General features: G+C 69.2%; 47 protein-coding genes (2 of these 47 only partly in view). 42 read left to right on the forward strand and 5 right to left on the reverse strand.

Annotated features, from left to right (window positions below; all coding sequences use genetic code 11):
• The 5 genes in view from OG787_RS51270 to OG787_RS51290 are tightly spaced (at most 36 nt apart) and all read left to right on the forward strand, a layout consistent with a single transcriptional unit that may run on beyond the window.
• Window positions 1–703 carry the final stretch of an AMP-binding protein gene (locus tag OG787_RS51270; RefSeq protein ID WP_405540333.1) on the forward strand. It extends 2,672 nt beyond the left edge of the window, so 703 of the gene's 3,375 nt are visible here — the last part of the coding sequence; its start codon lies beyond the left edge, outside the window; its stop codon occupies window positions 701–703.
• Between the two features lie 22 nt (window positions 704–725).
• Entirely contained in the window at window positions 726–7,499 is a 6,774-nt protein-coding gene (locus OG787_RS51275; protein WP_405540334.1) for an amino acid adenylation domain-containing protein, read from the forward strand.
• A gap of 36 nt (window positions 7,500–7,535) precedes the next feature.
• Complete coding sequence (locus tag OG787_RS51280; protein ID WP_405540335.1) at window positions 7,536–11,732, forward strand: amino acid adenylation domain-containing protein; 4,197 nt, start codon at window positions 7,536–7,538, stop codon at window positions 11,730–11,732.
• The gene (locus tag OG787_RS51285; protein WP_369032817.1) at window positions 11,729–13,024 is read left to right on the forward strand and encodes an MDR family MFS transporter; all 1,296 of its coding nucleotides are present in this window, start codon (window positions 11,729–11,731) and stop codon (window positions 13,022–13,024) included. The genes OG787_RS51280 and OG787_RS51285 overlap by 4 nt, the downstream gene beginning before the upstream one ends.
• A complete protein-coding gene (locus OG787_RS51290; protein ID WP_369032816.1) occupies window positions 13,011–15,377 on the forward strand; it encodes a penicillin acylase family protein in 2,367 nt (788 codons plus the stop codon). Before OG787_RS51285 ends, OG787_RS51290 begins: the two co-directional genes overlap by 14 nt.
• Before the next feature lie 39 nt (window positions 15,378–15,416).
• Here the strand turns inward: OG787_RS51290 and OG787_RS51295 are convergent, their stop codons facing one another.
• The gene (locus OG787_RS51295; protein WP_369032815.1) at window positions 15,417–15,833 is read right to left on the reverse strand and encodes a GNAT family N-acetyltransferase; all 417 of its coding nucleotides are present in this window, start codon (window positions 15,831–15,833) and stop codon (window positions 15,417–15,419) included.
• A 1-nt stretch (window position 15,834) separates the two neighbouring features.
• Window positions 15,835–16,419, reverse strand: coding sequence for a TetR/AcrR family transcriptional regulator (locus tag OG787_RS51300; protein WP_405540337.1), 585 nt, complete (start codon window positions 16,417–16,419; stop codon window positions 15,835–15,837).
• A 93-nt stretch (window positions 16,420–16,512) separates the two neighbouring features.
• On the opposite strand from OG787_RS51300, the gene OG787_RS51305 reads away from it, so the two are divergent.
• Window positions 16,513–17,928, forward strand: coding sequence for an MFS transporter (locus OG787_RS51305; protein WP_369032813.1), 1,416 nt, complete (start codon window positions 16,513–16,515; stop codon window positions 17,926–17,928).
• A 382-nt stretch (window positions 17,929–18,310) separates the two neighbouring features.
• Here OG787_RS51305 and OG787_RS51310 read toward each other — a convergent pair whose 3' ends face one another.
• Window positions 18,311–18,436 carry a hypothetical protein gene (locus OG787_RS51310; protein ID WP_405540339.1) on the reverse strand — a complete coding sequence of 42 codons (126 nt, stop codon included), beginning with the start codon at window positions 18,434–18,436 and terminating at the stop codon, window positions 18,311–18,313.
• 306 nt (window positions 18,437–18,742) lie between these two features.
• Here OG787_RS51310 and OG787_RS51315 point away from each other — a divergent pair, with 306 nt between their 5' ends.
• From OG787_RS51315 to hypE, 17 genes are all read left to right on the forward strand, one after another.
• On the forward strand, window positions 18,743–19,057 hold the full coding sequence (locus tag OG787_RS51315) for a DUF6400 family protein (RefSeq protein ID WP_405540340.1): 315 nt from the start codon (window positions 18,743–18,745) through the stop codon (window positions 19,055–19,057).
• Window positions 19,044–19,301 (forward strand): hypothetical protein, encoded by a 258-nt coding sequence (locus OG787_RS51320; protein ID WP_318323164.1) that lies wholly within the window; start codon window positions 19,044–19,046, stop codon window positions 19,299–19,301. Before OG787_RS51315 ends, OG787_RS51320 begins: the two co-directional genes overlap by 14 nt.
• Before the next feature lie 193 nt (window positions 19,302–19,494).
• Window positions 19,495–21,267, forward strand: coding sequence for an enoyl-CoA hydratase-related protein (locus OG787_RS51325; RefSeq protein ID WP_369032857.1), 1,773 nt, complete (start codon window positions 19,495–19,497; stop codon window positions 21,265–21,267).
• 63 nt (window positions 21,268–21,330) lie between these two features.
• Window positions 21,331–22,404 carry a hydrogenase expression protein HypE gene (locus OG787_RS51330; RefSeq protein WP_369032810.1) on the forward strand — a complete coding sequence of 358 codons (1,074 nt, stop codon included), beginning with the start codon at window positions 21,331–21,333 and terminating at the stop codon, window positions 22,402–22,404.
• 90 nt (window positions 22,405–22,494) lie between these two features.
• Window positions 22,495–24,279, forward strand: coding sequence for a nickel-dependent hydrogenase large subunit (locus OG787_RS51335; RefSeq protein WP_369032809.1), 1,785 nt, complete (start codon window positions 22,495–22,497; stop codon window positions 24,277–24,279).
• The gene (locus OG787_RS51340) at window positions 24,276–24,821 is read left to right on the forward strand and encodes a hypothetical protein (protein WP_369032808.1); all 546 of its coding nucleotides are present in this window, start codon (window positions 24,276–24,278) and stop codon (window positions 24,819–24,821) included. Before OG787_RS51335 ends, OG787_RS51340 begins: the two co-directional genes overlap by 4 nt.
• Window positions 24,818–25,480: a DUF5947 family protein gene (locus OG787_RS51345; RefSeq protein WP_405540342.1), complete on the forward strand. Its 663-nt coding sequence runs from the start codon at window positions 24,818–24,820 to the stop codon at window positions 25,478–25,480. The genes OG787_RS51340 and OG787_RS51345 overlap by 4 nt, the downstream gene beginning before the upstream one ends.
• Window positions 25,477–26,169, forward strand: a complete 693-nt coding sequence (locus OG787_RS51350) for a DUF6084 family protein (protein WP_405540343.1) — start codon at window positions 25,477–25,479, stop codon at window positions 26,167–26,169. The genes OG787_RS51345 and OG787_RS51350 overlap by 4 nt, the downstream gene beginning before the upstream one ends.
• Window positions 26,166–27,620 (forward strand): hypothetical protein, encoded by a 1,455-nt coding sequence (locus OG787_RS51355; protein ID WP_405540344.1) that lies wholly within the window; start codon window positions 26,166–26,168, stop codon window positions 27,618–27,620. The genes OG787_RS51350 and OG787_RS51355 overlap by 4 nt, the downstream gene beginning before the upstream one ends.
• Window positions 27,617–28,159: a hydrogenase maturation protease gene (locus tag OG787_RS51360; protein ID WP_405540345.1), complete on the forward strand. Its 543-nt coding sequence runs from the start codon at window positions 27,617–27,619 to the stop codon at window positions 28,157–28,159. The genes OG787_RS51355 and OG787_RS51360 overlap by 4 nt, the downstream gene beginning before the upstream one ends.
• 10 nt (window positions 28,160–28,169) lie before the next feature.
• Window positions 28,170–28,280: a DUF6893 family small protein gene (locus OG787_RS51365; RefSeq protein WP_405540346.1), complete on the forward strand. Its 111-nt coding sequence runs from the start codon at window positions 28,170–28,172 to the stop codon at window positions 28,278–28,280.
• A gap of 143 nt (window positions 28,281–28,423) precedes the next feature.
• On the forward strand, window positions 28,424–28,831 hold the full coding sequence (locus OG787_RS51370) for a hydrogenase maturation nickel metallochaperone HypA (RefSeq protein WP_389349593.1): 408 nt from the start codon (window positions 28,424–28,426) through the stop codon (window positions 28,829–28,831).
• Between the two features lie 3 nt (window positions 28,832–28,834).
• Entirely contained in the window at window positions 28,835–29,590 is a 756-nt protein-coding gene (gene hypB / locus OG787_RS51375; protein WP_405540347.1) for a hydrogenase nickel incorporation protein HypB, read from the forward strand.
• On the forward strand, window positions 29,587–31,974 hold the full coding sequence (gene hypF / locus OG787_RS51380; protein ID WP_369032801.1) for a carbamoyltransferase HypF: 2,388 nt from the start codon (window positions 29,587–29,589) through the stop codon (window positions 31,972–31,974). The genes hypB and hypF overlap by 4 nt, the downstream gene beginning before the upstream one ends.
• 32 nt (window positions 31,975–32,006) lie before the next feature.
• Entirely contained in the window at window positions 32,007–32,312 is a 306-nt protein-coding gene (locus OG787_RS51385) for a HypC/HybG/HupF family hydrogenase formation chaperone (RefSeq protein WP_369032800.1), read from the forward strand.
• Window positions 32,309–33,439, forward strand: coding sequence for a hydrogenase formation protein HypD (hypD, locus tag OG787_RS51390; RefSeq protein ID WP_369032799.1), 1,131 nt, complete (start codon window positions 32,309–32,311; stop codon window positions 33,437–33,439). The genes OG787_RS51385 and hypD overlap by 4 nt, the downstream gene beginning before the upstream one ends.
• The gene (gene hypE / locus OG787_RS51395) at window positions 33,432–34,502 is read left to right on the forward strand and encodes a hydrogenase expression/formation protein HypE (RefSeq protein ID WP_369032798.1); all 1,071 of its coding nucleotides are present in this window, start codon (window positions 33,432–33,434) and stop codon (window positions 34,500–34,502) included. The genes hypD and hypE overlap by 8 nt, the downstream gene beginning before the upstream one ends.
• Window positions 34,503–35,105: 603 nt before the next feature.
• Here the strand turns inward: hypE and OG787_RS51400 are convergent.
• The gene (locus tag OG787_RS51400) at window positions 35,106–35,492 is read right to left on the reverse strand and encodes a hypothetical protein (RefSeq protein ID WP_369032797.1); all 387 of its coding nucleotides are present in this window, start codon (window positions 35,490–35,492) and stop codon (window positions 35,106–35,108) included.
• A 699-nt stretch (window positions 35,493–36,191) separates the two neighbouring features.
• Between OG787_RS51400 and OG787_RS51405 the strand changes: the two genes are divergently transcribed.
• From OG787_RS51405 to OG787_RS51415, 3 genes are all read left to right on the forward strand, one after another.
• The gene (locus OG787_RS51405; protein ID WP_405540349.1) at window positions 36,192–36,983 is read left to right on the forward strand and encodes a hypothetical protein; all 792 of its coding nucleotides are present in this window, start codon (window positions 36,192–36,194) and stop codon (window positions 36,981–36,983) included.
• A 1,615-nt stretch (window positions 36,984–38,598) separates the two neighbouring features.
• Window positions 38,599–39,555 (forward strand): ParB/RepB/Spo0J family partition protein, encoded by a 957-nt coding sequence (locus OG787_RS51410; protein WP_405540350.1) that lies wholly within the window; start codon window positions 38,599–38,601, stop codon window positions 39,553–39,555.
• Between the two features lie 330 nt (window positions 39,556–39,885).
• Window positions 39,886–40,188, forward strand: coding sequence for a hypothetical protein (locus OG787_RS51415; protein WP_405540351.1), 303 nt, complete (start codon window positions 39,886–39,888; stop codon window positions 40,186–40,188).
• Between the two features lie 48 nt (window positions 40,189–40,236).
• Here OG787_RS51415 and OG787_RS51420 read toward each other — a convergent pair whose 3' ends face one another.
• Complete coding sequence (locus tag OG787_RS51420; protein ID WP_405540352.1) at window positions 40,237–40,695, reverse strand: hypothetical protein; 459 nt, start codon at window positions 40,693–40,695, stop codon at window positions 40,237–40,239.
• A 268-nt stretch (window positions 40,696–40,963) separates the two neighbouring features.
• Here OG787_RS51420 and OG787_RS51425 point away from each other — a divergent pair, with 268 nt between their 5' ends.
• The 16 genes from OG787_RS51425 to OG787_RS51500 form a co-directional block, all read left to right on the forward strand.
• The gene (locus OG787_RS51425) at window positions 40,964–42,094 is read left to right on the forward strand and encodes an aromatic ring-hydroxylating dioxygenase subunit alpha (protein WP_405540353.1); all 1,131 of its coding nucleotides are present in this window, start codon (window positions 40,964–40,966) and stop codon (window positions 42,092–42,094) included.
• Between the two features lie 2 nt (window positions 42,095–42,096).
• Window positions 42,097–42,864, forward strand: coding sequence for a class I SAM-dependent methyltransferase (locus tag OG787_RS51430; protein ID WP_405540354.1), 768 nt, complete (start codon window positions 42,097–42,099; stop codon window positions 42,862–42,864).
• Window positions 42,865–42,935: 71 nt separating this feature from the next.
• Complete coding sequence (locus tag OG787_RS51435; protein ID WP_405540355.1) at window positions 42,936–44,084, forward strand: 2-deoxy-scyllo-inosose synthase; 1,149 nt, start codon at window positions 42,936–42,938, stop codon at window positions 44,082–44,084.
• 12 nt (window positions 44,085–44,096) lie between these two features.
• Window positions 44,097–44,834: a cupin domain-containing protein gene (locus tag OG787_RS51440; protein WP_405540356.1), complete on the forward strand. Its 738-nt coding sequence runs from the start codon at window positions 44,097–44,099 to the stop codon at window positions 44,832–44,834.
• Window positions 44,831–45,631 (forward strand): SDR family NAD(P)-dependent oxidoreductase, encoded by an 801-nt coding sequence (locus OG787_RS51445; RefSeq protein WP_405540357.1) that lies wholly within the window; start codon window positions 44,831–44,833, stop codon window positions 45,629–45,631. The genes OG787_RS51440 and OG787_RS51445 overlap by 4 nt, the downstream gene beginning before the upstream one ends.
• Window positions 45,628–46,914, forward strand: a complete 1,287-nt coding sequence (locus tag OG787_RS51450; RefSeq protein WP_405540358.1) for a DegT/DnrJ/EryC1/StrS family aminotransferase — start codon at window positions 45,628–45,630, stop codon at window positions 46,912–46,914. The genes OG787_RS51445 and OG787_RS51450 overlap by 4 nt, the downstream gene beginning before the upstream one ends.
• 25 nt (window positions 46,915–46,939) lie before the next feature.
• Complete coding sequence (locus OG787_RS51455) at window positions 46,940–47,659, forward strand: class II glutamine amidotransferase (RefSeq protein WP_405540359.1); 720 nt, start codon at window positions 46,940–46,942, stop codon at window positions 47,657–47,659.
• On the forward strand, window positions 47,659–48,465 hold the full coding sequence (locus OG787_RS51460; protein WP_405540360.1) for a hypothetical protein: 807 nt from the start codon (window positions 47,659–47,661) through the stop codon (window positions 48,463–48,465). Before OG787_RS51455 ends, OG787_RS51460 begins: the two co-directional genes overlap by 1 nt.
• Window positions 48,456–49,835 (forward strand): glutamine synthetase family protein, encoded by a 1,380-nt coding sequence (locus OG787_RS51465; protein WP_405540361.1) that lies wholly within the window; start codon window positions 48,456–48,458, stop codon window positions 49,833–49,835. The genes OG787_RS51460 and OG787_RS51465 overlap by 10 nt, the downstream gene beginning before the upstream one ends.
• 25 nt (window positions 49,836–49,860) lie before the next feature.
• Entirely contained in the window at window positions 49,861–50,367 is a 507-nt protein-coding gene (gene ectA, locus OG787_RS51470; protein WP_405540362.1) for a diaminobutyrate acetyltransferase, read from the forward strand.
• 13 nt (window positions 50,368–50,380) lie between these two features.
• The gene (gene ectB, locus OG787_RS51475) at window positions 50,381–51,670 is read left to right on the forward strand and encodes a diaminobutyrate--2-oxoglutarate transaminase (RefSeq protein WP_405540363.1); all 1,290 of its coding nucleotides are present in this window, start codon (window positions 50,381–50,383) and stop codon (window positions 51,668–51,670) included.
• Window positions 51,667–52,086, forward strand: coding sequence for an ectoine synthase (locus tag OG787_RS51480; RefSeq protein ID WP_405540364.1), 420 nt, complete (start codon window positions 51,667–51,669; stop codon window positions 52,084–52,086). The genes ectB and OG787_RS51480 overlap by 4 nt, the downstream gene beginning before the upstream one ends.
• Window positions 52,086–53,003 carry an ectoine hydroxylase gene (thpD, locus tag OG787_RS51485; RefSeq protein WP_405540365.1) on the forward strand — a complete coding sequence of 306 codons (918 nt, stop codon included), beginning with the start codon at window positions 52,086–52,088 and terminating at the stop codon, window positions 53,001–53,003. Before OG787_RS51480 ends, thpD begins: the two co-directional genes overlap by 1 nt.
• Window positions 52,996–54,876 carry an ABC transporter ATP-binding protein gene (locus OG787_RS51490; protein WP_405540366.1) on the forward strand — a complete coding sequence of 627 codons (1,881 nt, stop codon included), beginning with the start codon at window positions 52,996–52,998 and terminating at the stop codon, window positions 54,874–54,876. Before thpD ends, OG787_RS51490 begins: the two co-directional genes overlap by 8 nt.
• Window positions 54,876–56,768 carry an ABC transporter ATP-binding protein gene (locus OG787_RS51495; RefSeq protein ID WP_405540367.1) on the forward strand — a complete coding sequence of 631 codons (1,893 nt, stop codon included), beginning with the start codon at window positions 54,876–54,878 and terminating at the stop codon, window positions 56,766–56,768. Before OG787_RS51490 ends, OG787_RS51495 begins: the two co-directional genes overlap by 1 nt.
• Before the next feature lie 19 nt (window positions 56,769–56,787).
• Window positions 56,788–57,671 carry the 5' portion of an ATP-grasp domain-containing protein gene (locus OG787_RS51500; protein WP_405540368.1) on the forward strand. Its footprint extends 385 nt past the window's final position, so only the first 884 of its 1,269 coding nucleotides appear in the window; it begins with the start codon at window positions 56,788–56,790; its stop codon lies beyond the right edge, outside the window.

Genomic DNA, 57,671 nt, shown 5'->3' on the forward strand with positions numbered 1-57,671 from the left:
CCTGCCCCAGGCGCTGCCGGCCAGGCGCCGACGCAACCCGGCGGCCGTCGTCGACTTCGACGTGGACGCCGCGACCACCCGGCAGGTCCACGACCACGGCCGGGCGCGCGGGCACACCCCGTTCGTCCTCCTCGCCGCGGCCTATCTGCGCGCGCTGCACCGGGTCACCGGACACCACCAGATCGTCATCGGCACGCCGCACCACGGGCGAAGCGACTGGCGTTACGCCGAGACCGTCGGCTACCTCGTCAACATGCTGCCGCTGCTCGGCGACTTCTGCGAAGGCGACGCTCTCGACGAACTGGCGGAGCGCACCTGGCGGGAGCTGCGCACCGTCCTCGACACGGCGCACATCCCGCTGTCCCGCCTGATCAGAGCCCTGGCGCCGGAGCGACACGGCCAACACCCGCTCTTCCAGGCGACGTTGACCTTCCAGCAGTCGGCCGGCGGCTGGCTCGACGACGGCTTCGCGATTCCGTGGAGCGGCTGCCGCCAGACTTACGGAGGCGTCGAACTGGAGGCGTACGACCTACCGCCCCGCGACGTCTCGTTCGCCTTCAGCCTCTACGGCACCTGCCACGGCGACCGCCTGGTGTTCCGCCTCCAGTACCAGCGGGAGCTGGTCGCGGCGGGCGAAGCGGCGCGCGTGTGCGAGGAGTTCAGGGCCGGCCTGCGAGAACTGATCGCCCTTCCCCAAACGTGAGATGGATTTCCGGAGGTTCGCAATGAAGCGCAACGAGACCCAGGGCACCACTTTGTCTTCCGTCAGCGGCTTGGCGGAGGCGTTCGCGGCGTCGGTGGCGGCACACCCGGAGCGCGTCGCGGTGAACGACGCGGAGCGGAGCTGGACGTACCGTCAACTGGACGAGAGGGCCGCACAGTTGGCTGCGGCATTGCGCGAGGTGTCGTCGGAGCCGGGATCCCCGGTGGGGATTCTGCTGGAGCGGTCGGCGTGGATGGTGGCGGCGGCGCTGGCGGTGGTGCGCACAGGCTCCTCGTACGTCCCACTGGATCCGGAGACGCCCCCCGCGCGACTGGAGCTGATCGTCGAGGATGCCGAACCCGCAGCGGTGATCACCACCCGATCCCTTGCCGGGCGAGTACCGGACGGCGTCGTCGCCATCTACGTGGACGATCCACTCCCGGAGCCCGCTGCGGAGGAGCCCGACGTTGCCGCCGACCGGGACACCCGCGCGTACATCATCTTCACCTCCGGCACCACGGGCCGCCCGAAGGGCGTCCAGGTCTCTCACGGCAACGTGCTGAGTCTCCTTGCCGCGTGCGAGGACGGGTATGACTTCGGCCCCGAGGACGTGTGGACGCTGGTCCACTCCTTCGCCTTCGACGTCTCCGTCTTCGAGATGTGGGGCGCGCTCCTCCACGGAGGACGCCTCGTCGTCGTACCCGCGCAGACCGCGAAGGATCCTGCGGCGTTCCGTCGGCTGCTCCGCGACGAGCAGGTCACCGTGCTGAGCCAGACACCCACCGCCTTCCAGCCGCTGTGGGCGGAGGACATCCGCTTCGCCGACCGACTGCCCCTGCGCTGGGTGATCTTCGCCGGAGAAGCCCTGCATTTCGCGGATCTGAGGGCGTGGTTCGCCAAGTACGGGGACGATTCCCCCCGCCTTGTGAACATGTACGGGATCACGGAGACGACGGTGCATGCCTCTTTCCGTCGGGTGCGGAGTGAGGATCTCCGGGCGGGGGCCTCGCTGATAGGCGACCCTTTGCCGGGTCTTGGGTTCTTGCTGGTGAGTGATGATCTTTCCGAGGTGCCGGACGGGGAGGTCGGCGAGATCGTGGTGACCGGCCCCGGCGTAAGCCTCGGCTATCTCAAACGCCCCGAGTTGAACCGGGACCGCTTCGTCGAGCTGCCCGAGGGCGGTGGGCGCGGTTACCGCTCCGGCGACCTGGCTCGGCTCACTCCGACCGGGGAGTACGAGTATCGCGGGCGCAAGGACGACCAGGTCAAGATCCGCGGCTTCCGCATCGAACTCGGCGAGATCCGCTCCGCGTTGACCGACGTTCCCGGCGTCCGCCAGGCCGCCGTCGTCGCGGCCGTGCCGAAGGGGCCGGAGAGCCCGGTGGTGAGGGAACGGTCGCTCTCCACCGAGATCACCCATATCCGGGATCTGATCCGTGGCGGCGACCGGGTCCGGGCCGAAACCGCGGACAGCACACCCCGGATCGTCGCCTACATCGTCGCGGGCGACGAACTCGACCCCGACCAGCTCTTCGCCCACCTCCGGCAGCGCCTGCCGCACTACATGATCCCCGCCTTCGTCATCCCGGTCGACGCCCTTCCGATGAACCTCAACGGCAAGATCGACAAGGCCCGTCTGCCCGCCGCGACAGTGGCCGGCAGTCTCCGGGAGAGCACCCCGCAGGCCCTCCCGGGTGACGACGTGCCCGAAGCCGGCGCGGAAACCACCGTCCGCGCGCTCGTCGCTCTCTACGAGGAGGTGCTCGGCGTTCAGGGCGTGACCGGGAACGACTCCTTCTTCAGTGTCGGCGGCGACTCCATCCTGGCGCTCAAGCTGCGCGCGAACGCCGAGAAGCGCGGCATGACCCTGGACCTCGCCGACATCTACGCCCTGCAGACACCGACAGCCCTCGCCGCCGTCGCCGACCAGGCGCCGACCGCCGAGGAGCCCGTCGCACCGTTCAGCATGCTCACTCCCGAGGACCTGGAACGCGTCTCGGCCATCGCAGGGATCGAGGACGCCTACCCCGTGGGCACCCTCCAGGCCGGGCTGCTGTTCCACAGCGCCTACCTGACCGACGTCAACATGTACTGCGACGTGTTCTCGTTCCGGCTCAAGGACACCTACGACCACGCCGCCATGGAGCGGGCCATCGCCCGGGCCGTGGACCGCCACGACATCCTCCGCACCTCCTTCGATCTCACCGGCTACTCCGAGCCGCTGCAACTGGTGCACCGGACGGCCGCTGTCCAGCTCACCGTCACCGACCTGACGCACCTTCCGGCCGCCGAACAGGAAGCGGAACTTCAGGCGTGGCACGCCCGCGAGGAGCGCGTCCGCTACGACTGGGCGGACCCGCCGCTCTCCCGGTTCCACACGCACGTCCTGGGCGAGCGGGAGTTCCTGTTCTCCATGAGCTTCCACGACGCCCTGCTCGACGGGTGGAGCGAAGCCTCCCTGATGACCGAGTTCCTGAGCGACTACTGGGCCATCAAGAACGGCGAGGAGACGGAAGCCGCTCCCCGCACGGCGCGCCGCTATGCCGACTTCATCGCTCTGGAACAGCGGACACTGAAAGACCCGGACGCCCGCACGTTCTGGGCCGGCGAACTGGCGGGCGTGGAGCCGACCCTCCTGCCGCAACTGGTCGGCGGGTCCTTGGACGTCCACGAGGGAACCATTGGCTTCCTCAGCGTCGACATCCCCCCGGAGCTCTCGGACGGCCTCGACCAGGTGGCCAGGTCCTGCGGCGTCACCGTCCGGCACGTCCTGATCGCCGCCCACGCCCGGGCGGTCGCCACGCTGACCGGGCGCGACGACGTCGTCCTGTCCGTCATGTCCAACGGCCGCCCCGAGGACGAGGGCGGCACCGAGGTCTTCGGTCTGCACCTCAACATGGTTCCGTACCGGCTGGACAGCGGTGCCGTGCGCTGGAGCGACCTGATCCGCGCGGCCCTGGAGAAGGAGACGGCCCTGCTGCCGGTGCGGCGCTACCCCCTCGCGGAGATCCAGCGGCTGGTCGGGATACGGGAGTTGACCGACATCAGCTTCAACTACACCCACTTCCACAGCTACCAGCGGCTCGCTGCGGCCACCGACCTGGAGGTCCTGGACGCCAAGGCGTACATCCACACCAACTACACGCTCCGCGCCGAGTTCAACCGGGACCCCTTCAGCGGACTGATCGCCCTGGACCTCGAAGGGAACATGCAGCGAGTCTCCGAGCAGCAGCTGCGGCGCATCGCGGGGCTGTACCGCAGTGTGCTGGAGAGCATCGTGGCCGGGGTGCACCGGGTGCCCACCCGACGGGAACTGCTGGGCGAGGAGGAATGGCGGGAACTGCTGGCCGGCTTCGGCGACCCCACGCCGCAACCTCTGTCGGCGGACGGCTGGTTCCAGGTGTTCGAACAGGCCGTCGCCGCGCATGCGGAGAAGACCGCCGCCGTGTGCGGCGAACACACCCTCGGCTACCGGGAGTTGGCCGAACGGGTCGGGGGACTGGCCACCCGGCTGGCCGAACTGGGCGCCGGACCCGGCACGGTGATCGGGCTGGGCACGGGCCGCGACCTCGACTTCCTCACCGCCGCCATGGCCGTCATGCGCACCGGTGCGGTGTATCTGCCCCTGCCCAACGGCCCCGTCCCGCGCGTCGCCAGCATGCTGCGCACCAGCGAAGCCACCCTGCTGCTCAGCGGCAAGACCTTCACTGAGACGCTGACCGCAGCGGCCGTCGAGGCGGCGGGCGAAGCCGCTCCGATCCCCGTGTTCGACCTGCGGACGGTGCTCGCCGAGGCCGCGGACCGTGAGCCGTACGCCGGCCTGGTGCCGTCCGGCCGGGACAGCGCCTACGTCACCTTCACCTCCGGATCCACCGGAGAGCCGAAGGGCGCGCTGATCCGGCACGACGGGATGCTCAACCACATCGAGGCCAAGGTCGAAGCGCTCGACATCGCCGCCGGCGACCTGGTGTCGCAGGACGCCGCCGCCACCTTCGACATCTCGGTGTGGCAGATGCTGGCACCGCTCGGCGTCGGCGGCACCACGGTGATCTACCCGGACGCGGTCAGCCAGGACCCGCCCCGCCTCCTGCGCGCGCTCGCCGAGGACGGCGTCACGATCCTGGAGGTCTCCCCGTCCGTCCTCAGCGTGATCAACGCGGAACTCGCCTACTACGGCGTGGACGCCTTCCCCGGCCTCGCGCTGCGCTGGGTCGTCTGCGCAGGCGAGGCGTTGACGCCCAAGACCGTCAACGCCTTCCGGCGGCTGCTGCCCAAGGTGCGCTTCCTCAACATGTGGGGAGCCACCGAACTCTCCGACGACGTCACGCACTACGAGGTTGTCGAGGACATCGACGAGCGGATCGCCTCGGTCCAGCTCGGTCGGCCCATCCGCAACAGCGCCGTCTACGTCCTCGACGACAACCGGGAACCGGTACCCGTCGGAACCCCTGGAGAGCTGTACGTGGGCGGCCTGGTCGTCGGCGCCGGCTACCTCAACGACCCCGAGCGCACCGCCAAGACGTTCGTGCCCGACCCGTTCGCCGACGATCCCCGCGTCCTCGCGTACCGCACCGGCGACCGCGCCCGCCAACTCTCCGACGGCGGTTACGAGTTCCTCGGCCGTATCGACAGCCAGCTGAAGATCCGCGGCCAGCGCGTCGAACTCGGCGAGATCGAGGCGGCCCTGGCCGGACTCGACGACCTCCAGGAGAGCGCGGTCATCGCCCGTACTTTCGACGAGGGCCGTGGCAAACAGCTCGTCGCTTTCTACGTGCCGAAGGTCGCCGAAGGCATGTCCGGCGACGCCGCCCCACCGGCACAGGACGCTGCGGTGCTCCGCCTGGACGTCGCCCCGTCCGACGTCCGTGACCGGCTGGCCAGGACGCTTCCCCGCTACGCCGTCCCGGACTTCCTCATCCGCCTCGACGAACTCCCGCGCAACACCAACGGGAAGGTCGACAGCAAGGTGCTCGCCACCTGGGACGTCGACAGCCTGGTCACGGCGCCGACGGAGCAGGCGGAAGAACCCGCCACGCCCACCGAGGCCGCGGTGTGCGACACCTGGGCGTCCGTCCTCCGACTGGACCACCGCCCCGGCGCGAACACCAACTTCTTCGACCTCGGCGGACACTCGCTCCACGCCACCCAGGTGATGGCCCGGCTGCGCGACCGGTTCGGCGTGGACCTTCCGCTGCGCACGCTCTTCGAGAACCCGACGCCCCGCGAGCTTGCGGCCCTCTACGGGGCCGGCACCGGCACGGACCGGCCTGCCTCTCTCAACACCGCAACGATCCCCCGGCGGCCGGAGGGCACGGTGGAACTCCCGCTCGCCGGCAATCAGGCCAGCCTGTGGTTCCTCAGCCAGGTCGACCCCGACGACCGCTCCTACGAAGGAGTCTCGCTCCTGCGCCTCACCGGCCGCGTCGACGTCGACGCCCTCCGATACGCGGTGGACACCCTCGTGGACCGCCACGAGACCCTCTCCGTGCGCTTCCTCGTCCGCGACGGCATCCCGTACCAGGTCCCGGCGCCCGAGGCCCGGGTCCACCTTGAGGTGGAAGAGGTGACCGACGACGTCGACGCGGACTTCGAGGCACGGAAGGACTATGTCTGGCAGCGGGCCGCCGGGCGCCGCTACGACCTGGAGTGCGGTCCGCTGGCGGTGATCCGGCTGTACTCCTTCTCCGCCACCGAGCACATCCTGGAGTGGAGCAGCCACCACGTCATCTCCGACGGCTGGTCGATCGACGTCGCCGTCCGGGAGATCACCGAGGCGTACCTGGCCCACCAGGAGGACCGATCGCCGCGCCTGCCCGAACTCACCGTCCAGTACGGCGACTACGCCGTCTGGCAGCAGCAGCGGCTGGAGTCCTCCGCAGACCAGGAACGGGCCTTCTGGCGCTCGTACCTGGACGGCTACCCGGGAGAACTCCCCCTGTTCACCGACCACGAGCGCACCGAGGATCGCTCCCGGGCCCCGGGGTACGCCACCCGGACCTGGGACGGGGAAGCGACTCGGCGTCTCACCGACCTCACCCGGGCACGCCGGACCACCCTCTTCATGCTCGTCCAGGCGGCCACCGCGGTCGTCATGGCGCGCTTCGGCCAGCAGCCGGACGTGGTGCTCGGCACCGGTGTGGCCGGCCGCGCCGTACCCGGCACGGAACACCTGCTCGGCTTCTTCGCCAACACCTTGCCCTGCCGCTACCAGGTGGACCTCGACCGCTCCGCAGCCGACCTCCTGGAATCCGTCATGGCGAGCGTGCTGACCGCGCTGGAACACCAGCTGACGCCGTTCCAGGAGATCGTCAGGACGGCGGATGTCGCCCGTCGGCCCGGCGTGCCACCGCTGGTCCAGGTGGTGGTTACCGTGGACAACTACCCCATGGAACTGGGGGAGTTGCCGGGACTGACCGCCATCCTGGAGCAGATGCCCCCGCAGACCAGCCAGTTCGACCTGTTCTTCCGGTTCCTGGAGGGGGACCGCCTGCGCCTCGACCTCCAGTACGACTCCGCCCTGTTCACCGCGGCCACCGTGGAGCGACTGGTCGACGCCGTGGCCCGGGTCCTCGACGCCTTCCTGGACGAGCCGGACCGCAGCCTGGGGACGGTGCCGCTGGCCACCGCGGAGGAGTGCGCGGAACTCGCCCTGATCTGGGCGGAACTCACCGGTCGCAGGCTGGACTTCGCCAACGCGGCGGAGGCCGCCACGGTGGCCGACTCCCCGCACTGGTCGGCGTTCGTCGACCGGGTGGAGGCTCAGGGACTCCTGCCGGCGTTGCTGCTCACCCTCTGACCTGCCGGACGTACGACGTGAGCGAAGGATGAATCGATGAAGAAGGACCGTTCGGAACTGCTGCGCCGACGTGTCGCTCTGCGTGGCCGTCCGCCTGCCCCGCAGCCCCTCCCGGCGACCGGCACCACCCGGCCCGACTCCGTCCCGAACCAGGCGGGACATCTGGCCGAGGCGTTCGCCGCGGTGGTGGCCGAGTTCCCGGACCGGGTCGCTGTCCAGGACGGGGAGCGGAGCTGGACGTACCGTCAACTGGACGCTGTCGCCGATCAGTTGGCGATAGTGTTGGGCACGGTCGTGTCGGATCCGGGGCGTCCGGTGGGGATTCTGCTGGAGCGGTCGGCGTGGATGGTGGCGGCGGCACTGGCGGTGGTGCGTACGGGGTCGTCGTATGTCCCCTTGGACCCGGAGACGCCGCGTGCGCGTCTGGAACTGATCGTCGAGGATGCGGAGCCCGCGGCACTGATCACTTCGAGGGCGTTTACCGGGCAAGTGCCCAACGGTGTACCCGCCGTGTACGTGGACGATCCACTGCCCGAGGCCGACACGGCGGGGCCGAGAACCACGATCGACCGGGACACCCGCGCGTACATCATCTTCACCTCCGGTACCACGGGCCGCCCGAAGGGTGTGCAGGTCTCTCACGGCAATGTGCTGAGTCTGCTTGCCGCGTGTGAGGAGGGGTACGACTTCGGCCCCGAGGACGTGTGGACGCTGGTCCACTCCTTCGCCTTCGACTTCTCCGTCTGGGAGATGTGGGGCGCACTGCTGTACGGGAGCCGCCTGGTCGTCGTACCGGCACAGACCGCGATGGACCCGGTGGCGCTGCGGCGGCTGCTCCGCGAGGAACGGATCACCGTCCTCTGCCAGACCCCGGCAGCCTTCCACCAACTGGCTGCCGAGGACACCGGCTTCGCCGACCGGCTGCCGCTGCGCTGGGTGATCTTCGGCGGGGAAGCCCTGCATTTCGCGGATCTGCGGGCGTGGGTGGAGAAGTACGGGGACGACGCACCCCGTCTGGTGAACATGTACGGGATCACGGAGACGACGGTGCATGCCTCTTTCCGCCGGGTGCGGAGTGAGGATCTCCGGGCGGGTGCCTCGCTGATCGGCCACCCCTTGCCGGGTCTCGGATTCCTGCTGGTGGACGACGATCTGTCCGCAGTGGCGGACGGGGAGGTCGGCGAGATCGTGGTGACCGGCCCCGGTGTCAGCCTCGGCTATCTCAAACGCCCCGAGTTGAACCGGGACCGCTTCGTCGAGTTGCCCGAGGGCGGTGGGCGCGGTTACCGCTCCGGCGACCTGGCTCGGCTCACTCCGACCGGGGAGTACGAGTATCGCGGGCGCAAGGACGACCAGGTCAAGATCCGCGGCTTCCGCATCGAACTCGGCGAGATCGAACAGGCGTTACGTGCCCTGCCCTCCCTTGCCGAGGCCGCGGTGGTCGCCCGCGAGCTGCCCGGACGGGGCGACAGCCTGGTGGCGTACGTCGTCCCGGCCGGGGCAGCGAGCCTCTCGGCGGAGTCGCTGTACGAGGCACTCGCCGTGACACTCCCCGGCTACATGGTTCCCCGTGTCTTCGTACGCCTGGACCGGCTGCCGCTCACCCGGAACGGCAAGGCCGACCGCAAGGCCCTCCCCGAACCGGCCGCCGACTCGACCCTCACCTTTCAGGAGACCGGTCGGGAGGAGGAGCCGGCCGACGCGGTGGAGGAGCGTGTCCTGCGGATCGTCACCGATCTGCTGCACCTCGAACGGGCGGATCCGACCGCCGACTTCTTCGACCTGGGAGGCCACTCGCTGCTGGCCACACGGCTGTTGGCCGGGGTACGGGGCGCCTTCGGCGTCGAGGTGCCGCTGCGCGAGTTCCTCGGCGAGCCCACCCCGCGTGCGCTCGCGGCCGTCGTCCGCGAGCGCCTGGCGGAGCCGTCACACCGCGGAAGCCGGGTCGTCGGCATGCTCAAGGCCCCAGAGGCAACGCATCAGCCGGCCACCGACGCCCAGCGGCGGCTCTACTTCCTCTCCCAACTGGAACCGGACAGCCCCGCCTACCATCTGCACACGACACTGCTCCTCGAAGGCGGCCTGGACGCCGGGGCGCTGGAGCGGGCCTTCACCGCCGTCGTAGAGCGGCACACTCCGCTGCGTACCGTCCTCCGAGTGCAGGACGGCGAACTCATCCAGGTCGTCCGGCCCGCGGAACCCTTCCGGCTGCTCCCCGAAGAACTGCCCCAGTACCCGGGAGAGGACTGGCGGCGCAGCGTCGACCGGCTGGCACAGCGGGAGGCCGTCCGGCCGTTCGACCTCGGCAGCGACCCCATGCTCCGGGTACGCCTGGTCCGCGTGGCACCCGCGCTGCACGTCCTCCTGGTCACCGCGCACCACATCGCGACGGACGGCTGGTCCATCGCCGTACTAAGCCGCGAACTCAAGACCTTCTACGCCCACTTCCAGAAGGACCCGCAGGACGCCCGGCTCCCCCTCGCACCGCTCCCGTACACGTACGTGGACTACGCGTACAGCATGCAGTGGTGGCTCAGCGGGCCGGACCGGGAGGCCGACCTCGCGTACTGGGAGCAGCGCCTGGCCGCGCTCCCCACCGTGCACCGGCTGCCGCTCGACTCGCCCCGCCCGGCGCGGACGCACGCGGGGGACACGGTCACCACCCGTCTGACCGGGCCGGTCGCCGACGCGGTACGGCGCACCTGCCGTGAGGAGAACGTCACCCTCTTCACGTTCCTCCAGACGGCCTTCTCTCTCCTGCTGGCCCGCCGCTCCGGCAGCGACGACATCGTGGTCGGCAGCCCCGTGGCCAACCGGCCGACGGCCGAACTCGACGACGTGATCGGCATGTTCGTCAACACCATCGTGCTGCGCACCCGGTTGGACCGCGCCGCCACCTTCCGCGAACTACTGGCCCAGGTACGCGAGCAGACCATCCGGGACCTGGAACGCCAGCACGTCCCACTCGCGCTGCTGCTCAAGCGGCTGAACCCGCCGCACAGCCGGGACCACGCACCGCTCTTCCAGATCATGCTCGTGCTGCAGAACAACGAGGCGGCGGTGCTCGACCTGGACGGACTAGACGTCACCCCGGTGCGCAGCCCCGACCCCGCGGCGCAGGCCGAGCTGATGCTCGACGCGGTCGAGGAGGCCGGGGACCTGACGTTCCGGTGGCGCTACAGCACCGGCCTGTTCCGCCGGGACTCGATCGCCGGCCTGGCGGACGAGTTCGGACGGCTGCTCACCCACCTCAGCGGCACGGCCGAGGCCCGGACGGCGCCCCTGGAGCAGACCGTGCGGCCCTCCGCGCCGGTCTCCGCCGGTCGGACGCCGAAGACCTCCCCTGGCGACCACCCTGCCCTCGTCCGGCTCCGCCAGAACCCGGCGGGCTCACCACCGGTGTTCGCCCTGCCCGGTGTGCTCGGGCTGGGCGAGTCCTTCGCCCAGCTCTCCTCCCACTTCCAGGACCGCTCCTTCTACGCCCTCTCCACCGCCGACCTGGTGCGAGTGCACGACGGCGAGTTGACCGCCGCGGCCCTGGCCGAGGAATGCGCCCGGATCATCGCTGACACCGCTGACGGCGGGCCCCTCCACATCCTCGGCCACTCCTACGGCGGCTCCCTCGGCTTCTACGTCGCCGAGGAACTGCGCGAGCGCGGCGTACCGGTCGCCGGCCTGGTCCTGCTCGACGCGCTGGACCCGGCCGCGCTGGCCAAGGCACTCTCCGGCGGCAACGACGACCAGTTCCTGACGTTCCTCGCCACGCTGGGCGGCCTCTTCCCCGGCCTCGCCCGGCACCGAGACACCGATCTGCGGGCGCTGCTCCGCACGGAGTCCACCGCGTCCGTCCTGAAACGCGTGGAGAGCATCATCGGACCGCCCGCCGTGGAGTTCTTCGAGGGCGGCCTGGAGACGGCGTTCCAGACCTACCGGCGGACGTGCGACCTCAGCTGGCCCGAACCTAGGGCGGCCGACCGTCCCGCGCTCCTCGTCCGGGCCGATGGGGCGGACGGCAGGGCGAGCGCGGACCGCTCGTCGGGCTGGGCACGGCACCTGCCCGGCACCCTGCGTGTGGAACGCATCGACGCGGACCACGAGGGCATGCTGCGCAACCCCCACGCCGGGCGTCTGGCCGAACTGCTGCAGCGGTTCCTCACCGCGCACGACATTCCACACGACATCGAGAAGCCCGGCACGAAGTCCTTACCAGGGAAAGGCGCAACAGCGCGATGACCCCCACCTCCACCCCCACCGCAGCAATGCCTGTCCTCGCGAAGGTGCTGATCGTCGGCGCCGGCATCATGAGCCTCGCCAACTCGCTCACCGTGCCCTTCCTGGCTGTGTTCCTGCGCAAGGAACTCGGGCTGCAGCCGGGGATGATCGGCTTCATCATCGGCTCGTCCGTGTTCTTCTCGATCTTCGCCGGGTTCGTCGGAGGATCGCTCTCCGACCTCCTCGGCCGGACCCGGCTGCTGCTGATCTCCCTCTTGGGCGTGATCGGCTCCTTCATCGGCCTCTACTTCAGCCACGGCGTCCTGGCGGTGTTCGTCTTCAACGCGACGATGGCGTTGAGCAGCAGTTCCTTCGGACCCGTGGGCAAGGCGCTGCTGAGCGACCTGCTCCCGCCGGAACGGCGGGTGAAGACGTTCTCCTACCAGTACATGGCCATCAACATGGGCTTCGCCGTCGGGCCGGTCGTCGGCGCGGCGGTCGGTCTGGCCGGCGGCCGGTCGGCGTTCCTCGTCGGCGCGGCGGGCTACGGCGTCTACCTGGTCGGCCTGGCAGGAATCCTGCTGCTGACGTCCGCGTCGACCGCCGTACCCCGCCGGGCGGTCGACGCGGCGGGGGAGGAGCAACTCTTCGGCAGCGTGCTCAAGGGGCTCGCGGACAGCGCGCGGGTCGTGGCGACCGACCAGCGCCTGCTCTTCCTCATCCTCGCCGGGCTGCTGCTGGAGGCCGTGCACGGCAGGATCTCCTCGCTGCTCGCGCAGCATCTCTCCGACGGCTTCGCCGACGGCACCGTGATCCTTGGGTATGTGCTGACCACCAACGCGGTGACCGTGGTGGCCCTGCAGTTGTTCGTTTCCCGGTTCATGGAGCGGCGCAACCCGGTGACGGCCATCGTCGTCGGCGGTCTGCTGACCGTCGTCGGCATGGCCGGCTTCGCGTTCTCGGAGGAGATCTGGCACTTCGTCGTGGCGATGGTGGTGTTCTCGCTCGGCGAGATCCTCATCTATCCGGCGGAGTTCGCCATCATCGACCGGATCGCGCCGGATGAACGCCGTGGCGCCTACTTCGGTGCGCAGACCTTCGCCCAACTCGGAGTCTTCGTCGGCCCGTTCACCGGCGGTCTGCTGCTCGCGGCCTACGACGGCACCACCATGTTCCTCGGCGTCGGCTGTTTCGCCCTGGCCAGCGTGGTCATCTATCTGCTCGTCGGCCGACGGATACCGGGCCTGGGCACCTCCGGACCGGACCGCCCCGTGGAGCGGCCGAAGGAGGAGCACGCCGATGAAGTGGCGTGAGGGAGGGCTGCGACTGCTGGCACTGCCCGGCCTGCGCGCCCAGCGAAACCGCGGCCGGCTCCGGCTCAGCGGGCTGATCCAGGGCGCCGACATCCGGCGCGACGAACGAGGCGTCCCCTTCGTCTCGGCCGCCCAAGAACCCGACCTCTACTTCGCCGTCGGCTACGCCCAGGCGACTGACAGGCTCTGGCAGATGGACGTGCTGCGGCGCAGAGCCCAGGGACGACTGGCCGAGATCTTCGGCGCCGTCGTGGTCGACGAGGACGTACGGGCCCGGAAGCTGGCGCTCGGTCGGGTCGCCCGCCGCTCCGAGATGCTGCTCTCCACGGAACACCGGGCCAACCTGCTGGCGTTCAGCGACGGCGTCAACGCGGCCGCCCGAAGGATGCGGCTGCGTGGCGGGCTTCCGGTGGAGTTCGTGCTGCTGCGCTACCGCCCCGAGCCCTGGACCCCGCAGGACTCGATCGCCATCATCAAACACCTCGGCTTCGACCTCGGCCGGAACCTCGCCAATGAGGCGTTCCGCGCTCGGCTCGCGCAGGAACGCCCCGAGTACGCGGCGGCTTTCACCACCCCGAAGTATCCGGCCGACGGGCCGGTGACCGTCCGCACGGCCTCCGCGTCTCCGACGGCCTCGGTGGGGGAGCCTCCTGCGGCCGACGCACCCTCCCCGGCCGACCTGCCCCCGCCCTCGCGCGCCTGGTTCGACGCCCTGCTGCGTGGCGAGCGCCCCCTCGGTTCCAACGCGTGGGCCGTCTCCGGCACCCGTACGGCTTCCGGGAACCCCCTGCTGGCCAACGATCCGCACATCGTCCTCACCCAGCCCAGCCTCTGGTACCAGATGGGCCTGCGGCTCGACGACCGGTCGGCCGACGACGAGGAGGAGGTGGCGGACGGCACGACCGGCTATGGGGTCACCGTCCCGGGCCTGCCCGGTCTGATCGCGGGCGCCAACCGCCATCTGGCCTGGGGCATCACCAACTCCACCGTGGACACCCAGGATCTGTGCACGCTGGGGCCGGTCGACGGCTTCGACGAGGCGTGGACCGAGGAGAGCGTGATCACCGTACGAGGTGCTGAGCCCGTACGGGTGCGGGCGGCCGGCGGTGCGCGCCACGTCGAACTGGACCCTCCCGGCTTGAACGGCGAGGACCGGTACGGACTGTTCTGGAGCGGCCTGGAGCCCTCGGTGGAGATCGAGGCGTGCCAGCGGATGTGGCGTGCGCGGGACTACCCGCAACTCCGGGACGCGCTGCGTACGTTCGGGGTGCCGGTGCTCAACGTGGTGGTGGCGTGCCAGGACGGCACCATCGCCCTGAAGACGGCGGGGAACGTCCCCGCACGGGTACCGGACAGCAGCGGAAGCGTCCCGGCCGGACACGCCGAAGTCGCGCGCTCCTGGGAGGACTTCCTCGGCTTCGACGACCTGCCGGAGGTGGTCGACCCGCCCGAGGGATACATCGTCACCGCCAATCACCGACTGCTGCCCCCGGATGCTCCGCTGGACGTGGGGGTCGACTGGCTGCCGCCCTACCGGGCGGAGCGGATCGAGGAGCTGATCACCACGGAGGACGCCGTGACCGCGGCCGCGTGCGCCCAGTGGCAGTCCGACGCCCTGAACGGCAGGGCCCGCCGCGTGCTGTCCACCCTGCTGGACGCGCTGGACAGGGATTCCCCGGAAGTACCGCTCGCCGTGACCTGCCGCCGACTACTGGCGGAGTGGGACGGACACGACCACGGCCACTCGGCGGCGCCCCTGGTGTTCTTCCACCTCATGCAGGTCCTCACGGAGCACTGGATCGGCAGCCGGCTGGGCGAGGAACTGGCCGCCGCCATGCCGGACGTGACGCTCCAAACCGATCACCTGGTGCTCACTCCCGACGCCAGAACGGCACTCGGCGACCGGGAACCGCTGTCGGCCGTGGCGCGACGCGCGCTGACCGAGGCGGCGCGGCGGATCGCGGGGGAACTGGGCGAGGACCCCTCACGATGGCGGTACGACCGGGTGCACCGGATCACCGACCAGCACCCGCTGGGCAGGGCCGTCCCCGCACTCGCCGCGCTCTTCGGCGCACCGTCGACGCCGACCGGTGGCAGTTCCCACTCCGTCGGCCTGACCTCGTCCGACCTGAAGGGCAGGGTGATCGACGGAGCACCATGGAGATTCGTGGCCGAGCCGTCCCCGGCAGGCCCGGGGTTGTGGGACGTCCTTCGCCACGGTGCCTCGGGCAACCCGGCCTCCTCGCACTACGACGACCAGACTTCGGCCCACACCCAGGGGCAGCACTACCGCGTGGATCTCCTGGCCTTTCCGGACGCCTCGCCGAGTCTGCTCCGCCTTCGTGCCCGGTGATCCGACCGACGGCAGCAACCTGGCTGTTCAACCGGTATCTCAGACGGTGCGGTACATGCCGATCGAGGCGGGCGCTGTCGGCGTGAGGCCGAACTTTGCGTACAGGAAGCGGGCTTCACCGTCCGCGATCAGTGAAACGTACGCTCCGTCCGGTGCTCGTTGCTCCAGTTCGTGCATCAGCTCGGCCATGATCCGCTTGCCCGGCCCTCGGCCCTGGTGCTCGAGCGCGACACAGATGTCGACGATCTGGAAGAAGCAGCCGCCGTCGCCGATGATGCGCCCCATCCCCACGGGCTCGTCCTCGCGGAACACGGTCACGCCCCACCACGTGTTCGGCAGCCCGGCCCGAGCGGCCTCAGCTGTCATGGCACTCAGACCCGATGCCGACCGAAGCCGGAGGCAGGTCTCCACGGAGGGCGTCGCAGCATGTATCGAGTAAGGAAATGCGGGCCGCATCTCAAGTGCGGGGGGTGTAGGCCGCCAGGGTGATCTGGGTGATGAAACGGGGGGCGTCCTCAGGTTCCAGCGTTCCGTTGGCCACGTCCGCCACCGTGCCCTTGAGGACGTGGTGGAGGGCGCTCGCCAGCCAGCTCGCGGGGAGGTCGTCGCGGAAGACGCCCTCGGCCTGTCCGCGGGAGATCAGGTCGCGGACGCGCTGCTCCGGCCTGGCGTGCAGGGCATGAATCCGTCCGGGGGGCAGCACTGTCTGCGCGGCCTCGAGAACGGCGCTCGACTGGGCGATCAGCAGCCAGCTCGACCTGATGAGGGTGTCCAGCGCGGTGCGCGGATCACCCGTGAGGTCGAGATCCTCCAGAACCTCGTCGCCTCGCGCGAGCAGGCGCGTCAGTGCCGCCTCGATCAGGTTGTCCCGGGACGGGAAGTGGCCGTACAGGGTGACCCGGCCCACCCCCGCGGCCTGTGCGATCTGGACCACGCTCGCATCGGAGTCGCGGCTGAGGCAGTCGATGGCCGCGTCGAGGATCCTCTCCACGTTCTGCTGTGCATCGGCTCGGCGGGTGGCTCCGGGAACTGAGCGAGACATGCAACTCCGTAAGTTGAACACCAATGTACGGGTTACAGTAGCGCCTAGAACTCGAACACTGGTGTTTGACTTACTGTGAAGGGGGGACCCGCCATGACCGAACCGATGGCTGCCACCAGTCCCATCGCCAGTCCCGATCCACGCCGCTGGAAGATCCTGGGGCTCGTGGGCGTCGCCCAGCTGATGCTGATCCTGGATGTCACCGTCGTCGCCATCGCTCTGCCGCACCTGGGCGCGGACCTCGGTCTGGAACGCGAGGCGCTCACCTGGGTCGTGAGCGGCTACACCCTCGCGTTCGGCGGCCTCCTCCTGCTCGGTGGCCGCGCCGCCGACCTGTTCGGGGCCCGGCGGCTGGTCCTGGTGGCGCTGCTGCTGTTCGCCGGAGCCTCGCTGCTGGCGGGCCTGGCCACCTCCGGCCCCATGCTCCTCGGAGGGCGCGTGGTGCAGGGACTCGCGGCGGCCATGCTCTCCCCGGCCGCCCTGTCGCTGATCGTCACGCTCTTCGACGGTGACGAGCGGAACAAGGCGCTGGGAATCTGGTCGTCGCTGGGCGGGACCGGAGCGGCGCTGGGCGTGCTCCTGGGAGGGCTGCTCACCGCGGGCCCCGGGTGGCCGTGGGTGTTCTTCATCAACGTCCCCGTGGGCGTGGTGGTCTTCGTCGCCCTGCGGACCCAGCTCCCGCCGCAGCCGCGCCCTGCCGTACGGGGTCGGCTCGACGTGGTGGGTGCGGTGCTGGTCACCGCCGCGACCGGCACGCTGACCTACGCCCTGATCCAGGCCGGCGACAAGGGCTGGGCCACGCTGATGACAGCCGGACTTGTCGCCGCCGCGGCGCTCCTCTACGGGGCATTCGTCGTCCGTCAGCGCCGGGCGGCGTCTCCGCTGATGGACGTCAGGCTTCTGATCCGTCGGCCGGTCGCGACGGGAGCGCTGCTGATCCTCGTGGCCACCGCCTTGATGATCATGGTGTTCTTCCTCGGTACGTTCTCCCTGCAGGACCACCGTGGATTCGGAGCGCTCGAAACCGGCCTGCTCTTCCTGCCCGTCGCGCTGGCGACGATGGCCGGGGCGACCGCGGCGGGTGGCGTGATCGGGAGCACCGGACCCCGGATACTGGGGGTGTCCGGTCTCCTTCTCGCCGCCGTCGGCATGCTGGTCCCCGCACTCTGGGACAGCACCCCCGCCCTCGTGATCGGCATCTCGGTGGCCGCCGCCGGCACCGGAGTGCTCTTCGTCGTCGCTTCCGCCACCGCGCTGGGCCAGATCGAACCGCACGAGGCCGGCCTCGCCTCCGGAATCGTGAGCACCTTCCACGAGTTCGGCGCCTCACTCGGCGCCGCCGTCGTCTCCAGCATGGCCGCGGCGAGCATCGCCGGAACCGACGAGGCGGGCTTCTCGCGCGGCTTCACCACCGGCGCCGTCGTGGCCGCCGCAGCAGCGGTCGTGGCCCTGATACTGACGCCGGGTCGCGGCCCCCGCGAGAGCGTTCAGCAGCCGGATTCGGTGTGATGTGACCGGCAGATGATCGTGACGCCCCGCCTGCCGCAGCGTGGCCGGCGGGGCGGGGTACTCACAGCGTGGGTGGGGCGTCCGGTGGCGGAGCCCCTGGAATAGCCTGAGTTGAAGTTCGACTCAGGCGCACGGCGGTCGGCACGTTGCGATGGAAGCCGGGATCGGCAGGTCCAAGGCCAGGTCGTACTTCAAGTCGATGCGGCAGCGCACCGCCTCTTCGCCCGCCCGCCCGCCTGACGGTGGGCCAGGTCCAGGACGCCAGCCAGTTGGGCCGGGGACGGGCCGGGCCGCCTTCTGCATCAGATCGTGATGTGCCGTCATAACCGCCCGGTGAAGACTCCGGACTGCCCCGAGTTGGGTGGAGCCGAGTTGCTTGGTTTCAGGGCTGACGGTTATGGAAGATTTCCAGGTACTCGAAGAGCGCGGTGGACAGCTCCAGCAGCGTCCGCCAGTGTCTGCGGTTGAGGAGTCCGACCTGGACCCGGACCCAGAAGGATTGCGTCATCGCGTCATCGCGTTGTCGTGGGCGTCGCCGACCGATCCGATCGATGTGGCGATGCCGGCGGCGTTCAGATGCTCGACGAGCCGGAAACTCGTTTGATCGGATCCCCTCGCCCGACAGATCGTGCACTTCTTCACCGGGTCGGGCCACACCTTTGCGACACCATCAGACGCGGGGGTACGAGGAATTCGCCCAGCTCCACCCGGCCGATGCGGGGTCCGCCTCCGGACTTCCCGGGACCGCGGACCTGGTGTGACTTCTCCCACCTGCTCTTGCCGGGGCGAGGAACGCTTACCTACGTTCGGTCGCATGTCCTCCCATGGCCGTGCCCTTCCTGGCGAACCGGACGAACCCGCTGAGACGAACATGGCTGCGGCGGACCGACCTGGCGCCCTCCCCACGGTCGACTTCGCCGTGGACCTGAGCTCACACGAACTCCTCCGGCGCGCTCATGTCCTGGACGCTCTCGGCTCCGACTGGGACCCCCTCGCCGCACTGCGCGGCGAGGAAGCGGCGTACGAGCTGCTGTACTCCGGCCTCAGCGCGGATCAGCAGCGGGTGTACGACGAGCTGGTCTCCGCCGGTGTGCTTCCGCGGAGGGGGGACGGCCATGCTGCCGCTTGACCCGCAGGCCGACATCGGGCGTCGCGCCTGGGTGGCCTGCCCGAACTGCGACGACCGTCGCGGGTGCGGCACCTGCGAGCAGGGGCGCACCTGCTCCGAGCACTGGCGCTACCTGCTCTCCAACGTCGGCAGCCTGCTTCACCTGCAGTGCCGGTCGTGCACCCACATCTGGACGCACGAGACCCGTTTCGGTGCCACCCGCTCCCCGTGGGAGCGCATCACCAGCGGTCTGCGACGACAGTGATCGTTCACAACCGCTGACTCGGTGAGCCGGGTGGCCGGTGCCGTCGCGGGGGACGGCCGGTGAGGCCGGACGGCGGATCGGCGCCCGCTTTCGGATGACCTCACCGTCTGTCGTCGGGAACGGCAGGCCGCCCTGGCCGAGGATCGCGGTCGGCGGTCATCCCTGCCTGCCGTTCGTCCGCCCGGAGGCAGCCGTGCACATCCTGATCCTGGCCAGCGCGTTCAACAGCCTCACCCAGCGCGCCCACGCCGAACTGCGCGACCGCGGCCACACCGTGGCGGTCGAACTCGCCCTGCCCGGCAGCCCGTTGCCGGAAGCCGTGCGGCGGCACGAACCGGATCTCATCGTGGCGCCGATGCTGAAGACGGAGATTCCAGAAGAGGTGTGGGCGGCGCACACGTGCCTCGTCGTCCATCCGGGGCCCGTGGGCGACCGAGGACCGTCCTCCCTGGACTGGGCGATTCACGAGGGCGTCGACCAGTGGGGCGTCACGGTCCTGCAGGCCGACGGGGAGATGGACGCCGGTGACGTGTGGGCCTCCGTCGAGTGTCGGATCCCTCAGGTGCCCAAGAGCGAGCTGTACCGGGGTGAGATCGCCGACGCCGCGATCGAGGCCGTCATGCTCGCGGTGGAGCGCTTCGCCGGGGGAACCCACGTACCGCGCAAGCAGGACGCGACGGGTGCCCGTACGCGCTCGCGTCCCTACCTCGACCAGAGCGTCCGCCGAATCGACTGGGCCGAGGACTCCACGCGGATCGTCCTGCGCAAGCTGAGGGCGGCGGACTCGCAGCCCGGTGTGCTGGACGTGCTGCTCGGCGGTGAGTGGTATCTGCACGGCGGTCATCCCGAGACCGTGTTGCGGGGCCGCCCGGGCGAGCTGCTGGCCACCCGGGCCGGGGCGGTCTGCCGGGCCACCAGGGACGGTGCCGTGTGGATCCCCGAACTGCGGCCCCGGCGCGGGCCCGGGCAGCCGCCCACATTCAAACTGCCCGCCGTGCGGGCCCTGGGCGACCGGCTGCCGCCGCTGCCCGAGCATGCTCCGCCCCTGTTGCCCGAGGCGCGGCACCGTACCTGGACGGACATCCGTTACCGGGAGGACGGGAACGTGGGCTTCCTCTGGTTCGCCTTCCCCGGTGGCGCCATGAGTACGGAGCAGTGCCGACGTCTGCTGGACGCCTATCGAGAAGCATGCGCGCGGCCCACGTCGATGCTGGTGCTGGGCGGCGAACGGGACTTCTTCTCCAACGGGATCCACCTCAACGTCATCGAGGCCGCCGAAGACCCCGGCGCCGAGTCCTGGGCGAACATCAACGCCATCGACGATCTGGTCGAGGCGGTCCTGACGACGACGGACCGGCTGGTGGTCTCGGCGGTCGCGGGCAACGCCGCGGCGGGCGGAGTGATGCTCGCCCTGGCGGCCGATGAGGTCTGGTGCCGCTCCGGCGCCGTACTCAACCCGCACTACCGTCTGATGGGCCTGTACGGCTCCGAGTACTGGACCCACACCCTGCCGCGCAGGGTGGGGCCCGCGACCGCCGAACGACTCATGTGTGAGGCCCTCCCGGTGAGCTCGGCGAGCGCACTGCGCCTCGGGCTCGTCGACCGGGTGGTCGACTGCGATCCTGATGGGTTCGCGCGGGAGATCGGTGGCCTGGCGGCGCGCCTGGCGTCACTTCCGGCGACGGCGTCACGGATCACCGCGAAGAAGACGGAGCTGGACCGGCTGGAGAGCGCGACCCCGCTGGCCGGCTTCCGTGAGCGGGAGCTGGCCCGGATGCGCCGGACCTTCGACGACCCGGACGCCCCGTACCACGCCCTGCGCCGTTCCTTCGTCCACAAGGAGCGGTCGGCGTGCACCCCGCCGCACCTCGGTCCGTCCGCGGTTGCGCAATCCGGTCCGACCCCCTCTGCCGTGGATGTCACCGGAACGGCCCTCGAAGGTGTCTCGTCACGGCCGAACGGCTGATACGAAGAAGAACGACGGCCGAAATACAGGCTTTCATCCCTTACCTCCCCAGGAGGCGGTCCCATGACTGAGGCGACGACGAAGACAGTCGGCGCTGCGCCCGCCGACGAGACACCCACGATCCACATTCTCTGGATCAACGCGGGGCTGAGCTGCGACGGCGACTCGGTCGCGTTGACGGCGGCCATGCAGCCCAGCATCGAGGAGATCGTGCTCGGTGCGCTGCCGGGTCTTCCCAAGATCGCCGTCCATTGGCCGCTCATCGACTTCGAGTGCGGTCCGGTCGGCGGCGCGGACACGTTCATCGAGTGGTTCTTCAAGGGGGAGCGGGGCGAGATCGATCCGTTCGTGCTGGTCGTCGAGGGCTCCATTCCCAATGAGGCGATCAAGCCCGAGGGCTACTGGTGCGGCTTCGGCGACAACCCGGAGACCGGCCAGCCGATCACCACCAGCGAGTGGATCGACCGGCTCGCCCCGAAGGCACTGGCGGTCGTCGCCATCGGCACCTGCGCCACCTATGGCGGCATCCACGCGATGGCGGGCAACCCGACCGGCGCCATGGGCGTGCCGGACTACCTAGGCTGGGACTGGAAGTCCCACGCCGGCATCCCCATCGTGTGCGTCCCGGGCTGTCCGATCCAGCCCGACAACTTCTCCGAGACGCTCACCTATCTGCTCTACCAGGCGGCCGGCTCCGCCCCGATGATCCCGTTGGACGACAAGCTGCGTCCCACCTGGCTGTTCGGGGCCACCGTGCATGAGGGCTGCGACCGCGCGGGCTACTACGAACAGGGCCAGTTCGCGCTGTCGTACGACTCGCCGACGTGCCTGGTCAAGCTCGGCTGCTGGGGCCCGGTCGTCAAGTGCAACGTGCCCAAGCGCGGCTGGATGAACGGGATCGGCGGCTGCCCCAACGTCGGCGGCATCTGCATCGCCTGCACCATGCCCGGGTTCCCCGACAAGTTCATGCCGTTCATGGACGAGCCTCCCGGCGCCAAGCTGTCCAGCAACGCCAGCGGAGCGTACGGCGCCGTGGTCCGCAGGTTGCGGTCGATCACGGCCAGGACGGTGGACAAGGAGCCCAGGTGGCGCCGCGCCGGAGACAAGATCACCACCGGCTACCGACCCCCGTGGTGAGCATCCGCCGCGAGCAACACGAGTAATCCGCTCCCCGCTTCGTGCACCCCCCACATCAACCTCCCGCGCAACGAAGGGCACGGCACACAGATGGCACCGAAGACGAAGGCGGCCGGCGACGGCAGCGGCCTGGTGGAGATGGCCTGGGACCCGATCACCCGGATCGTGGGCTCCCTGGGCATCCACACGAAGATCGACTTCAAGCAGAAGCGGGTCGCGGAGTGCTACAGCACGTCGTCGGTCTTCCGCGGCTACAGCGTCTTCATGCGCGGCAAGGACCCCCGCGACGCCCACTTCATCACCAGCCGGATCTGCGGCATCTGCGGGGACAACCACGCCACCTGCTCGGTGTACGCGCAGAACATGGCGTACGGCGTGAAGCCCCCGCACCTCGCCGAGTGGATCATCAACCTCGGCGAGTCCGCGGAGTACATGTTCGACCACAACATCTTCCAGGAGAACCTGGTAGGGGTCGACTACTGCGAGAAGATGGTCAAGGAGACCAACCCCGGTGTCCTCGAACTCGCCGAGCGCACCGAGGCCCCCCACGCGGCCGAGCACGGCTACCGCACGATCGCCGACATCATGCGCTCGCTGAACCCCCTCGAAGGGGAGTTCTACCGCGAGGCCCTCCAGGTCAGCCGCTACACGCGGGAGATGTTCTGCCTGATGGAGGGCCGCCATGTGCACCCCTCCACGCTCTACCCGGGCGGTGTCGGCACCATCGCCTCCGTACAGCTCTTCACGGACTACCTCAGCCGCCTGATGCGCTACGTGGAGTTCATGAAGCGCGTCGTGCCCCTGCACGACGACCTGTTCGACTTCTTCTACGAGGCGCTGCCCGGGTACGAGGAAGTCGGCCGCCGACGGGTCCTGCTCGGCTGCTGGGGTGCGCTCAACGACCCCGAGTACTGCGACTTCACCTACGCCAACATGAGCGACTGGGGCCGACGGATGTTCGTCACGCCCGGTGTCATCGTCGACGGCAAGCTGGTCACCAACGACCTCACCGACATCAACCTCGGTATCCGCATCCTGCTGGGCAGCTCCTACTACGAGGACTGGCAGGGCCAGGAGCAGTTCGTCACCCACGACCCGCTCGGCAACCCGGTCGACCCGCGCCACCCGTGGAACCAGCACACCATCCCCGCCCCGCAGAAGCGGAACTTCGACGACAAGTACAGCTGGGTCATGTCCCCGCGCTGGTTCGACGGCAAGGACCACCTCGCCCTGGACACCGGCGGCGGCCCCATCGCCCGCCTGTGGTCCACCGCCCTGTCCGGGCTCGTCGACATCGGGTACGTCAAGGCCACCGGCCACAGCGTGGTCATCAACCTGCCCCGCACCATGACCAAGCCGGAGACCACCTTCGAGTGGAAGATCCCGCAGTGGTCCAACGCGCTGGAGCGCAACCGCGCCCGCACCTACTTCCAGGCGTACGCCGCCGCCGTCGCCCTGCACTGCGCCGAGAAGGGCCTCGCGGAGGTCCGCGCCGGACGCACCCAGACCTGGGAGAAGTTCGAGGTCCCGGACGAGGGGCTCGGCGTCGGCTTCACCGAGGCGGTCCGCGGTGTCCTTTCCCACCACATGGTGATCCGCGACGGCAAGATCGCCAACTACCACCCGTACCCGCCCACCCCCTGGAACGCCAGCACCAGAGACAGCTTCGGCACGCCCGGCCCGTACGAGGACGCCGTGCAGAACACGCCCATCTTCGAGGAGAACACCCCGGAGAACTTCAAGGGCATCGACATCATGCGCGCCGTCCGCAGCTTCGACCCCTGTCTGCCCTGTGGCGTCCACATGTACGTCGGCGGCGGCAAGACCGTGAAGTCGATGCACGTGCCCACCGGCCTGAGCGGACTGGGCGGATGAGCGCGCCCACGGCGACGGCGCCGGTGAACGCGGAGCAGACCGGACGCCGGGTCGAGGAGGTGCTGGAGCGGCTGACCGCGAGCGGCGACCCGGCCGCCGTCGCGGCGGCGGAGGAACTCGTCCGCTCCCTCATGGACTTCTACGGTGCTGGCCTGGCCCGCATCCTCCACCTGCTGTCCTCCGCTCCCGGCGAAGCATCGGCGGGACTGCTCGGTGACGAACTGGTCGCGAGCCTGCTCGTTCTGCACGAGCTGCACCCCGAGGACCGCGACACCCGTATCGCCCGCGCCCTCGATGTCGTACGGGAACACGCCCTGGACGTCGTGGACTTCGACGAGGAGAGCGGCACGCTGACGCTGCGGGCCAGGGAGGCCGGTGGTGGTGGCTGCGGTTGCGGCTCCGGCTCGGGCGAGGGCGTCCGCGAGGCAGCGGAGGCGGCACTCGCCTGCTTCGCGCCGGAGGTCAGGGCGGTCGACGTACAGACCGCGCCGGCCGGGCCCACACTCCTCCAGATCAGCACGGCACCGACGGGGGCCCGATGACGGCGTCCCCGGTGACGCGCACGCCCGGACTGCGGAGGTTCCTCGCCGAGAGGCCTCCGCAGCCCGAACGGTGCGAGCTGTGCGCTGTCACAGTGGAGGCGGGCCACCGCCATCTCGTCGACATCGAGAAGCGCGCCCTCGTCTGCGCCTGCACCCCCTGCGCGCTGCTGATGGCACAGCCGGGCGCCGCCGCGGGCCGCTTCCGCACGGTCCCGGCCCGCTACCTCACCGACCCCGGACACCGCCTCGACGAGAGCGCGTGGGACGCGCTGCAGATCCCCGTCGGGGTCGCCTTCCTCTTCCGCAACGCGGCGCTCGACCGGCTCGTCGCCCTCTACCCGAGCCCGGCCGGAGCCACCGAGAGCGAACTCGAACCGGCCACCTGGACGGACGTCCTCGGCGGCAGCCCCCTCGCCGAACTGCTCGAACCCGACGTGGAGGCGCTGCTGCTGCGCCGCACCGACGGCCGCTTCGAGTGCCACCTCGTACCGATCGACATCTGCTACGAACTCGTCGGCCGCATGCGCCTGTTGTGGCAGGGCTTCGACGGCGGGGCCGAGGCCCGCGCCGCGCTGGACGCGTTCTTCGCAGACGTCGCGCGACGCGCCAGGCCCGTGGACGAGGCGGGACATTCGTCGAAGGAGGCGGTACGGCCGTGACCGCGTTCTCCTTCGCCTGCATCGGTGTCCGCGCCGACCGGTACGCCGCCGGACCGACCCTCGTCTTCCGGCTGCGCGTCACCGCCGCCGACAACGCCCACGTGCACGCCCTCGCGCTGCGCTGCCAGATCCGTATCGAACCCGCCCGCCGCGGCTACGGGCCCGCCGAGGCCGACGGTCTCGCGGACCTCTTCGGAGAGCGCTCACGCTGGGGCAGCACGCTCCAGCCGGTGCAGTTCGCCCAGGTCTCGGTCATGGTCCCGAGCTTCACCGGAGAGATCGAGACCGACCTCGTCGTGCCCTGCACCTACGACATGGAGATCGCCGCCACCCGCTACCTCACCGCCCTCACCGACGGCGAGGTTCCGCTGCTGATGCTCTTCTCCGGTACGGCGTTCACGGGGGCAGGCGGCTTCCAGGTCGAGCCGGTGCCATGGGACCGGGAGGCGGCCTTCCGGATGCCGGTCAGCACCTGGCGGGAGATGGTCGAGCAGCACTTCCCCGGCTGCGGCTGGATCCGGCTGCCCCGCGACACCATGGTCGCCCTCCTCGCCTACCGCTCCCGGCACGCCCTGCCCTCCTGGGAGGCGACCCTCAAGCACCTGCTCGACGCCGGCGGCGCCGCCGATCCGCCCCGGAGCGACCCGTTCCGTGCGCTCACCGCCACCACCGGAAGGACCGATCCGTGACCGTGACCGCGTTCGCCCCCGCTACGGAGGAGCGGTTCGCCCTCGCCCGGCAGGTGGCCGACGCCGTCCTCTTCGAGGGCTATGTGCTCTACCCGTACCGCGCCTCGGCGGCCAAGAACCGGCTGCGCTGGCAGTTCGGGGTACTGGTGCCGCCAGGCTGGGGCGCCGAGTGCGAGGAGCACGACTTCCAGCACACCGAGTGCCTGATGGAACCGAAGGCGGGCGCGACCCTCTCGGTCGAGGTGCGCTTCCTGCACGCCCGACGGCGCACGGTGCAGCGGGCTCGCCCGGACGGCGGCTACGACACGGTCCCCGAACTCCGCCTCGACGACCGGGTGCTGGTGCCCTGGGACGAGGGCGGCGAGGAGCGTGTCGAGGTGGTCGCGTCGGTGGACGAACTCCTCGGCGACGGCGTCACCCACCCCTTCCGGCTCCCCGCCCGGGAGGACACCGCACCGGTCCTGGACGCGGCGGGCCGGACCGTCGGCCGACTGGTCCGGCGGCGCGAGGAGATCAGCGGGACGGTCCGGCTGTCCGCCCGCGAGCTCGACGGTCCCTACCGGGCCATGCGGCTGACCGCCGTCGTCGAGAACACCAGCGACTGGACACCCCCCGAGGGACACGCCGCCGACCGGGACGCGGCGCTGCCGCACTCCCTGGTGGCCACCCACCTCCTCATGGCCCTCAGCGCCGGATCGTTCCTTTCGATGACCGATCCCCCCGAGTGGGCGAAGGGCGCGGTCGCCGCCTGCCGCAACCTGCACACCTGGCCCGTACTCGCAGGCGAACCCGGCCGCGCCGACCTCGTGCTGTCCTCGCCGATCATCCTGGAGGACCATCCGGCCATCGCGCCGGAGAGCCCCGGCGCGCTCTACGACGCCACCGAGATCGACGAGATCCTCGCGCTGCGCACCGCGGCCCTCACCGACGAGGAGAAACGCGAGGCCCGGGGCACCGACGAGCGGGCGGCCGCCGTGATCGAGCTGGCGGACACGATGCCGGCCGAGGTCCTGGAGCGCCTGCACGGAGCGGTGCGGAGTCTGCGCGAGGTCACCGGCCCCGGCCCCACCGCCCCGGCCCTCGCCGCCCCGGATCTCGGCTTCCCCGACGAGTTCGGCGTGCAGCGTCCGGACACCCCCTGGTGGGACCCCGCGAGCGACGCGGGCTTCGACCCGACGCGGGACCGCGTGGTCGTGGACGGCCGGTCGGTGGGCAAGGGCAGCCGCGTCGAGCTGCACCCGGGCCTGCGGCGCACCGACGCGCAGGACATCTTCCTGCGGGGCCGCACCGCGAAGGTCGAGGCGGTGCTGCACGACGTCGACGGCGGTGTGCACCTGGCGGTCACGGTCGAGGGCGACCCGGGCGCCGACATCCGCCGCGAACAGGGACGGTTCCTGTACTTCCAGCCCGACGAGATCACACCGCTGGAGGACCGGGAGGACGACGTATGAACCTTCCCCCACCGGCCGGCCCAAGGACCCTCGTGGCGGGCATCGGCAACATCTTCCTCGGCGACGACGGCTTCGGCGTGGAGATTGCGCGCCGACTGGCCGAACGGCAACTGCCGCAGCACGTCGAGGTGGTGGACATCGGCGTACGGGGCGTCCATCTCGCCTACCAGGTCCTGGACGGCTACGACACCCTCGTCCTGGTGGACGCCACGGCGCGCGGCGAGGCCCCCGGCACGCTGTACGTGATCGAGCACGACGGCCCCGGCTGCGACACCGGCGCCGTTCCCGCGATCGACGGTCACCGGATGACCCCCGACGTCGTACTGGCGCTGCTGGGCACCCTCTGCGCCGGCACCGGCGGACAACCGCCGCGGCGCGTCCTGATCGTCGGCTGCGAACCGGCCTCCGTCGAGGAGGGCATCGGTCTCAGTCCGCCGGTGTCCGACGCCGTTCCGCAGGCCGTCCGGCTGATCGAAGAGCTGCTGCGGGGCGGCGTGCCGTCCGTGGCGCAGGCCTCAACCGCTGAGGCTTCGACGTGAGGAGAGATGGATGAAGAAGATCGTCATCGTCATCGGCGGAGCGGCCCTGGCCGCCCTGGGAGCCCTCGTCGCCGGGGTGCTTCCCGACGTCAGGCGCTATCTGCGGATCCGACAGATGTGAACCGTGGGCGCCACTCGGTGTCCCACGTGGTTGCGTCGAACGGCGTACCTGCCGGCCGGTGACGGCGTGCCGGGCCGCGCGACCCGGGTGCGCGCACCTCTAATGAAGGCCGACCGGAGGCAGGCCGCACAGGACGGAGACCCATGCACGAGATGTCCGTCGCGCTGGCCGTCGTGGACCAGGTGGCAGAAGCCGCCACGCGGGCCGGAAGCATCACGGCGGTGCGATCGGTACGGCTCCAGGTGGGCGAACTGGCCGGTGTCGTACCCGACGCGCTCGCCTTCTCCTTCGAACTGGCCTGTGCCGGAACCCTGCTGGAAGGCGCCGAACTGGTCACCGAAGCGGTGCCGGGGCGGGCCCGCTGCACGCCCTGCGCACACGAATGGGCCGTCGGCATGCCACCCCGGCTGACCTGCCCCCTGTGCGACGGGACGCGTACCGAACTGCTCGCGGGCCGGGAACTGCAGATCGTCGACGTGCACTGGGAGGACGGCCACAAGCACAGTCCCACGCACGCGCCCACCCGCGAACCGATCTCCGAGGAGCGCTGAACCATGTGCCGTGTCGTCGACCTGCGCCAGGCCGTACTCGCGAAGAACGACGCGAGCGCCCATGAACTGCGCGCACACCTCGCGGCGCGAGGCACCGCGGTCGTCAACCTGCTGTCCAGTCCGGGCAGCGGCAAGACCGCGCTGCTGGAGCGCGAGCTGCTGGAGGCACGGGAGCGGTCCGTTCCCGTCGCCGCGCTGACCGCCGACCTCGCCACCGAGAACGACGCGGCACGCCTGGCGCGTTCGGGCGTCCCGGTCAAGCAGGTGCTCACCGATGGACTGTGCCATCTGGAATCGGGGATGCTCGCCGGGCACCTGGACGGGTGGCTGCCCGACGACACCCGGCTGCTGTTCGTGGAGAACGTCGGCAACCTGGTCTGCCCGGCCTCCTACGACCTGGGGGAGACGCTGAGGGTCACCCTCGCCTCCGTGACGGAGGGCGAGGACAAGCCACTCAAGTACCCCACCGCCTTCGGCCTTGCCCACCTGGTCCTGGTCACCAAGACCGACATCGCTCAGGCCGTCGAGTTCGACGAGGCCGCGTTCCGCGCGAACGTGGAGCAGGTCAATCCGGGGGTCGAGGTGATCCTGACCTCGGCGCGCCGGGGGCAGGGAGTCGGCGCGCTGCTCGACCGGGCGATGGCAGCCGCGGACGGTGCACCCGTCCACTCGCCGGTCATGGCCCGGCAACCCCACCACCACGGTCACACGCACGCGCACCCGGAGGTCACCGGCGCGATGGCCCACACCCACTCGTGAGCGGTCCGCAGGCGCAGGCCGCCGTCGCCGAGGACACTCCGCTACGCCGCCGGGTCATCGTCCGAGGAGTGGTGCAGGGTGTGGGTTTCCGGCCCTATCTGTACGGCCTCGCCACCGAACTCGCCCTGGCCGGACACGTGACCAACACTCCTGAGGGCGTCGTCGTGGAGGTCGAGGGCACCGCCTCGGCCGTGGCCCGGTTCTGCGACCGGATCGCCGCCCAGGCACCCCCGCTCGCCCGCGTCGAGTCCGTCCACCACCGGGAGTTGCCTCCCACCGGTCCCGCCGGCGGCACCGCGTTCACCATCCTCACCTCCCGCACCGACGGCCCCGCCCGCACTCTGGTCTCCCCGGACTCCGCCACCTGCGCCGACTGCCTCGCCGAGTTGGCCGACCCGGCCGACCGGCGGTACCGCCACCCGTTCGTCAACTGCACCCACTGCGGCCCGCGCTTCACGATCGTCACCGGCGTGCCGTACGACCGGGCCCACACCACCATGGCCGGCTTCGCGATGTGCCCCGACTGCTCCCGCGAGTACGCGGATCCGGCCGACCGTCGTTTTCACGCGCAGCCGGTCGCCTGCCCGGCCTGCGGACCGCGGCTGCGGTTGTTGGTCCAGCGGCGCGAGGAGGTCACGGGGGCGGACCCGGTCACCGAGGCCCGCGCCCTGCTGTCGGACGGCGCGATCCTCGCCGTGAAGGGCCTGGGCGGCTACCACCTGGCCTGTGACGCCACGAACGAGGAGGCGGTCGCCCGCCTGCGCCGACGCAAGGCACGCGGGGACAAGCCGTTCGCGGTCATGGCCCGGAGTGCGGCCGACGTCGAGCACCTCGTGCGGATGAACCCCGAGGAGCGGAGCCTGCTCGAAGGCGGGGCCAGGCCGGTCGTGCTGGTCAGACGCCTTCCGCACGCCCTCGGGGATCCGTGGCCCGCCGAGGCCGTCGCGCCCCGCAGTCCCGACCTCGGCGTGATGCTGCCGTACACACCCCTGCACCATCTGCTGCTCGGCCTGCCCGGGGACCCGGACGGTCCCCGGCTGCTCGTCATGACCAGCGGCAACATGTCCGGTGAGCCGATCGTCACCGACGACACCGAGGCACTGGAGCGGCTCGCGCACCTGGCCGACGCCTGGCTCACGCACGACCGGCCGATCCATGTCCCGTGCGACGACTCCGTGGTCCGGGTCTGCGACGGGGAGCAGCTGGTGATCCGCCGTTCCCGTGGCTACGCGCCGTTGCCGGTCTCCCTCCCGCTGCCCGTGCGACCGGCCCTTGCCGTCGGTGGAGACCTGAAGAATGCCTTCTGCCTGGGGGCCGGCCGGCGGGCCTGGCTGTCGGCGCACATCGGCGACATGGACGACGTCGGTACGCAGCGGGCCTTCGAGCACGCGGTGGCGCAGTTGGAGTCCATCACCGGGGTACGGCCGGAGAGCCTGGTGTCCGACCGGCATCCCGGCTACCGCTCCGTCCGATGGGCCGACCGGAACGCGGCGCACCGGCCCGTCGTGCGCGTCCAGCACCATCACGCGCACGTCGCCTCCGCCATGGCCGAGCACGGGCTGGACGGCACCCGGCCGGTGATCGGTGTCGCCTTCGACGGCACGGGCCACGGCGACGACGGCGCCGTGTGGGGCGGGGAGTTCCTGCTCGCGGACTACGACCGCTTCACCCGGTTCGGGCACCTCGCGTACGTCCCGCTGCCCGGCGGCGACGCCGCGGTGCGCCGCCCGTACCGCATGGCACTGGCCCATCTGCGGGCGGCCGGGATCGACTGGTCCGACGACCTCGCCTGTACGACCGCCTGCCCGCCCGACGAACTCCGGCTTCTGGAAAGGCAGTTGGAGCGCGGACTGAACTGTGTCCCCACGTCCAGCATGGGCCGGCTCTTCGACGCCGTGTCCTCGCTCGCCGGGGTGTGCCACCACGCCGGATACGAGGCACAGGCCGCCGTCGAGCTGGAGGGCGCGGCTCTGCACGCTCCCACCGAGGACACCACCGCGTACGCCTTCGCCCTGCGCGAGCCGGAGGAGTACGGGGGCGGGGCGGTACGGGCCGATCCGGCCCCGGTACTCGCGGCGATCGTCGGCGACCTGCGCGCGGGCGTCGAGCCGGCCCTGATCGCGGCTCGCTTCCACCGGGGCGTGACCGGCCTGGTGCACCAGATCTGTGTGCGAGCCCGAGACCGGCACGGCCTGGACACGGTCGCGCTGACGGGAGGCGTGTTCGCCAACACGCTGCTCTCCTCCGCCTGCGCCGCTGCCCTGCGCGCGGACGGATTCACGGTTCTGCGGCACCACCTGGTGCCGCCCAATGACGGCGGCCTGGCGCTCGGCCAGCTGATGGTGGCCGCCCGGGCCACTCACACTCCCACTCCCACCGACTGAGCGACGCGCGACCCCACAGCGAGGAGAGGCTCATGTGCCTGGCGGTACCCGGCAGAGTGCTGGACATCGAGGAACGGGACGGCACCCGGATGGCCACCGTCGACTTCGGCGGCGTGGTCAAGGAGGTGTGCCTGGAGTATCTGCCCGACCTCCAGGTCGGCGAGTACGCCATCGTCCACGTCGGGTTCGCGCTGCAACGGCTGGACGAGGAGTCGGCGCGCCAGACGCTCGAACTCTTCGCCGAACTCGGCCTGTTGCAGGAGGAGTTCGGCGACCCCTGGGAGACGGCGGCGGCGGAGGCGGGCGTGGGCCCGGTTGAAGAGGAGCGCAACCAGTGAAGTACATCGACGAGTTCCAGGACCCGGAGCTGGCGCGTCGGCTCCTCGACGACATCCACGCCACGGTGACCAGGCCGTGGGCCCTGATGGAGGTGTGCGGAGGGCAGACGCACAGCATCATCCGGCACGGGATCGACCAGCTCCTGCCGGAGGAAGTCGAGTTGATCCACGGTCCCGGCTGTCCCGTGTGCGTGACCCCGCTGGAGGTCATCGACAAGGCGCTGGAGATCGCCTCCCGACCGGAGGTGATCTTCTGCTCCTTCGGTGACATGCTGCGCGTGCCGGGCACGGGACGGGACCTGTTCCAGGTCCGCGCGGAAGGCGGCGACGTGCGCGTCGTCTACTCGCCGCTCGACGCGCTGCGGATCGCGCAGCAGAACCCGGACCGCGAGGTGGTGTTCTTCGGCATCGGCTTCGAGACGACGGCACCCCCCAACGCCATGACGGTCCATCAGGCCCGGAAGCTGGGCATCCAGAACTTCAGCATGCTGGTGTCCCATGTCCGCGTCCCCCCGGCCATCGAGGCGATCATGTCGTCGCCGAGCTGCCGGGTGCAGGCCTTCCTGGCGGCCGGGCACGTCTGCAGCGTGATGGGTGTGGGGGAGTACCCGGAGCTGGCGGAACGCTTCCGCGTGCCGATCGTCGTGACGGGCTTCGAGCCACTGGACATCCTCGAAGGCGTGCGCCGGGCGGTCCGTCAGCTGGAACGCGGTGAGCACAGTGTCGACAACGCCTACGCCCGTGCCGTCCGCCCGGAGGGCAACGCGGCCGCCCGGACCATGCTGGAGGACGTCTTCGAGGTCACCGACCGCGCCTGGCGTGGCATCGGGGTGATCCCCGGCAGCGGCTGGCGGCTGTCGCCGAAGTACCGCGACCACGACGCCGAGCACCGCTTCTCGGTCAGTGGAATCCGGACGGAGGAACCCGCCGAGTGCCGCAGCGGAGAGGTCCTGCAGGGGCTGCTCAAGCCGCACGAGTGCGAGGCCTTCGGCACCCTGTGCACCCCGCGTACCCCCCTGGGAGCCACCATGGTCTCCAGCGAGGGCGCCTGCGCGGCGTACTACCTCTACCGACGTCTGGACGTCACCACCACCACGACGGTTCGGGAGGCGAGCCCCGTTGTCTGACACCACTCTCCCCGCCCTCGACGTCGAGAGCTGGACATGTCCGGCGCCTGTGCGTGACCGGCCCCGGGTCGTCATGGGCCACGGTGGCGGTGGCGTCCTCTCCGCCGAGCTGGTCCAGCAGATCTTCGCGCCCGCCTTCGGGGGAGAGGCGCTCGCCCAGATGGGTGACGCCGCCGTCCTCTCCCTGGGCGGGGCCCGGCTGGCGTTCTCCACCGACTCCTACGTGGTGCGGCCGTTGTTCTTCCCCGGCGGCAGCATCGGTGACCTGGCGGTCAACGGCACTGTCAACGACCTCGCCATGAGCGGCGCCCGAGCCGCGTACCTCTCCTGCGGATTCATCCTGGAGGAGGGCGTCGAGCTGGACGTGGTCACACGGGTGTCCCAGGCGCTGGGTGCGGCCGCGCGCGCCGCCGGTGTGGAGGTGGCCACCGGCGACACCAAGGTGGTGGAGGCCGGCCACGGCGACGGGATCTACATCAACACCGCGGGCATCGGTCTCGTCCCGGCGGGTGTCGATCTGCGTCCTTCGCGGGTCGTCCCCGGCGACGTCGTGATTGTCAGCGGTGCGATCGGCGTCCACGGGGTGGCGGTCATGAGCGTTCGCGAGGGCCTGGAATTCGGAGTGGAGATCAAGAGCGACTGCGCGGCGCTCGGCGGGCTGGTCGACGCCATGCTCGCCGTCACCCCCGATCTGCACGTACTGCGCGATCCCACCCGAGGCGGCCTGGCGGCCACGCTCAACGAGATCGCGCAGGCCTCAGGCACCGGGGTCGTCATCCGGGAACGCGACGTCCCGGTCCCGCCGGCCGTGGCCAACGCCTGCGCCATTCTCGGACTGGACCCCATGTACATCGCCAACGAGGGCAAGCTGGTGGCCTTCGTCCCCCGCGAGCACGCCGACGCCGTCCTGGAAGCGATGCGAGCCCACCCTCTGGGCGCGGACTCAGTGATCATCGGTGAGGCCGTCGAGGCGCATCCCGGCATGGTCGTGGCCCGGACCGGCCTGGGGGGAACGCGGGTGGTCGATCTGCCGATCGGGGAGCAACTGCCGCGGATCTGCTGACACGGGCCTTGTGCGTCGAGGAGGCGGCCGTCCAGGCGCCGGCCGGACCGCCGGGGCCTGGACGGCGGACGGGCCGGAGCAAGACCGCGGTGTCTCTTCAGCGCAGGTGAACGGAGGCGTGGGGCGCCCCCCGTTATGTTTTCCGCGGTCCTGCAAGAGGGCCGCTGGCCTCCGGGCCCGGCATGACTGTGTCCCCCTGTCGAAGTCGATGACCTGGGGGGTGGTGTCACCGGGCCCGGGAGGTGCCGTCGGAGACGCTGATGAGAGGCCCGGCCGCCGCCCGGTCCGTCAACGCATCTGCGTCCTGTTCGGCATGCTCCGCGACGGCACCTTCTACGAACCCCGCGTCCCCAAGGACGTCGAACTCGCGGCATAACCCAAACAGGCCAAACCACACCAAACCAAACCTGGGCGCCTTGACGAAGGACATAGAGGCACCCCCCCCGCGCGGGGGCGCCCCTGCGCGAGGTTGCTTCGAGCGTGGGGGCGTGCGTCAAGTGGTGAGGCGGAGTCGGGCGTCGATGCGGAGCGTCGGCCACCGGCGACAACGCTGTGGATCGGCGTGCCGGACTCCGTGTCTCCGGCACGATCCCCGGACGGGCCCTAACCCCGTCGGCGCCCGGTCGGCGGGTCCTGGGGGTCCACGCCGGTTGTGGCAGAAGCGTCCTTCGTGCCGCTTGGGCGCTGGGAGCGGCCCTTGCGTCCGGTGTCGCGTCTGCCCTTCTCGTCCGCGTCGCCGTACTCCTCGCCCCTTGCACCGAGATTCTTGGCCGTGTCGCCCGGAACGGACTTCGTCTCCTCCGGGGACTTCGTACGGCCCGGTCCTCTTTCGCCGGCGTGCTCAGCCGGATGGAAGGAGCGGTGGGCGCTCGGGTTGTCCTGCTGACGTGTCTCATCCACGTCGGGCGACCAGCCGTGCTGCCCGGTGCCCTGATGACGGCTGGGGCCCTTTCCATGCGGTGGCTCGGACGAACGTGATTTCTTCGACATGGTTCGATCTGCCTTTTCATGGCCAGTGGGGGACGCCCGTCACGCGCGCCCAGGACGGGGAAATTATTCCACCTTGCTATCTTTTGAGCATATTTCTGCTGTCCTGGTTTGGCTCACGGGGATGAGCCCCTGGCCGATAGCGGCCGTCCGCCCGCTGCGTGGTCGAGGACGGCGGGACTCCGCGGCAGACAGCCGAAACGGTTCCAGGAACTCGATCCCCCGACTGACGGTCAGTGCGCTTGCTGCGGGCGTCAGGGGCGTACTGCCAGATGTCCGGTGCTCGCGGTGGTGATGGCCGGGCAGAGCCGAGGCCGGTGATCTCTTCTCCTTTACGCAGCACGGGTGAATGAACCGATGGTTCCGTTCGGGGCCGGTGCCAGGTCTTCTACGGTTTCTGAATGGATCCGGGGGCTGCGGGTGAGGCCCTGCGGGCGGGGGACTGGTGGGAAGGCGCACCTGATGTCGGGGTTGGGAAAGTCGCCGGATGTGCTCGGACTCCGGGCGGGTCGCTGTCATCGGACCTGGGCACGGACCTGGGGCGCGGTCGGCGTGGCATGTCTCGCGGGAACACTGCTGATGTTCGGCGGGTGGTGGGGCGCCGGTAGCGGGGCGGCGCGGATGGTGGCTTTCGGGCCGTCCATCGGTTGCTGGGGGTTGGCGGCCTCTCTGATGCTCCGCGCGAGGGGAACGAGCGGACGGGTGCGGACGCGTCTGCTGCTGTTGGGGGGTTCCGCGGTAGCCGGTGGTGTGTACCGGGGAGCGGTCACCGTGTTGTCGGCCCAGCCTCCGGGCTCGGGACGGGACGCGCGATCGTTGCTGGGTTCCGTGGTGGTCACCGGGGTGACGCTGACAGTCGGCCTGGGGATGGCCGGTCTGGTGGTCGCGGCCGATGCCGGTACAGGCCGGCACGTGCTGCTGCGGCGTGTGCTCGACGGGGTCGTCACAACCGGGGTCGTGTTCATGACGGGATGGGTACTGCTGCGGGGGGCCGGTGACGGCTGGCGGCTGGGGACGGGGATGATCGGTGTCCTGTGGGCCGCGGAGGTCGTGTTCCTCAGTTTTCTGTTCGCCCTGCGCCGTCTCGTACGGAGTGACCGGAGAGTCACCTTGTGGGTCGGGATCGTCGGGCTGTTGCTCATGCTGGTCGGCGACACCCTGCGACTGTGGACGGTCGGCCCGCACAGCCCTGAGGTGATGTCCTGTCAGCTGGCCGACGCCTGCGCTACCGCGGGCCTGTTGGTGGTCGCTGTCGGCCCTTGGGTGCCCGGCGGGGCGAGCGCCCTGGGCGCCGCTCGGCCCGCGCTGCGATGGGGGATGGAGGGCGCGGCGGCGTTCATTCCCCTGACGGTCTGCACGGCCACGGTGCTGGGATACGTGCTGACTCCGCCTGCCCGGGACCCGGTGCCGCTGCTGGTCGGCGGATCGGCACTGCTGAGCCTCTGGGCACGCCAGACGTTCCTGCCGAGCGAGAACACCAGAAACGACGACTGAGTTCTCGTTCGGCTGTCCTCCCTGCTGCGGCCGCTTTTCCTCGTGTCCCGGCTGGAGGAGGAGGGTGAGGTCAGGGCGCAATGCGCGGCGCGAACGCCCCAGGATCGGGGCGTGCCGACCGGACCGTGCGTCGGCAGGCTCCCGCACAGGGGGTGTCGGTGGGCCGTTCATCCGGCATGATCCCCGGCGACGTCCCACACCGGGCCGGACGCTCTGTCCGGGCGATCACCCGCCGTTCCAGCACCGTCTCGGCCTCCCCGGATTACCCAGGAGCGCATGGCACCCACGTCCTTACACCGACGGTCTCGTCGAAACCCCCGACCTTCACCAAGCTCGGCCTCGAACCGTCCGAGGACGACAACCGCCGGATCCCTGGCGGTACTCGCCTGCCTTCAGGCTGAGCCGCGCCCACCGTCCGCTTCTACGGGCTGGGGCTGGGGCCCTGGGGGGGTCTGCCGGTTCGGTCACCGGTCCGGGAGGCGGTGGGGATGTTGCCGCCGCGGTTGAGCCAGGCGCGGATCGCCCCGCCGTCGTAGATGACGACGTAGTCGGCTTTGTCGTCGTTGTCGACGTCGGCGAACAGGACAAGGTTCAGGTTGGCGCCGGCTACTCCTGGTGCGTGCCCAGCTCAGCTTCTCCGACCAGAGCGGCTGGAGGTTGCCCGGTGTGCGAATGTTGAAGTACGCGTGCACTTCGCCGGTGAAGGGGCGGATACGCGCGGACATCGTGCACCGGCGGATCACTGCGATGGGCTTCAGGGGCGGGGACCGCACCACCCGCCGCGCGGTCGCCTAGGTGAATCCCGGATGCGGTCTGGGCACCACCGGGTCTATCGGCCCTGGCACACCGCCCGATCAGGAACCGCTGCCCGTCCCGTACACCCAAGGTCCGGGCCCGTGCCGCCAGATCCGGTACGACGCCGGGCAGCAACTCATCGAGCCCGTCGAAGGACCGGCCGACGTCATACCGGTGTACCTGCCAACTTCGAGCACGGTTCTCCCCCACGGGAACGACAACGACGCCGAGCAACAACAGTCACTGGATACAGAACCTGGGTCTCGCACCAGACCTCGACGCGGCGGCTCTGCGAGGCCCACAGGTTGGGCCGGTAGCTCTCCGTTGCCCGTTCCAGGGCGTCGTCGAGAGAGTCGTACTGGGTCTCCTTCCGGACCATGCGGGTGCCGTCGGTGATCCACTCCCAAGGCAGCCGGCCGGTTTCCCGCAGGTGACCCAGCTCGCGGACGACCACTGAGCTGAAACCTCACAAACCGCCCTCTCGGAGCGAAACGGCCCGTTGCCTCCGCGCCATCAGTAGTCGACTCACGAATGCCTCCAATCCCAAATCGTTGTCGGCAATGAAAGAGGAGTGAAGATATCGTGAAGCTTCGGGGTAAATTATAAATAAAGAATTGGATTGAGTTTGAAGAATTCTTTGCATTTCGAATTCGTTAAATTTTCGGAGTGCGCCTGGGGTGCCTTGACTGCTGTTGTCGAGTCGCTAATGTCAAATGAGCAAGTGCCTCACATTGTCGCAGCTTGCGGTGTTCGCCGATTCCTCGCCGACTCGGAAGGGGAGCCAAGTGCGCCAAAGGTCCGAATTGTCGAGGGAGGGGTTATGGCGAACGAAGAGTTCGTAATATCTTCGCCAAATGATTCTATGCCGGAGTCGGCCGCATCAAGGGCTGAAATGGAAACGGTGTCTGTCGCGCTGCTTCTTGATGGAGAGGTGCTGCGACTGAAGGGTACGAGTAAGGACCATGTTTATGTGCTGATCGAGTCTGAGGAGTTGCTCCCGCCGATACTGGTGCATCGCGGCACCATGCGCGTTATCGACGGGATGCACCGGCTCGCGGCAGCGAAGTTGCGGGGGCATGAGACCATACAGGTCCAGTTCTTCGACGGAGACCCCGAGGAAGCGTTCGTCAAGGCAGTCCAGGCAAACAGCGCCCACGGCCTCCCGCTGACGTTGGCTGACCGCAAGGCCGCAGCACACCGCATCCTGCGAAGCCGTACAGGGTGGTCCGATCGCCGTATCGCAAGCCTGGTTGGCCTCTCGCCCAAGACGGTGGGCGCGATTCGGGGGCCGTCAACTGAGGAATTTCCTCAGTTGACGGCTCGCGTTGGTCGTGATGGTCGTGTGCGCCGGCTACCTGCCAGTGACAACGTGTACGAGACTAGTACTGCCTCTGTACCAGCAGCCTCAGGCATCTCCTCGGAGCCTGCGATCTCGGTCAATGCTTCCCAACCGTCAGCACGCTCCCTTGGGTCAACCCCTCTACAGGGCCAGGGTGCCATGCGCTCTCGTCCTGCCAGGCCCATGCAACGTCGCACCACAATGGAGCTGTTACGTCAGGACCCCTCGCTGCGGATGACGGAGGCGGGGCGCTTCTTACTGCGTCTGTTGGATCTGCACCTGGGACGGATGGAGGATTGGGACCGGCTCATCGAGCACGTGCCACCGCACCGTATGGAGTCCGTCGCTGACCTTGCCTGGGAGTGTGCTCAGACATGGGTCGACTTTGCTCAACGTGTTGCGTCGCAGGGTGACCAAGAGGCCACTGGTGACACGTGAACGCAGTGACATCGATGTCGCGGGTCTGCGCCGGATCATCCAGCCAGGCCGCTGGACGGGGCGAGGTCTGGCTGAGTTCGGACGCATGCTCGCGACGTGGTGAGCGAGTGGGGAGGCCGGACTGCTCTCCTGGATGAGGGCCGGCACCTGGCCGCTGACCGGATTGAGTGTGCATCCACTTCCCGCTGCTGGCCCTGGCCCTGGGCTTGGTGTTTGGGGTGTTGTCGATCGTGCATGTGGTGTGGGTGCTGGGTGACGCAGCCACTGTTCGAATCCGGCGGCGATGTAGCCCCTGTCTCCCGGTATGAGCAGCCCGGGATGGGGCCAGGTGTGGCCGCCCTCGATGAGGGCGGCCAGGATCTGTGGTTCGTCGGCCTTTGGGGCGGCCAGAGTCCAGGTGATGGGCAGCCCGGCCGGTGTGCACACCAGGTGCGGCTTCATGCCCAGAAGAAGCTCGAGGGGGCTCGTTGCCGACGGCGCGCATCGCAGGCCTGCGCCGCCGTGCCCGATCCGGCCGGTGAGCTCGATGTCGATCTGAAGACGCCATCAGCGGGCGCGGCTGCGCTGAAGGCCAGCCGCAGCCGCTGGAGTCGCACGGAGGAGGGTGGCGTGGCGTCATGGCTACTGCCGTGACCGTGGGCGCGGGACTGACGCGCGGCCAGATCGCCGACCGTGAGCGTGTCAGCTGTGGCGCCGCAGTGACGAAGTCCAGTTGGTGATCCACGTTTTCCCGGCGTCGACAGACATGGCTTGCTCCCACTCCGCGGAATTCGCGGTGATGTCCGACCAGATGAAGCGGACCTTCACCGGGACGCCGTCCTGCACATCGGCGCCGTGAAATTCGCCGCGGCCGTCCTCGATACGCCCGACGACCGGGGCGGCGATCACCCCGGGGTGGCGCTGGGATGCCCAGTAGTCCGACCAGAGTTCGGTCTTCGGGTCGTAGAACCGGAGTGTGATGGCACTGAATCCGCGCGTGGGGTAAATGCATTCGCTGAAGTTGGCACGGTTTTCCAGATGGCTGGTCGAGGTGAGGACGGAGGGGAATTCTTCCATCCATTCCGCCGATTCGTCGATGAAATCCCTCCGCCAGCGGTTGATGACGTCCCAAGTGCCTACCAGAAAATCGAAGTCGTTCATTCGTGTCTCCGTTCGACTGGGGGATACGTGCGACGAGAGTGCCATCGCTGTGCACGCGGCGCAACAGGTGCCGCTGTCCGATTCAGTCAGGACCGAACCGTTCCGTGGGAGTGCAAAAACTATCCACGACTATTCAAGATTTTCCAAAATGGACGTGACATGGGTCGGCAGCCTTGAGCGAATACTGGGAGGCCGCTATGTTGGCCACTGCATGGAAGTGGCACGTTGCTTATGTGCGTTGCTTCAACCTTCGCGCTCGACAACATGCATGGGGAGGTTTGTCATCGTTTCGCAATGGCCGAGCCCGCATTACCGGAGCTTTGAAGTCTTCCAGTTAGAGCAAACTCGGATATTCAAGTCGACATGGATCTGTGTCGCCCGCGCAGCGCGATTGCCTGGCCCTGGGAACTTCCTCAACGTCGATGTGGCCGGAGAGAGTGTCCTCCTTGTGCGGAAGCAGGACGGCGAGGTCCGGGCCCTACTGAATCTCTGCCGGCATCGCGGTTCGCTGCTGTGCGCCGAGGAGGCTGGAGACTTCGGAAGGTCCATCCGCTGTCCCTACCACGGATGGACGTACGACCTGGACGGCCGGCTGGTTGCGGCCCCCTACATTGATGAACTGCCGCCGGGGGCGCGTGAGGGCCGAGACCTCTATACGGCCTCTGTGGAGGAATGGCTTGGCTACATTTGGGTCAACTTGGACCCAGACGCCACGCCGCTCGAAACGCAGATGGAACCGCTACTGGAGGCCCGCTTCGGCGGCGACGATATCCTCTCGAAGTACGCCGCAGACGACCTGGTGGTGGAACACACCGTCGTCTACGACGTGGCAGCGAACTGGAAGCTCATCTTCGAGAACTTCTGCGAGTGCTACCACTGTCCGACGATGCATCCCGAACTGTGCGCGGCAGTGCCCCAGTTCCGCACCGGCTACGGCACCGTGAGCGGACCCACCGGGCAGGGTGCCGAGCTCGCCCCGGGCAGAGCCGGGTTCTCGCTGTCCGGCCACGCGACTGCCGATCCGCTGCCGGGCCTCGACCCCGTGGACGAGCGCATGTTCTACGGGGTGCTGCTCTGGCCGTCGGTCAGCCTCAACTTCGCGCCGGACCACGCATTGTGCATGCGCATGGAGCCGCTTGCACCGGACCACACGCGGGTCGTCGCCGAGTGGCTCTTCCACCCCGACGCCGTCGCGAAGCCGGACTTCGACCCGGCTGACGCAGTGACTCTCTTCGACGTAACTAATCGGCAGGACTTCGAGGTCATCGAACTCGTTCAGCGTGGCACCCGATCCAGCCGCTTCGAGCAGGCGTACTCGCCGCACGAACACCTCATCGGCCAGTTCCACGACTGGGTGGACAGCGCCATGGCGCGCACTGCACACCCAACGGAGGCCTGAACATGGCGAACCATGTCAGCGAGCACTACGAGCACCTCGCCGAGAACTACGACGCGATCTGGAACCACCGGCCCGAATACGTGGACTGGATGTCTGAGCACGTCTCCGCGCTGCTCGCGATCCGGCCCGGTGAACGGATCGCAGACCTCGGCTCGGGGACCGGGCTGTTCCTCCGGCACCTGCTCCCCAGTGTGAGCGCAGCGACGCCGGTGCTCGCGGTTGACCCGTCGGCGGCGATGTTGACAGGGCTCCCGCAGGACGCCCGCCTGCTCGCGGTGCACGCCACTGCTGAGCAGTTCGCGGCGGGCTCGGTGCCAATTCCGTACGACAGGCTCGATGTGATCACGGTCAAGGAGGCTGTGCACCACTTCTCAGAGCTCAGTACCACGTTGGCCGGACTGGCCGGCCGACTGGCCGAAGGCGGCCGGCTCCTGATCGTGACGCTACCGCCCAAGACTGGGTATCCCCTGTTTCCGGCCGCGTACGACCGGTTCGCCGAGTGGCAGCCCGAGCCACATGACATAGCGGCAACACTGCGGGCGGCCGGGCTGGGGGTTGATGTGACCTATGCGCAGTACGAGGTTTCTATCGCACGGGACGAGTGGCAGAGCCTGGTCGCCAACCGCTGGATGTCGGTGCTGTCGAGCTTCACCGACGCTGAACTCGCGCGCGGGCTGGCCGAGATCAAGGACCTTTACACAGACGATGAGCTTACGTTCACCGACCGGTTCGCCTTCATCCTCGGCACGCGGGAGCCTTCCGCGGAATGACGACCGAGCCGCCCCACCGGGGCCAGCACCGACCAAAGTCGGTTCCCGGGACGAAGAAGGAGTACATCGGGATGGAAACACGGCTCGGAGACGCGATCACCGTCGACCGGGAGGTCCAGTTCGGCGAGATCAGCTACCCATTCCACATACGGGCCGGACGCTCGTCGTGGACCGAATTGCGCAGAACCCTGACCATGCTCGACGCGGACCGGTTCGTCGTCGTCGCCGACTCCGGGCTGCCGGAACACCTCGTCGCCGAGGCCAAGGCCCATCTTTCGAGCATCGCACCAACGGTCGTCCTCACGGCGGACGCGACGGAGCGAGCGAAGACGCTCGCGACAGTTGACTGGCTGGCCGAGCAGACGATCCGCACAGGCGCCACCCGGCAGTCGATCGTCGTCGGGCTTGGCGGGGGGCTGGTCGGCAACGTCGCCGGGCTATTGGCCGGCCTGTTATTCCGTGGCATCCGCCTGGTGCACCTGCCCACCACCTTGCTGGCGATGTCGGACTCCACGCTGTCGCTGAAGCAGGGTGTCAACTCGCAGCAGGGCAAGAACCATATCGGGCTCTTCCATCCGCCAGTGCTCGTCTGGAACCATCTGGACTTCCTGGAGACGCTGGCGCCGGAGGAGATCCGCTCGGCGCTGTGTGAGACGGTGAAGAACGTCCTCGCGATCGTCCCTGAGCGTTATGACGATCTGGCCCGCCTGCTGCGGACCGACGCCCGCTATCCGAACGCCAACCTAGCCTCGGTCATCAATCTCTGCATCGACGCCAAGACCGCGGTCATGGCCGAGGACCACCGGGAGAAGCAGAGCGCGCTGATCCTTGAGTACGGGCATACTGTCGGCCACGCGATCGAGCTTCAGTCCGACGGCGCTACCCACCATGGGTTCGCGATCGGCCTCGGCATGCTCGCAGCCGCGCGGATGTCGCGAGAGCTGGGCGGCCTGGACAGCTCGGACGAGGCGGCGCACCGCGAGCTGCTCGACCGCAATGGCGCGCCGACCGCGGCCATCGGCGTCGCGGCAGAGGACGTTCTCGGGCTGGTCCGGCTGGACAACAAGCGCGGGTATGTGCCCCGCCGGGCCAGCACCTGCGACTTCATCCTGCTCGACGGCCTTGGCCGACCGCGGATCAGCGACGGCAGCCTGATCACGCAGGTCGATGAGGAGATCGTCCGGGCTGGCATTGCTTCGATCCTTTCCGAACCGCACTGACCGGGAGTGGCCATGGCGACCATCGTCCGGGGCGAGCGCCGCCCCTTCGGCTTGATCCACAATGACACCTTGGGCCTGGCACATACTCGCTGTCAGGTCGGGGGCGAGGGCGTCTGCCGCTGGAAAATGCTGATGAACGGGATGCATCTGGAAGGCGAGTGGAACTGCGTCGAGTTCGTGGTGATCGAGCCGGGCGCGTCCGTGGGCGAGCACGTCCACATGCGCACCGAGGAGATCTACTACATCATCTCCGGCCACGCTGTCGTCACGATGGACGGCGTCCGGATTGATGCGCGGCCCGGCGATCTGATCACCACACCAATCGGGTCCTCGCACTCAATCGCCAACCACGGCGACGAGGACATGGCGTTCTTCGTCACCGAGGTGTTCCCCAACACCGGGCCGGCGGCCGCACCGGCCTCCATCCATCTCCCGGATCTGCTGGCCGACCGGCCCGTTGGACGGGGCGCGGTAGTCGACCTCACGCCGCATTTCACTGGCGACTGGCGGCAGTTCCAACTACTGGAAGTGTCGGCTGGGTGCCGGGTCGAGGGCCTGGGCATCGCCGAGCACGGCAGCGCGGTGCTGCACGTGCTCGGTGGCGATGCCGTGATTACCGTGGACGGCGACGAGTTTGCGGGCAACGCGGGGCTGTCGCTGGCGGTTCCACCAGGGCACAGGGTCGCCGTGGCGGCGGCTGGCACGGCCGATCCGCTCCGGCTGATCGTGGTCGAGGTCGGGGCCCGGTGAATCTCGGACTGTCCGGACGCACAGTGCTGATCACCGGCGCCGCGAGCGGGATCGGTGCGGAGACCGCCCGCGTCTTTGCCGCTGAAGGGGCCCGGCTGGGGCTGCTCGACATCGACGGTGACCAGCTGGCCGATGCCGCCAAGGAGCTAGCCAGCACCACCGAGGTGGTGACCGCGACCGTCGACTTGGCCACGGCCCAGGGCGTGGCTGAAGGCGTCGGCGCGGTGCTCGAGAGCTTCGAGGGCATGGTGGACGTGCTGGTCAACAATGTCGGCCAGTGCCGGGCCCGGTCCTTCGATGAGCTGACCGACGCCGATTGGCAGCAGACCTTCGAGATCAACTTCCTGAGCGCGGTCCGCGCGGCCCGGCTGCTCCTGCCCGGGATGCGGGAGCGCGGCCAGGGCTGCGTGGTCACCAACGCCTCGGACATGGCCCGGCAACCCGAGGTCGGCCCGGCCGACTATCAGGTCGCAAAGGTCGCACTGATCAGCCTCACCAAGTCGCTGGCGCTGTCCGAGGGCCCGGCGATCCGGGTCAACGCGGTCGCGCCGGGGCCGGTGTGGACGCCGCTGTGGATCCGGCCCGGCGGTTTCGCCGAGACGTTAGGCGAGTTCCACGGACGCGACGCGAAGGCCGCCGTGGAGTTCGAGATGAGCAAGCGCCAGCTGCCGCTGGGCCGCATGGGCGAGCCGGTTGAGGTCTCCAACGTCATCGCCTTCCTGGCCTCCGACGCCGCCTCGTACGTCACCGGCAGCGTGTGGGGCGTCGACGGCGGCAGCATCCGGGGACTGCTGTGACCGGCGGCTCGGTCCTGGCGGTCGTCGGCGGCGCCCCGGTCCGGGGTGACCGTCCCTGGCCGCGCTGGCCGCGCGCCGCCGCCGGAGCCGCGCACATCCTGGGCGAGGTACTGGAGTCCGGCCGGTGGTCGATCGCCAGTCCCTACGACGGCCGACAGACCTACGAGCAGCGCTTTGCGGCCCGGTTCGCCGAGTACGTGGGTGTGCGGCGGTGCATCCCCACCGCCAGCGGCACCGCCGCGCTGATGACGGCGTTGGAGGCCTGCGGGATCGGCGCCGGGGACGAGGTCATCGTGCCGGCAGTCTCGTGGATCGCTTCGGCCTCGACCGTGCTGGGCGTTAACGCGGTCCCGGTGTTTGTGGACGTCGATCCCGACACGTTATGCCTGGATCCCGCCGCGGCGGAGGCGGCGATCACCGGGGCGACCCGGGCGATTGTGGTCGTGCACCTTTATTCGGCGGTCGCGGACGTCGAGGCGCTCAGGGCCATCGCGAACCGGCATGGCGTGGCACTGATTGAGGACTGCGCCCAGGCTCACGGCGCACGATTCCAGGACCGTCACGTGGGCGGCTTCGGGGCCGCCGGAACGTTCAGCATGCACCACACCAAGCTGCTCACCAGCGGCGAGGGCGGGGCCGTGGTGACCAGCGACGACGCCTTGGCCCGGCGAGTCGAGCACCTGCGGGCGGACGGCCGCTGCAGGCTGGCGGTCCCGACGGCGGTCGGCGCGGCGGAACTGGTCGAAACCGGAGAGCTGATGGGCAGCAACCGATGCCTGTCGGAGTTCCAGTCGGCGCTGCTCACCGTTCAGCTCGGGGAACTAGACGAGTGGAACGCGATCCGGCGCCGCAACGCACTGCTGCTCAACAAGCTACTCGGGGAGCTGGACTTGTTCCCCCAGGCGACCACACCGGGGACGACGCAGCGCGTGTATTTCAACTACACGGTGGGGATGCCGCCGGGACCGCTGGTCACTGCGGGCCCGCTGGCCGTCGCCGACGCCCTCACCGCCGAGCTGCGATTCGCCGTCCGCCCGATCTATCCGCCGCTGTACGCCAGCCAGCTCTACGACCCTGCCTCGCGCCGCCGGTTCGCCATCAGCGAGGACCACCTCGCGCGCGTGTCAGGGCCCGGACGAGCCCTTCCGGTGGCGGAAGCCGCAGTAAGACGGACCGTCTCCCTGCACCACGCCGCACTGCTGGGCGACGAGGAAGACGTCCGGGACATCGCCGCGGCCTTCGCGAAGGTGCTTGTCCACGGCGCGGAGCTAGCCGCTCGATGAACGACTCACGGGAAGGAGGAGGAACATGTGCCGGATGATCCTTGCGTCAGGATCCTTCGACGTCGCCGACATCCTCGCCGCAGCGGTCACCATGAGCCGCGGCGAGTCCGCCGACCATGACAACGCCACCGTCTGCCACGCCCACGGCTGGGGCGTGGTGTGGCGGGACGGGAGGACCGGGGAGCTAGGCTGCCATCGCGACGTGCGGCCGGCCTGGCAGGGTGTCCCGGACAGTCCGCTGACGGACCTCAAGACGGATTTCCTCGCCATCCACGTGCGCAACGCGACGTTGCCAGAGAAGCAGGGGCTTCGGTTCACGCACCCGCTGACCCGCGCGGCCGACGACTGGTACTTCATGCACAACGGCTACATGCCCACAGTGCACCGGCTGCTTGGCATGGAGCACTCCGAGTTCGACTCGGCGGAGTACTTCGACTACCTGATCCCGCCTGGCACGGCGGCGCTTGGCGAGGAAGTCGTCCTCGAACAACTGAGGGCGGTGCCGCCGGGCGGCTCGACATCCGGCAACGCGATCGCGGTGCACCGACGCGGGGCGAGCATCGTGCACTGGAGCCCGGGCGAAACGCCGACCCCGCGGTTCTTCACGCTCCACGAGTTCGTCACCCCCAAGGTTCACGTTGTCTCCTCCGAGCGGGTGCCGGCGCTTGCCGAGCCGCCGCTGTGGCGGGCGCTGGCGCCTGGTCGCGTGCTAACCCTTCCGTTTCCGCCGAGGGAGATCATCTGATGTCCTGGGCCATCGCCGAACACCGCCCCTGCACCGATCCCGCCAGCGCGCCGGATGCAACCCTGATGCCGGGCCTGGCCTCCGGTAAGCACGCGATCGTCGTGCTCAAAGGGCTGATCCCGGACGCCGACTTCGCCCGCAACCGGGACCGAATCCTCAGGCTCTTCGACCGGGCCGTGACCACGTCCTACCCCAATGGCCAGCTCACCACCGTCGGCCCATACCTCGCGAGGTTCGCCGGGGACCGGGCTGCCTACTTCGCCGACGCTGCCCAGGCAGCCGCCACGACTGCCGAGGCCGGGATCGACCTGGCCCGGCGCACCCGCGAACGGCTCGCCGGTGTCCTCGGCCTGGCCAGCTTCGATCCTGCTGTTCAACCGGACGGGGCCCGTTACGCCGACCACAACATCCGGATTTACGCCGACGACGTCGAGACACCGCTCCACAACGACAACATCATGCGGGACATGGCCGGGGACGTGCTCACCCTCAGGACCCTGACTTCGCACTACAGCTGCGTGATGTGCGTCCAGGAATGCGACGCAGGTGGCCACCTGGAGCTCTACCGCAAGACATGGGAACCCGAAGACGAGCGCTACAAGATCCCAGACGGCTTCGGGTACGACACCGCTGTGGTCAGCGGTGTCGACTCCCTCCGTTTCAAGCCCGAGACCGGCGACGTCTACCTCTTCAACCCGACGCAGTACCACGCGATCGAGCGGGTCGCCGGCCGCGAGCGGGTGACGATGGGCTTCTTCTTCGGGTTCCGGGACTCAGCGCCGGACCAGGCAATAGCGTGGGTATAGCGGCGGAGCGAGCCGTCGAGCCCACGGCCACGCGCCTGGCTGAGGAGGGGATCGAACTGATCCGCTTCCTTTGGGTGGACCACGACTCGATCACTCGGGGCAAGGCGGTGACGCTGCGTGCGCTGGAGCCGCGGTTGGTCTCTGGCGTCGGCCTGGCCGTGGCCCGGCAGGCCACCGGTTTATCGGACCTGGGCCAGATGGTGCCGGGCTTCAACGCGGTGGGCGAGGTGCGGCTGCGCCCGGCGCCGGAGACCCTGGTACGGCTGCCGCACGCGCCGGGTTCGGCTGCGATGCTCTGCGACCTCGTTACCACCGACGGCGCCCCGTGGGATGCGTGCCCCCGGACGTTCCTGAAGGAAGCGCTGGCCTCGGTGGCCGAGTACGACGTCGTCGCGGGATTCGAGCCAGAGTTCACCCTGTGCCGCACACAACCGGTACCCGGTCGACTCGAACCTGCCGACGACAGCCTGTGCTTCGATAACGAGGGCTTCGACGCGACAGCCGACTTCACCCTGGAGCTCATCCGCGCGTTGGAGGCGCAGGGCCTCGGCGTCGAGACCTGCCACCCGGAATTCGGGCCCGGCCAGCACGAGCTGACGCTCCCACCCGCGCCGGCCTTGCGCGCAGCGGACGCTTATGTGGCGCAGCGGCTGATCACCCGCGGTCTGGCTCGGCGCCGGGGGCTGTGGGCGACGTTCGCACCGGTGCCGACTCCGGAGGCGCGCGGCAACGGCAACCACCTGCACGTGTCGCTGTGGAGCCGGCCCGAAGCGGGCTCCACAGCGGTCAACCTCTTCGCCGACGACCGCGACCCGCTCGGCCTGTCGGATCTAGCCCGCGCATTCATCGCAGGCCTGCTGCGGCACCTACCCGGTCTCACGGCCCTGACATGCGCGAGCGTCAACAGCTATCACCGGCTCAAGCCGCGTATGTGGGCGGGCGCATACGGCGCCTACGGACCCGACAACCGGGAGACCGCAATCCGCGTTCCCAGCCGGCTCGCCGGACGCGAGGCGGCGTCGACCAACATCGAGTTCAAGGCCTGCGATTCGACGGCGAACCCGTACCTGGCGCTCGGCGCGCTCATCCATGCGGGGATGGACGGCGTCCGGCACGGGTGGGAACCCGGTCCGGAACTGACCGCCGATCCCAACGAGCTTTCGGCGGAGGAGCTCGTGCGTGCCGGGGCTGTCCGGCTGCCGCAGTCTCTTGAGGAAGCCGTGGCAGCGCTGGAGGCCGACGACCTGCTGATGTCCGTGCTAGGACCCGCGCGCCGCGCACTCTATCCGACCATCAAACGCGCCGACGTACGCGACATGAAGGCCCTCGGTGAAGAACTCGATTTCCACACACACGCGGTGCGCTACTGAGCGTGCGAGAACGGGGAGGACGCACATGGATAAAACGTTAGCCGCCGTCACGGTGCGCTTGGACAGGCCCGACCCAGCCGACGCGGCCGGGATGTGGCAGCTCGTCGGGGAGTCCGGTGGCCTGGACCCCAACTCCTCCTACTTCTACCTTCTTTGGTGCCGGGACTTCGCCGACACCTCGATCGTGGCCCGCGACGGCAGAGGGCGGCTGCTGGGTTTCATCGCGGGCTTCCGGCGGCCCACCGTGCCCGGCACCCTGTTCATCTGGCAGGTCGCGGTCGCGACCGCACACCGTGGGCACGGCCTGGGCACTCGGATGCTCGACGAGCTCCTGGAGTGCGGCTGGCCGCAGGTCACCGCCGTGGAGGCGAGCGTGACTCCCGACAACTCGGCCTCAGCCGCGCTGTTCGGTTCGTTCGCTCGCCGGCATGGCGCTTTCGTTGAGCGCCGCACGCTGTTCGAGCCAGGTCACTTCCCGGACAACCACGATGCTGAAGAGCTCTTCCACATCGGCATCAACCGGTCCGGGTGATCGCATGCCACCGATGGAGCACAACGAAATGAATGTGTTCGAGGACTTGGAATCCGAAGTCCGCAGTTACTGCCGCGCGTGGCCGGTTGTCTTCGACCGGGCGCAGGGCAGCTGGATTTACGATGAGGAGGGCAACGCCTACCTCGACTTCTTCGCCGGGGCCGGGGCCCTGAACTACGGGCACAACCACCCGGCCCTCAAGGCGGCGCTGGTGGGCTACCTGGAGCGCGACGGGGTCAGCCACACGCTCGACATGTTCAGCGTGGCCAAGCGCGACTTCCTCGCCGGCTTCCAGAGCACGATCCTGAAGCCACGCGGGCTGCATTACCGGGTGCAGTTCCCGGGGCCGGCCGGGGCGAATGCGGTGGAGGCCGCACTCAAGCTGGCGCGCAAGGCAACCGGGCGGGAGAACATCGTCAGTTTCACCAACGCTTTCCACGGAGTGACGCTCGGTGCGCTCGCGCTCGCCGGGAACACCGGTCGGCGGGCGAGCGCGGGCACAGTAATCGGGGGGCAGATCGTCATGCCCTTCGACGGTTACCTGGGCTCGGACGACGCCGGACTGCATTGGCTGGAGGCGACACTGGCCGAACGGGGCACCGGGTTCACCCGCCCCGCGGCCGTGATCATGGAGACCGTCCAGGCCGACGGCGGCGTCAACGTCGCCGGGCCGGAATGGCTCTGCTCAGTCAGCGCACTGTGCCGTGCATACGACGTCCTGCTCATCGTGGACGATATCCAGGTCGGGTGCGGCCGCACAGGTGCCTTCTTCAGCTTCGAAGAGGCCGGCATCTTCCCGGACATCGTGACGCTGTCCAAGTCGATCAGCGGGTACGGCCTTCCGCTGGCGCTCACCCTGTTCAGCCCGGAGCTCGACGTGTGGAGTCCGGGCGAGCACAACGGAACCTTTCGAGGGCCGAACCCTGCCTTCGTGACCGCGACCGCGGCGCTCGAGCTTTGGGCCGACGGCACGCTGGCCGCGGAGACGACCGCCAGGGGCCGCGTGGTCGAGGACTTCCTCAAGGAGTTGCGAACCGCCGTCGGATCGGTCACCGACTGCCGGGGCCGGGGCCTGATTTGGGGCATCGAGTTCGCCGAACCATGGATGGCCGCCGAGGTCTGTGCCCGCGCGTTCACTGCAGGGCTGCTCGTGGAGTCGGTGGGGCCGGCGGACGAGGTCGTCAAGCTTTCGCCGCCGCTGACGATCAGCGTCGCGGAGCTGAAGAAAGGGCTGGGCATCCTGGCAGATGCGATTGGCACTCTGCCAGCGGCCCGGGCGGAGAAGGAAGGGGGCGTCCGATGATCGTGTGCACACTCGACGAGGTGACCGGGACCGAGCGAGACGTCACCGCCGAGACCGGGACGTGGCGCAGCCGCCGGATCATTCTGGCAAAGGAACGGGTCGGCTTCTCGATGCACCACACGATCATGTACGCGGGCACCGTGACCACCATGTGGTACGCCAACCATGTCGAGGCTGTCTACTGTGTGCTCGGCACCGGGGTGCTGACCGACGAGGAGACCGGACAGACCTACCAGATCGAGCCCGGCACCCTCTATCTGCTGGACAATCACGAACGCCACACCATGCGACCGATCACTGACCTGCACCTGGTGTGTGTATTCAACCCACCGGTGACTGGCCGAGAGGTCCACGACGAGCACGGCGTCTACCCCCTGCTCCACGCTAACGCACAAGAGACCGGGACCGCGCGGTGATGGGCGGGGCGAATCCGGCCGACCGGTACCCAACCCGCCTAGCCGTGGCTGCGGAGTCACCGCGCCGCGAGCCGGTGGTCTGGACGAAGTGGGGATCCGGCCCGCTCGACTCGGACGCTCTGGCGGCCTACGACCGCGACGGCTTCCTGGTGTTCGGGGACCTGTTCAATGACGACGAGGTGGAGCGCTACCGGGCCGAGGCTGACCGCCTGTGCACCGACGCCGCGATGCTGGCCGACGAACGCGCAGTCGTCGAGCCGACCGGCGGCGAGCTGCGCTCGATCTTCGAGGTGCACGCGGTGAGCCCAGTCTTCGCCGACCTAGCCGCGGATCCGCGGCTGCTCGAGCGCGCGCGCCAGATCCTCGGCTCGGAGGTCTACATCCACCAGAGCCGGATCAACCTCAAGCCCGGCTTCGGGGCTGCCGGGTTCTACTGGCACTCGGACTTCGAGACCTGGCACGCGGAGGACGGGATGCCCGCTCCGCGAGCGCTCAGCTTCTCGATCGCACTGACCAACAATCTCGAGGTTAACGGCCCACTGATGATCATTCCCGGCTCGCACCGGACATTCGTCGGCTGCGAAGGGGAAACGCCACCGGAGCACTTCCGGTCGTCGCTGCGACGCCAGGAGATCGGCACGCCTTCGGCGTCGGCGCTGGCTGGGCTGGCCGAGCGGTTCGGCATCAGCCAGGTCACCGGCCGCGCCGGGGCTGCGACTGTCTTCGACAGCAACTGCATGCACGGCTCCAGCGACAACATCACCCCGTACCCGCGGCGCAACGTGTTCATTGTCTACAACAGTATGGAGAACAGCCTCGTGGAGCCGTTTTGCTCTGCCGCCCGTCGGCCGGAATTCATTGCCTCGCGCGACTTCACCCCTGTCCGCGCCCGTCGGCACGCCGCAGCGCATGACTGAACGGGCATTGACTCCGATCCAGCCCGCCGCCAGAAAGCTGACGGTGCGGTCGCTGAAGCGACTGCGGCCGTACGTGCGACCACACCGCTGGCAGCTACGGACAGCGACGGCGCTCGCAGCGCTGGCCTCCATCCTCCCGCTGGCGATGCCCCAGGTCCTCAAATGGATCGTCGACGGGCCGGTGGCGCACCGCAAGCCGTCGGAGGTGGCCCTCGGCGGCCTGGCACTGCTGCTCCTGGGAGCTGCCGAGGCTTCGATTTTCGGCATCCGGCGGTGGCTGATGGCCACACCGCTGGCCGACATTGAAGCGGCGATGCGTGCCGACTTCCATCGGCACGCACAACGGCTGCCGGTCGCGTTCCACGACGGCTGGACCAGCGGACAGCTGCTGTCCAGGGGAACCACGGACCTCCAGATCATCCACATGTTCGTAGCCGGGCCGCTGACATTCCTCCCGGTCTACACGGCCACACTCGGCATTGGCGCAGCGATCCTGATCTCCCAGCAGTGGCTGCTCGCTGTCATCATGCTGGCACCGATCCCCCTGCTGATCATCCTTTCCTACAGGTTCGAGTCCGACTACGCAGACGCCGCCCGCCGGGCACAGGATCTGTCAGGTGACCTGACCACGGCGGTCCTGGAATCGGTGACGGGCATCCGGGTCGTCAAAGGCTTCCGCCGGAGCGAGGATCGGGTTGCTCGGTTCCGCGACCAGGTGGGGGGGCTGCGCGAGGCCGAGTTGCACAAAGCACGCCTGCTCGGCGGCATCTCGGCACTCATCACTGCGCTGCCGGGGCTCGCGACAGCATGCGCCCTGGTCCTAGGCGCGGTCCAGGCCGCGCACGGGCACCTGTCGACCGGGACGCTGTTGGCGTTCGTGGGGACCGTGGCCGTATTGGGACCGGCGGTCGAGCAGACGGGGCCGATGCTGGCCGGATGCCATGAGGCGGCGGCGGCCGCGAACCGGTTCTTCGAGGTGCTCGACGAACCGGCCATGGCTGACTCGAGGCTCGAGATTGGTGCGGCGGACAGGGTGGCCGCCGATGCCGGACTCGCCACTGACACGGCTACCGATACCGGATCTGACATGCCCCACCGCCCCGTCACCCAGGGCCCGGCCGAACTCGTCCTCGCCGGCGTCGGCTTCCGCTATCCCGACGCCGCCCCCGACGACCCGCCGACACTGTGTGACGTCAGTCTACGTATCGCGCCCGGTGAGACGTTGGCCGTGGTCGGGGCCACCGGCAGCGGCAAGACCACGCTTGCTTCCCTGATGCCACGGCTGTATGACCCCGTCGAAGGTCGCATCACGCTCGACGGCGTTGACATCGCCACCATGTCGCGCATCGAACTGCGCTCCGAAGTGGCCGTCGCGTTCGACGAGCCGGTCCTGTTCTCCGGAACCCTCATGGACAACGTCCTCATGGGCGCCGAGGCCGACGATGCGCAGCTCGACAGCGCTCTGCGATCCGCTTACGCCTACGAGTTCGTACGAGGGCTCCCGGAGGGCGGCCGCACTCGGGTCGGGGAGAACGGGATGTCGTTGTCTGGCGGTCAGCGGCAGCGGATCGCGCTGGCACGGGTCATGGTCCGCCGCCCCAGGGTCGTCGTGCTCGACGATCCGCTGTCGGCGCTGGACATATACACAGAGGCTCAGATCCACGACGCCCTGCGGGAGGTGCTGGCCGCGACAACGGCCCTGGTGATCGCGCACCGGCCATCGACGGTACTGCTGGCCGACCGGGTCGCGGTCCTAGCCGGCGGCCAGGTTGTCGCCGTCGGCACGCACGAGGAGCTGCTGCGGACCAGCCCGAAGTACGCGGCACTGATGACACCGATCGAAGCAGCGGCCAACCCGCAGGAAGGGCCCTGATGCACTCATCGACGCCCAAGGCGGCATGGCCACGGTCCAATGACTCCCCGGTCAGTGCTGACGATCTGGTCGCGCTCGCGGCGACGCCGGCCGACTCGGCCGGCGAACCGGTCGACCCCTTGGAGGCACCGGCGCCGAAGGGCGCGTCCAGGCGCTTGCTGCGCTCAGTGCTGGGGCCGGACATCCGGCGCCTGTGGCTGGCCGTGGCGGTCGTCCTGCTCCAGCAGGTGGCCGCGCTGGCCGGGCCGGTGCTTGTCGCTGTCACCATCAACAAGGCGATTCCGGCGCTGCGTGCCCACGACGCGGCGCCTCTCCTCATCGTGGCCGTCACCTACGGGTCCTGCGTGGCCGCTGCCGGCCTGTTGCAGAACATGTTCATCCGGTTGTCCGTCACGGTCGGGCAGAACGTGCTCAGCGAACTCCGGGCGCGCCTCTTCGCCCACACTCAGGCGCAGAGCGTGGAGTTCCACGACGCCCATGCCGCCGGTCAGTTGGCCTCCCGGGCCAGCGGCGACGTCGAGGCCGTCCGCGAGCTCTTTGACAGCGGGATCGAACAGATCGTCACCGCGGGGGTGTCCCTGGTTTACGTCTCATCGGTCCTGCTCGTGCTCGACTGGCGGCTCGGCTGGGCCTCCCTGGCCGTGATGGCACCCATCTACTGGACCATGCGGTCGTTCCGGAAGCGCTCGCTCCAGGTCTACCAGCGGCGTTCGACCGCGGCCGCAGCGGCGGCCGGCGACATGAGCGAGACGTTCGCCGGCATTCGGACTGTCCAGGCCTTCTGTCGCGAGCGTGCCAACGAGGACCGGTTCGCGATGCTCAACCGGCGGCACCGGAAGGAGAACCGACAGGCCGGGATGGAGATGGCGCGCTACGTCACTTCGTCACGGCTGGTCGCCAACATCGCCGTCGCGGGGCTGGTGATGTGGGGCGGCTACCGTGTTGCGTCCGGCACGATGGAGCTGGGGACCTATGCCGGCGTGGTGCTGTATCTGCGGGATCTCTACGACAAGCCGCTCCGGCTCGGCGGCGTCCTCGACGCCTATCAGGCAGCGGCAGCCTCGTTGGAGAAGATCGCCGTGCTGCTGGCAATCGAGCCGACCGTGGTCGAACCAGTTCGGCCCGCTTCTTTGCCTCCGCTTCCGGAGCTCTCCGTCGGGCGCCGGGTGAGCTACGAGGACGTCGCCTTCGCCTATTGCGACGGTCGCGAGGTGCTCCGTGGCTTCGAGCTCGACATCCCTGCCGGGCAGACGGTCGCCCTGATCGGGCCGTCCGGCGGCGGGAAGTCCACGCTCGCCAAGCTGCTGGCGAGGTTCCACGATCCGACCCACGGCCGCGTGCTCCTTGACGGGATCGATCTCCGGTCCGTCTCGGCGGCCGACCTACGCAGCGGCGTGGTAATGGTCCCGCAGGAGAACTTCCTGTTCTCCGGCACTGTCGCCGAGAACATCGCACTGGCGCGACCCGACGCCACGCCAGAGGAGATCCGGTGCGCTGCACAGGCGACCGGGGCCCATCGGTTCATCTCGGCACTCCAAGACGGCTACCAGACCGATGTCGGCGGACGCGGTAGCCGCTTCTCGGCCGGCCAGCGGCAACTGATCGCCCTGGCCCGTGTCTTCCTGTTGAACCCTTCCGTCATCGTGCTGGACGAGGCCACGTCGGTCATCGACATCCCGAGCGAGCGCGCCGTGCAGGACGCTATGCGCAGGGTGCTGCGGGGGCGCACGGCGCTGGTCATCGCTCACCGGCGGTCGACGATCCAGATCACCGACCGGGTGCTGGTGCTGGCCGAGGGCCGCGTCATCGAGGACTGCACCCCGGCCGATTTCACCGAGGGCCGGGGCTTGTCGGGGAAGACTCGTCGGCTCTGGCTGGATAGCGACAGTTGAAAGGAAACCACACAACATCATGTCTACCGACATCACTCCTATAACGGTCATCGTGGACGGGTACTCGTCCGCGAACTTCCTTCCGACCGCGTTCCGACAGCGCGGGTTCGAGGTGGTCCACGTCCAGAGCTCCGCTGAGCTGCGGCCCACGATGATCCCGCCCGACCTGTCCCAGTACGCGGACAACATCGTGTGCTCCGGTACGACCGACATCGACGCGACTGTCGAACGCCTCGCGCACTACCGGCCGTTGGCGGTTCTGGCTGGGCAGGAGCCGGGCGTCATCCTTGCCGACCTGCTCAGCGAGCGGCTCGGCGTTCCGACCAACGGCTCGGTGCAGTCCCAAGCCCGCCGCGACAAGTACCAGATGATCGAAACTCTACGGGCAGCCGGCATACCGTGCGCGGAGCAGTTCAAGAGCGCCGATCCGCAGGAGCTCGCTGCTTGGGCCCAGCGCTCCGGCGGGTTTCCAGCGGTTGTCAAGCCCTTGGCCTCCTCGTCCTCGGACAACGTGTTCATTTGCCACACGACACAGGAGGTGATTGCTGCAGCTCGGCAAGTTCTTCGCGCGCGCGACATGTTCGGCAGTCCCAACACTGAGGCGCTCGTCCAGTCCTTCCTAGACGGGACCGAATACTATGTGGACGTCGTTGGCGCGGAAGGGGAATTCTTCGTCTGCGGAATATGGGAGTGCGAGAAATCCATGGTCGGTCCGGGCCGGCGGATCTACGACCGCGACATCCTGCGTGGTCCCTGGGATCCGGGGATGGACAGGATGATCGACTATCTCGGACGGGTCCTCGACGCCCTGGGCATCCGGAATGGACCCGCGCACGCCGAGATCATGATCACCGCCCGCGGCCCGATCCTGGTCGAGGTCGGAGCAAGGGTCAACGGCGCGAT

Origin of the sequence: Streptomyces sp. NBC_00075, from assembly GCF_045041225.1 — a bacterium.
GTDB classification, from domain to species: domain Bacteria; phylum Actinomycetota; class Actinomycetes; order Streptomycetales; family Streptomycetaceae; genus Streptomyces; species Streptomyces adonidis.

Coding starts and splice junctions, on each gene's coding strand:
- OG787_RS51275 (WP_405540334.1), top strand. CDS start 726: ATGAAGCGCAACGAGACCCAGGGCACCACTTTGTCTTCCGTCAGCGGC.
- OG787_RS51305 (WP_369032813.1), top strand. CDS start 16,513: ATGACCGAACCGATGGCTGCCACCAGTCCCATCGCCAGTCCCGATCCA.
- hypB (WP_405540347.1), top strand. CDS start 28,835: ATGTGCCGTGTCGTCGACCTGCGCCAGGCCGTACTCGCGAAGAACGAC.
- OG787_RS51290 (WP_369032816.1), top strand. CDS start 13,011: ATGAAGTGGCGTGAGGGAGGGCTGCGACTGCTGGCACTGCCCGGCCTG.
- OG787_RS51430 (WP_405540354.1), top strand. CDS start 42,097: ATGGCGAACCATGTCAGCGAGCACTACGAGCACCTCGCCGAGAACTAC.
- OG787_RS51495 (WP_405540367.1), top strand. CDS start 54,876: ATGCACTCATCGACGCCCAAGGCGGCATGGCCACGGTCCAATGACTCC.
- ectA (WP_405540362.1), top strand. CDS start 49,861: ATGGATAAAACGTTAGCCGCCGTCACGGTGCGCTTGGACAGGCCCGAC.
- OG787_RS51410 (WP_405540350.1), top strand. CDS start 38,599: ATGGCGAACGAAGAGTTCGTAATATCTTCGCCAAATGATTCTATGCCG.
- OG787_RS51425 (WP_405540353.1), top strand. CDS start 40,964: ATGGGGAGGTTTGTCATCGTTTCGCAATGGCCGAGCCCGCATTACCGG.
- OG787_RS51285 (WP_369032817.1), top strand. CDS start 11,729: ATGACCCCCACCTCCACCCCCACCGCAGCAATGCCTGTCCTCGCGAAG.
- OG787_RS51420 (WP_405540352.1), bottom strand. CDS start 40,695: ATGAACGACTTCGATTTTCTGGTAGGCACTTGGGACGTCATCAACCGC.
- OG787_RS51335 (WP_369032809.1), top strand. CDS start 22,495: ATGGCACCGAAGACGAAGGCGGCCGGCGACGGCAGCGGCCTGGTGGAG.
- OG787_RS51460 (WP_405540360.1), top strand. CDS start 47,659: ATGTCCTGGGCCATCGCCGAACACCGCCCCTGCACCGATCCCGCCAGC.
- OG787_RS51435 (WP_405540355.1), top strand. CDS start 42,936: ATGGAAACACGGCTCGGAGACGCGATCACCGTCGACCGGGAGGTCCAG.
- OG787_RS51385 (WP_369032800.1), top strand. CDS start 32,007: ATGTGCCTGGCGGTACCCGGCAGAGTGCTGGACATCGAGGAACGGGAC.
- OG787_RS51345 (WP_405540342.1), top strand. CDS start 24,818: ATGACGGCGTCCCCGGTGACGCGCACGCCCGGACTGCGGAGGTTCCTC.
- OG787_RS51480 (WP_405540364.1), top strand. CDS start 51,667: ATGATCGTGTGCACACTCGACGAGGTGACCGGGACCGAGCGAGACGTC.
- OG787_RS51365 (WP_405540346.1), top strand. CDS start 28,170: ATGAAGAAGATCGTCATCGTCATCGGCGGAGCGGCCCTGGCCGCCCTG.
- OG787_RS51370 (WP_389349593.1), top strand. CDS start 28,424: ATGCACGAGATGTCCGTCGCGCTGGCCGTCGTGGACCAGGTGGCAGAA.
- OG787_RS51315 (WP_405540340.1), top strand. CDS start 18,743: ATGTCCTCCCATGGCCGTGCCCTTCCTGGCGAACCGGACGAACCCGCT.
- OG787_RS51330 (WP_369032810.1), top strand. CDS start 21,331: ATGACTGAGGCGACGACGAAGACAGTCGGCGCTGCGCCCGCCGACGAG.
- OG787_RS51295 (WP_369032815.1), bottom strand. CDS start 15,833: ATGCGGCCCGCATTTCCTTACTCGATACATGCTGCGACGCCCTCCGTG.
- OG787_RS51360 (WP_405540345.1), top strand. CDS start 27,617: ATGAACCTTCCCCCACCGGCCGGCCCAAGGACCCTCGTGGCGGGCATC.
- thpD (WP_405540365.1), top strand. CDS start 52,086: ATGGGCGGGGCGAATCCGGCCGACCGGTACCCAACCCGCCTAGCCGTG.
- OG787_RS51320 (WP_318323164.1), top strand. CDS start 19,044: ATGCTGCCGCTTGACCCGCAGGCCGACATCGGGCGTCGCGCCTGGGTG.
- OG787_RS51300 (WP_405540337.1), bottom strand. CDS start 16,419: ATGTCTCGCTCAGTTCCCGGAGCCACCCGCCGAGCCGATGCACAGCAG.
- ectB (WP_405540363.1), top strand. CDS start 50,381: ATGGAGCACAACGAAATGAATGTGTTCGAGGACTTGGAATCCGAAGTC.
- OG787_RS51310 (WP_405540339.1), bottom strand. CDS start 18,436: ATGACGCAATCCTTCTGGGTCCGGGTCCAGGTCGGACTCCTCAACCGC.
- OG787_RS51400 (WP_369032797.1), bottom strand. CDS start 35,492: ATGTCGAAGAAATCACGTTCGTCCGAGCCACCGCATGGAAAGGGCCCC.
- OG787_RS51280 (WP_405540335.1), top strand. CDS start 7,536: ATGAAGAAGGACCGTTCGGAACTGCTGCGCCGACGTGTCGCTCTGCGT.
- OG787_RS51440 (WP_405540356.1), top strand. CDS start 44,097: ATGGCGACCATCGTCCGGGGCGAGCGCCGCCCCTTCGGCTTGATCCAC.
- OG787_RS51490 (WP_405540366.1), top strand. CDS start 52,996: ATGACTGAACGGGCATTGACTCCGATCCAGCCCGCCGCCAGAAAGCTG.
- OG787_RS51340 (WP_369032808.1), top strand. CDS start 24,276: ATGAGCGCGCCCACGGCGACGGCGCCGGTGAACGCGGAGCAGACCGGA.
- OG787_RS51455 (WP_405540359.1), top strand. CDS start 46,940: ATGTGCCGGATGATCCTTGCGTCAGGATCCTTCGACGTCGCCGACATC.